Source organism: Pelagicoccus albus (assembly GCF_014230145.1).
GTDB lineage: Bacteria > Verrucomicrobiota > Verrucomicrobiia > Opitutales > Opitutaceae > Pelagicoccus > Pelagicoccus albus.
In genome coordinates this window covers 288,358-344,410 of the sequence record NZ_JACHVC010000007.1, presented here as the reverse complement: position 1 = coordinate 344,410, position 56,053 = coordinate 288,358, and the positions used below count along the sequence as shown (strand labels likewise).

Genomic DNA, 56,053 nt, shown 5'->3' with positions numbered 1-56,053 from the left:
GCTGGAAAAGTCGGAAAACCGGATCCGAAAAGCGGTTCGATTCGATCACAGCCCACTGTTCCAAGCGGTTGGAGGGCAGTTCCTCGAGGTACACAGTCCTATCCGGAGCGGTGTAAGCATTTACCCCGCTACCTCCCAATGCCGAAATCAGCGTATCAAATTCATTCGGGATCGCGTACTGAGCCGCCAGCTGAGACTCCTTGTTTATCTCTTCGTAAATGCGGGCCCGCTCCTCAGGATCCTCCGTATTGAAATGCTCTTCATAGAGATCCGATATCCGATCGATATGGACCTTTTCCTTTTCCCAATCAGAGGAGCCCATCTTGGCATTTCCCTTAAAAAGCAAATGCTCGAGATAGTGAGCAAGTCCTGTGACATCCGCGGGATCGTCCTTCGAACCAGCTCTCACCGTGATCTCGGAACGGAAAGTGGGAGTCTCGTGATTCTCGGTTAGGTAGACTGTGAGGCCATTGTCCAACTCATAGATGTGGACCTGCATGAGGTCGTTGGGCAATGGCTCTTGAACCAGCTTGTAGCCAGCAAATGCAGAGGCAGCCGAGGCGAAAAGGCTCACGAACAACAAGGGGATCGAGCGATAGGACAATTTCATAAGCGAATGAATGTTCGGGGATTCGAGAAGGGGCGGAAACGTGCGTAGCGTTCCAAACAACAGAACGCTTCGCGGCGGATGACGAATTAAAGAAAGTCTGGATTCAATAAAGACAAGTTTGAGCGGGAAAGATCCAAGGTTTCGGCAGATTCAAGCGTTTGGAACGCGAGCGAGTCGACTTGCTCAGCTGTTACCGCTTTCGATACCTAGCTCTTGCAAGAACGGCTCGATAGAGCGGCTTCGCCCCAAAAAGCGTTTAATCGAAGTTTCGATTTCACGCGATCCGCCGGGAGCATAGATTTCTTCACGCAAGCGTTTCCCGGCTTCCTCGTCAAAGTAGCCCTTCTCGCTTTCCTCAAAAACCGTGGACAAGTCCGAGGCGATCGCATCCGCCCAAGCGTAGCCGTAGTAGCCCGCATCATACCCAGTCAGATGACCGAAAAAAGTAGCGAAACTAGTGTCGGCCGGCACCGGTAGGAAAACCTTGCTGAAAACTTGGTTGGAAAGCTCGATCACGTCTTTCCCACTGCCTTCCTTCACTTGGGTATGCAGAGTAAGATCAAGCATTCCTAGTCCAAGTTGGCGACGGTAATGCGTGGCGACTGTGGCAAGTTGAGCCTGTTTCATACGCTCTAAGACTTCGGCAGGAATAGTCTTGGACGTGTCACGATAATCCCGGGCAAACGTATCCAAGACAGGCTTGCTCCAAGTCCAACGTTCGAGCAACTGTGAAGGCACTTCTACGAAATCGCGCGGCACGCTGGTACCGGAGAACCGCTGGTATTTCGCCCGCGTCATGATGGAGTGCAGAGCGTGGCCGAACTCGTGGAAAAGCGTTTCAACTTCCGAGTGCGACAGCAAAGCTGGCTCTTCTCCAAGAGCCTTGGGAAAATTACAGAGCAAGGCCACGGTCGGACGGCGGTATTGGCCGCCTGGATCCTGCTTGCCACGAATGAAGGCAAACTGTGCGAAGTGGTTGTACTTCCCTTCTCTTGGAAACATATCGAGATAAACCAAGCCGAGCGGCTCGCCCGTTTCAGCATCTGAAACCATGTGCAGCGTTAGATCGTCTACCCAGCGATATGGAGCTTCCACCTCTTCGATCTTCAGGCCGAAGGTGCGCTCGTAGGTTGAGAACATGCCTCGCAATGTTTGTTCATACGGAAAGAAAACACGCAAGGCTTCCGTATCCACAGAATAGCGACGCTTCTTCAACTGGTTAGCGTAGTAGCGCCAGTCCCACATTTTGATTTCGGCATTCGGGTCGCCCGTCTCCTCTACCTTAAGCTCACGAAACGCAGCCAACTCGGATTTAAATTTCGGTTCCAGCCCTTCGACGAACTCACGTTCGAAAGCCAAGGCGGTCTCTGCATCCTTAGCCATCTTTGGCTCGATCCGATAATCCGCCCAAGTCTCGTAGCCTAACTTTTCCGCAATCGCAGCTCTTAGCTCCACAATATCCTGCAGCAGTCCCGCGTTTTCCTCCCGAGCGAGGGAGTAACGAGTTTCTTTCATTTTGCGACGCGTCGCTTCCACACTGCAGTTTTCCATCACCGAAACGAAGTGAAAGGTCACGTTCGGCATCACAGTATATTCGTCCTCGCCTGTCTTGACCCCTTCTTGCTCCAGCAAAGTTGCAGGGACACCGGCTAGTTCAGCTCTTGAAAAAACGAGCTCCTCGCGGGTCGAGCTGATATTGCTACGAAAATCGGTCAACATGGAGCTTAGCCGTTTGCGCATTTCCTCCACTTCGCTCCGCTCCGCAGACGGCAAGGCCATACCCGAGCGTCGATAGTCCCTCATGACTTCGTCGAAAAGCAGTTTATCCTCTCCTTCCAAAACCGGCGATGTCTCAGCGAAGGCCTTTACCGCCTCGTAAATATCCTCTCTGTAGTCGAGGCCCACACTCCAGTTCCGAAAACGTTTCACCGCTTCTCGAGCCGCGGAACGAACTTCAGGATCCTGGCTGGTCTCCTTAATTATGTTTATGCGGGACGAAACAACGGACGCATCACTGCCGAGATTTTCGAGGGCCACGATCGTATTTTCAAATGTACGCTTTCCGTCCGGCAAGGCCGCGATAGCATCCATAGCCATGGTCGCATCATCGATCGCCTTCTGGATAGAAGCCTCGATTTCCTCCGGACTTCGCTCAAAATGCGGTAATACGAGGTAGGCCCCAAAGGTCGCAGCCTTTTCTTGGTACGCATCCAAGTTGGAGGGCAACTCCGTCTCCTGCCCTAAGATTGGTCCTGCTCCAACACAGAGAAAAACGAAGCTCACAGAGAGCTTGATGGAACGGTAAAAACGAAAAAGACCCGCTAGCTCGCGGGTTCGGTTACTAGCGGTATTCACAACTACACTACTTGAGATTATCGTAATCGGCAACCGTGGCTGGATGTACTTCCACCCAATGGCCCGGGGTCACTTCCTTGAACTCGCCCGGTTGGGATGCGACCTCCTCCGAAACTTCGATAGGGCTTCGACGAGCAAACGCACAACCAGGAGGCGGGTCGATAGGCGATGGAACATCACCACGCAATACGACCCTATTCTTTTCGCGACGAGGATTGGGCTCAGGAATTGCCGAGATCAGAGCCTTGGTGTATTCGTGCATTGGATTTGCAAAAAGTTCTTTGCCCTCCGCCACTTCGACCATCTTACCCAAATACATAACACCGATCCGATCAGAGACAACCTTTACCACAGCCAAGTCATGAGCGATGAACAAATAAGTCAGCCCCATCTCTTTCTGCAGATCGATTAACAAATTCAAGATCTGGCTTTGAACCGAAACGTCCAAAGCGGAAACTGGCTCGTCGCAAATGATAAGCTTCGGCTCAAGAGCGATGGCTCGAGCGATGCCAATACGCTGACGTTGCCCACCTGAGAATTCGAAGGAATATTTTTCCGCCGCCGCCTTGCCAAGTCCCACGCGATCCAGCAAAGCATGCACCTTCTTCAAACGCGTATTCGCATCCCCAATACCGTGAATGACAAAAGGCTCTTCAAGAATCTCCCGCACAGTGTGGCGTGAATTCAAAGACTCCGCTGGATCCTGAAAGACCATTTGAATATCCCGGCGTAGCGGCCGCATCTCATTGCGGTTGTACTTGGCTACGTTTTGACCTTCGAAAACGATATCCCCTGCCGTAGGCTGAATCAGCCGGCATATCGTCTTGCCTAAGGTTGACTTGCCACAACCAGATTCTCCCACGAGACCGAAGGTTTCACCCTGCTTCAGGTTTAGGCTTACGCCGTCAACCGCCTTACAGTGCCTGACCGTTTTGGAAAACAATCCGCTCTTGAGAGGGAAGTGAACCTTAAGGTCCTTAACGTCTAAAAGTGTTTCGCTCATCTGCTAATTCGCCGCCTCTTCAACCGAAGGCTCTGACGTATTCACAATCTTCTACCCAATGCCCAGGAGAGTACTCCACGAGCTCTGGTCGTTTCTCCTTAAACTCTGCTGATGCGAGATAATCCTTAACCGCCGGATGGTTCGAGCGCGGAGCAAAGCGCGCACCTACCGGCATATCCGCCAGCGAAGGAACCATGCCCGGAATAGTCGCCAACTTTTGCTTTGCGTGTGACTCCAGCTTCGGGATGGAGCTCAGTAGTCCTTGCGTGTACAAGTGCTGAGGATTCTCAAATATCTCAAATACGCTAGCCCGTTCCGCAACGCGTCCGGCGTACATAACCACCACTTCGTTACAGGTTTCGGCAATTACTCCCAAATCATGGGTGATCATCACTACGGACATGCCGAGGTCCGCTTGCAGTTGCCCAATGAGATCTAAAATCTGAGCTTGGATAGTCACGTCGAGAGCCGTGGTTGGCTCGTCGCAGATGAGAATTTCCGGATCGCAAGCAAGCGCCATGGCGATGACAACGCGTTGACGCATGCCGCCAGAAAGCTGGTGCGGATATTCGGTGACGCGCACCTCCGGAGCGGGGATGCCGACGCGCTTCAATGCTTCAATGGAACGGTCCCAGGCCTCCTTCTTGTTGATCTTCGGGTAGTGCAGGAAAAAGCACTCGCTAAGCTGCTGTCCGATGCGATGCACCGGATTCAGCGCAGTCATGGGCTCCTGAAAAACCATACCGACCTGCTTGCCTCGCACCTTGCGCATTTCGTCGATGCTGAGGTCTACCAAATTGCGGCCATGCAGCTCAATCGAGCCGCCCAGAATCCTGCCCGTCGGGTTCGGCAGTAGCCTCATGATCGACATCGCGGTCACGCTTTTACCGCAACCGGACTCTCCCACGAGCCCAAGCGTCTTTCCCTTGGGCACATCGAAGGAGACATCGTCAACTGCGACGATCACACCATTTTTGGCAGCAAATCCGGCCCGAAGGTTGCGGACACTAAGAGCGCTCGAATCCTGAGTTTGCATTAATTCGTGGAGTGGTATTGGTCAAAAGTCTCGATCACTGGCTCGAAGGTCTCGCCGCGTCTCATGGCGCTCATCGTCTCTTCCTTCACCTCAGGATCCATCCACATGATTCCAAACTGGTCCCAGCTGTCGCTCACACGAGTGTCAAAGCCTTCTGGATACCGCATCCAACGCCAGAGCCCCACACGGTAGTAAGTCGTCTTGAAGGCTGGGATGAAAGCTGCGTCCTCGTGAATGAGTTCCTGCAATTTCAAAGAGATCTCTTTGATTTCCTCGAGGTCATTGCTCTCGCGGTAACGGTCAATCATCTCGTCCCACTCTGGATAGGCGGTAATGGTGAGATTGTTAGTGGTTGGCTTCGGATCGCCATCAGGGGTTAGCGCGTTGTAAGAATGATAGAAGTCAAAGAAACGTGGATACAGCTCTACGGAGACATTGTAGGCAGTGACGGCCATCTCATGATTCTTTTCCTGCATTTGCTTGAAGGCGGTCATTAGGTCCAAATCCTTAATGCGAATTTCGAGCCCAGCCTTTTGAGCGTCTTCTTTAAGGATAGTCACGAAATCACGCAAATTAGGACGCCCATTGGTCAGCTCGATAGAGAGTCGAGTCCCATCCTCTCTCATCAAGATCCCATCTGGGCCACGCTTGGTGAAACCAGCTTTCGCGAAACTCTCCATAGCTAGGTCAATATCGAACGGACGAGCCTTGATGTCCTTGTTCTGGTACTCGCCGTAGCCTTCACCCCATGAGTTGGCTCTTTCGTAGTCGCCACGGAAAACCTGATCGATTGCCAGATCGAGGTTCAAGGCGTACGCGATGCCTACACGCACATCGTGGTTATCGAGCAGCGGCTTGGACTTGTTCATCCAAATACCCCAGTTGGGACGCGGCTTTTCAGTGTAGAATTTTATCTTATGGATGTATCCATTTTGCACTTCCTGCGCATCATTGGGGAGCTTGAGATGCCAGAACTCAGGCAAAGTAAGACCGAAGAAATCGAGTTCTCCCTTCTTGAAGGCTTCGAGAGCCTTGTCCATATCACGGATGGTCTTGAAAACGCGCTTGTCGAAATTGAAGCGATTGCGGAGGAAGCGCTTGTCGTCGCCCCACCATTTGTCGAGACGAGTTACCGCAATGGAGCGTCCCTTTTTCACATCATCCGGGAGCACGACGTAAGGTCCCGTGGTCGGCTCGAAAGTCCACTGATACATCTCGGTGAAGTTTTCATCATAGACCTTGTAGTGGTGGCTAGGCACTGGACGGACGTCTTCCTCGAAAAGACGGAAGATATCCGGCTTCGCTTCCTTCACATCGATCGAAATCGTGTAGTCATCGTATTTGGTGATATTTGTATACGTTTCGCCAATACGGTACCAGTTGGTTGACCATGGCTCTTGGTGGAAGCTCTGTTGCATGAAGTAGAACATGAACAGATAATCATCGGCCGTTACTTTGACTCCATCCGAGTAGGTCGCCTTAGGATCTAGCTTGAAATAGACGCGCTTGTTTTCCCAATCGATATGCCATGCTTCCGCCAACGCGGGATAATATTTGCCCGGAACGTTGGGGTGCGGCTGCACGACTCGGAAACCGTAGTCATCCAAAAGGTAGCGACGAAAAGCGCTATTAGAGTCAGGTCCAATGACACGAAGCGTACGCGGATAAGAGAGCTGCCAATCGAAAAGGATGCCTCCTCGCTTCGCTTCCGGTGATGCGAACTCCGGCAGATCGCTCGAATCCTCCCAATCTATATCAGCAGGGATATCCTCTGGAGTGGCAAAAGTGAAAAATTCCGGATGCTCCGCGTAGTAAGCTTTCGCCTCCTCGAGTGAAGCTCCTCCTTCGCCACTCACGCTTTCGGCAGGGGCTTCTTCTTTCTCTCCACCGCCACAGCCAACCAAGGAAAAGGAGGCTATGATTGCGATAGAGTTCATCCATGCCCGCTTGCGAAAGCGACTGGATAGGAAGTTTAGGCCTAGTTTCTCGAATATCATATCTACTACTGGTAAAGGGTGAATTTCTTGGGATCGAATGCGTCGCGCACCGCCTCGCCTATGAAAGTGACGAGCAGAAGCACGATAACCATTGCGCTGAATGCAGACAACACGATCCACGGTGCGTGGAGGTTGGTTGTCCCTTGTTTGAGCAGCTCGCCCCAACTCGGAGTTGGAACCGGCAAGCCAAAGCTGAGAAAGTCCAATGCAGTGAGGCCGGTGATCGCAGCCGCTACAGTGAACGGGATAAAGGTAACTAAGGTGGACAAGCTGTTCGGCAAAACGTGCTTGAAAATGATTCTTGTGTTGCTCGCGCCCAAGGCTTCGGCCGCGGCTACGTAGTCACGGGCCTTCTCCTTATAGGCTCCAGAACGCATGTAGAAAGTCATACCAGTCCAGGAGAAGGCGACCACGATGAACAAGAGTTTCCAGAAGTCCGGCGTCGTCACGGAGGCCACGATAATAACCACGTAGAGGAACGGGATGTTGGACCAAATCTCGATCAGGCGTTGTCCAATTAGGTCGAACTTGCCCCCGAAGTATCCCATTGAGCAACCGATGCCTACTCCTATCAAGTAAACGAGAGCGACGTAACCGACCGAAAAGCCGATCACGATGCGAAAGCCGTAGATCAAGCGTGCAAGAATGTCGCGAGCAGTCTTGTCGGTGCCAAGGAAATGCTTCTCGGACACCGAGGGAGCAAATGGCGGATAGATGCCATCCTTAAAATCACTCTCGTAGGGACCGTAAGGGACTAAGGGCATGAGCATCCAGTTGTCGCTGCCCTCCGCTTTCCATTTCGCCTGCAAGTCGCGATAGTCCACTTCGAAGTCGTAGTCCTCCCCAAAAGTCCGACCGGATATTTGGTCCGCGTAGGTAGGGAAATAAAGCTCGCCCTCGTAGCTCACGATCAGAGCTCGGTTGTTCACCCAAAGCTCCGCGAAAATCGCAAAAAGAGCCAAGATGCTAAGGACAATCAAAGAGTAGTACCCGCGGCGATTGGAACGGAAGCGCTCCAGCTTCTTGCGGGTTATCGGGTTCAGTTTAAATTTCAGCATCGCTGGTCTGAAAAATGCCTATTTGAAGCGAACGCGTGGATCGGCCAATGCAACAAGGGCGTCGCCCACCAAATTGCCGACCAGCATGAAAACCGAGGAGATGAGCAACACGCCCATCACGATCGGGTAATCGCGTTCCAAAGTTGAGGTGTAGCCGAGCAAGCCCAATCCATCGATGTCGAAGATAGACTCGATGAGGAACGATCCGGTCACGAATATCGTAAAGTTTTGCCCGAAGTTGGTGGCAATCGGGATCAGCGAGTTCCGCAAAGCGTGCTTGAAAACCGCCCGTTTGAAACTCACGCCTTTGGCCACCGCCGTGCGAACATAATCCGCAGCCAAATTCTCCAGCAGGTGATTCTTCATCAACAGCGTAACGAAAGCGAAGCTACCGATAAGATAACAACTCAACGGAAGCACAGCATGATGGAAGAGGTCCTTAACCTGTTCCCAGAAGGTCATGTACTCGAAGTCGTAACTCACAAAGCCGTCCATGGGGAACCACTCCCACCTCGCCGCGGGATAGACTACCAGCAGCGAACCTAGGACGTAACCCGGCACTGCATAGCCGCTGAAAATCACGATAGAAGTTATGTTATCGGTGAAAGACATGTGCTTGATGGCTTTCACCACCCCGAGCGGCACGCAGACCCCGTAGGTGATGATCAAAGTCAGTCCTCCATAAAAGAAACTCACCTTCAGACGCTCCGCAATCATGCTCCAAACAGAGTCATTGTAGATATTAGAAGTACCCAGATCTCCCTGTACCACTTTGCCCAGCCAATGGACATACGCCACATACCAAGGCTTATCCAAACCGAAGTACGCCTTCATATTTTCGATCTGTTCCTCAGAAAGAGCCGCGCCGCGTGAAGCTCCGCCCCCTCCTCCGCCGCCCTCGGCAGCAGCCATCTGAGCAGTCATCATCATTCGCTCAAAAGGACCGCCCGGTACGAAGCGGGTGATGGCGAAGACGATCATGGTCACCCCGATTAATGTTGGTGGGATGAGCAGGATTCTTCGAAGAAAGTAATCACGCATAAATCAATAAAAGGGATAAGATGAAGGGAGAAGGGAGGAAAATCCCAAAAATGCAAGATCGACAGCCAAGCATCTCTTGAGCCGAAGACGAATCAAGGTCGACATTGATTACCCGAAACGAATCAGACCGAATAGACAATCTAGATGCACTTCTATGCGACCGGGTAAACAGCAAGCTACGCATCCCCGTTGTGACAACGCAAAAATAAAGCCCGACCCCCAATGGGGGTCGGACTTCTCCCAAACAACATAAAGAAATTGGATTATTCCTTACGGAACAGTAGGGGAAACTTGGCACAATTCCCTTCTGAGAGAGAAAGAACTGCTACAGCTCGGATAGTTCAAACGGTTTGGGAAAAGAAGTGTAAAACTCCGCTTTTTTCGCAAAAATTTTAATGTTTTTACACCATCCCTAGGTAAGCGGGGAGTCGGTTTTCCAAGGTTTACACTTAGCAAATCGAATCGGCAGATTTCGGCAGATTAGGAAAACCGCTACTAATCGCCCAAATTAGCTGAGCTGCTAGCTTCAAGATGCACTGTACGCGTCGGAAACGCGATGGAGGATCCACGGCGTTCCACGGCCTTCATTATCTTCAGATTTATCCGCTGCCTGATATCCATGTGCGCCAACCAAGCGGTGGTGGATGTGAAATAGTAGACTAGAATCTGCAGAGCGCTTTCGCCGAAGTCCGTGAAATTAACCAAAATGAACTCCTGGTTTACTCCTTCGTCCTCTCGAAGCAACAAACGGATGTCTTCAACCAAGCCTTCCATATTCTCGGGCGAAGTACTGTAGGTTACCCCGATGTACTGTTTGACTCGGCGCTTCGGCATTCGACTCCAATTCTCGATCATCTCATTGGCCAAAACCTTGTTTGGGATGGTCATTAGCGATTTGGACCAAGTTCGGACCTTTGTTGAGCGAAGTCCGATTTCCTCCACATCGCCATCAACTTTACTCCCAACCTGAATCCAATCCCCTACCTTGAACGGCCGATCTGCCACGATGCTTACCGAACCGAAAAAGTTAGCCAAAGACTCTTGAGCAGCGAGCGCTATGGCGAGACCGCCAATCCCCATACCAGCCAGCAACGAGCCCACCGAATACCCAAGGTTTTGCACCACAAGTACCGCAGCAATCACGATGAGGAAAACGCGGGCAGTCTTCTTGATGAGCGGAATAAAATGGTAGACCCCCATGTCCCGTTCCTTGGTCACATCGACCAAGACCTCCGCCATTACATCCACAGCCCTTAGGAGACCCCAGAACAATACCGTCATAGTCGAGGCCTGAAAAATCCTCAAAAGGACGACGTCCACTCCATCCGTCAGGCTCAACACCGACAGAGAAATAAAAAAGCCCACCACATAGACCATGGCTCCGAGGGGCCCAGTCATGGCTGGGATCAGCTTATCATCAAAAGTCCAAGATGTGCGTCTCGCGAAAGCGAGGAACCAGCGGTTATATATCCCGAGAATTATTTTCCGGACCACAAAAGTCGCTAACAGAAAGACGAAAAACGTGACGAGTCGTAGCCCCGAATTTCCTCCGAGGTCTAGGTCCGTCAATTGGCTGAGCTCCTCGATAGCCTCCTGCCTTAGATCCGAAAAAGTCTGTTGGGCGCTTGGAGCTTCGCCCTCCGAAACCGGCGCCATCTCCTGCCCCCAACTCCGGAGCGAAAAAGCGAGAGAGGAAATCAACAAAGCGAGTCGACCAAGATTCTTGTACATCGTCTCAAGCTCAAACTGCCCCAAAGCGGTGACACAAGCCCCAAAACTCTCGACAACAAAAAGCCGGCCTCGCTCCCGCGAGACCGGCATCCTCCTATCCATCAAACCGCTTTGAATTCGCTAATCGATAGCGATTCGGCGCGGCTTCTTTTCCTCTGCTTTAGAAAGTGTTAAGCGAAGCACGCCGTACTCGAAGTCAGCAGCGATCGATTCTCCATCGACCTCCTCACTCACATCGAGCCGCAAGCGGTATACCAAACCGTCTTCGGAAACGCCTGCCAACGGATTCCAATCTTTGCGATTCACCCATTCCCGGCTTCCTAGAATTTCCAGAACGCCATCGGCCAAAGTGATTTCGACTTGGTCTTTTACCACACCGGGCAAGTCCACTTGGACTTGGTAGGCAGAGTCTTGCTCCTCGATTTGGTAGACCGGACGCACGTAGCGTACATGGCTTGATTGATTACCTTCGCTCGTTTCGGCAGTTGGCTGCCCCTTCTTGGTTACGTTAAGTAAGCTCATTTTTCCTCCTCAAATAAAATTATCGATTCCCTAGCCGGCAGCTTAGCCGATCTTGATTTGACGTGGCTTTAAGGCCTCCCGAAGCGGCAAGCTCATACTGAGCACACCATTTTCGTAGCTAGCGGAAATTTTTTCCACATCCACGTTTTCAGGCACCTTCAACTCCCTCTTATACTCCAATTTCTTGGTCTCGGATTCAGCCTTCCCTGTCCCGTCAAAAACTCTCTGGCCCGCAACAGTGAGGATACCTTCCTCGATATCGATGGTCAGATTCTCCTTTTTCACTCCTGGCATGTCGACGCGAGCAAGATACCCGCTCTCGTTTTCGTACCAACGAAGTTTCGCGGCAACAGGACCTGTTTTCACTGATGAGCTAGCCTTAGCGGGAGCTTTCCCGGCTAATCCGGAGAAAAGCGTTTCAAACTGCTTTTCCAAATCGCCCAGTCCTGCTGGCCAGTCGAATACGTAACGTGGAGTGGTGGTGGTTCTAAAGTATGTCATAATTGTTTAGGTCTGGTTGTTTCAGTTTATTTGATTGATGCCCCCTATTGTGCAGTTCTGATACCAACCTCAAATAACTTTCTACATGTTGCTATTCAGTTACTTAGCAAATTTAGAAGCAGACCATAGAGTCACAATGTCCCACATTATACCACCACAACCGTGACGGGAGCATAGAATTGTCCCAACCGGATTGCACCGGAATCCTCGACTACGCCTTAGTTGCCTCCGAGAGGGGCCTGCCGCACTTTCCGATTTACAAAATAGCCGTATTCGCCTCTGTCTGTGCCCCAATGAACAACGAGCCATCCATCTTCGACACAGTCTACGACCGTACCGAGACCGACAGCCAGAAGTGGCAAAAATACGAGGGGCAAGACATCCTTCCCATGTGGGTTGCCGATATGGACTTCCATGCTCCAGAAGTCGTTCTCGACTCGTTGCACGAACGTATTGATCACGGCATCTTCGGCTACGCGCGGCCCGAACCGAGCTGTACGGAAGCTGTGGTCGAAATGTTGGATCGCGAATACGGATGGAAGATCGATCCAAGCTGGCTGGTCTGGCTGCCCGGTCTGGTAGTGGGGCTCAACATCGCCAGCCGCGCCTTCTGCGAGGATAATCACAGTGTGCTGACCACGACTCCGATCTATCCGCCCTTTATTTTCGGGCCCAAGTTCCAGAAGCGTCCGGTCGTGAAAGCGCAGATGGCTTTGGATGGAGACCGCTACGTCATCGATTGGGATGCTCTCGAAGCAGCAGTAACCCCCGACACGAAGCTGTTCCTTTTCTGCAATCCACACAACCCATGCGCCCGCGTCTTCGAACGCGAGGAGCTCCTCAAGGTTATCGAATTTTGCGAAAAGCATGACCTCATTTGCTGCTCTGACGAAATCCACTGCGAACTCGTTCTAGACGGACGCAAACATATCCCACTCGCATCGGTATCCGAAGAGGCGAAGAAACGAGTCTTTACTTTCATAGCCCCCAGCAAAACCTACAATTTGGCAGGACTAGGATGCTCAATCGCTATCTTCCCTGACGAGCAACTGAGGCAGAAATTCCAGGCCGCCACACGTGGCATAATGGCTGAGGTCAACAACTTGGGCTACACCGCCTGCGAGGCAGCGTACCGCTACGCCCAAGACTGGAGAGACGAGCTACAAAACTACTTGGCCGGAAACCGAGATCTCATCCACGACTTTATCAAAAAAGAAATACCAGAAATCGGACTCTACCAGCACGAGGCGACTTACTTGAGCTGGATGGATGTCTCCAAACTTGAGTTGCCAAATCCCGCCGCTCACTTCGAAAATCATGGCATCGGGCTCAGCGACGGAGTTCCTTTCGATAGCAAAAAGCACCTTCGCCTCAACTTCGGCTGCCCTCGCTCTACCCTAGAAGAAGGGCTGAAACGTCTTAAAGCAGGCGTTGACGCACTTAGATAGACCGATTTGTCTAAAATTTTCCTAACTAATCCGCTAGGCATCCGCCTGAGCGGATTTTTTTTCACTGGCGTAAAGCGATAGCCGATCACAAAGCGTTGCGAGCATGAGTATGGCTTCCTGGAACCGCAGCCTCTGAACCTCGCTGACGACAACGCCCACCTCCCGGTACTCGAGAAAGCCCTTATTCAAGCGAACTGATCCACAAACCGATTGCTTCGATAAAAATTCGAGACGCTTAACGACCGCCTCGTCTTCGAACACATCTTTCAAAGAATCGGAGCTAAAAACCGTAGCCCCAGAATACAGACCCTTCACCTGAAAGCGTTGAGGGCGATCGAAGCGAGCACCTTCCTGAGTGCCCTCAAATTCCATCAAGAACTCGATATCTCCCGCAAACAATGCCTCCAAAACCAGCGAGGTCCATTCCTGCTTGCCCCCCTCCCCTTTGACGAAGTGGTCATAAAGGGACAAGGGGTAACCACGACTGTCGCCATGCAACGAACAGCGCTCACCGATACCTTTGCCCCAACGGGACTGAGTCACCCTTTTCGATAGCCCAAATCGCTTCTCCAACACTTCATATTGCCGGAGCATGAGCTCGTGCCTTCTACCGAGAAATCTCGGCAATATTAACAAGATCGCAGCGGCGACCAAACCTGCGATCAAGATTGCCACAAGAAGAGTTTCTAGCCGCAATTAGCGATAAACATGCGACTATCTGTACCACCACTGCCAATACGCACAGTAAACGGCGTGAAGCACTTTGGGCACCGGCCGACGTAAGCGGTCCCTTCATCATTGGAGTAAAGCCTGCCGTAGCAATTGCAGCTGGCGAAGCGTACTCCAAGGAAACGCTTGTTCTTTTTAGTAGTCTTAAATGATGTGCTATTTGACATGACGTCTTCTACATTAGTTCGTATTCAAACTGGCTGGCAAGCACCTGCATCGCGCCAATAACTTTGGCCCAAGAGTAATCCTCTCGCGAATACGGTTCATAGCACTCGACCACGCCGGCTTCGCCATCCTTTTGCCAGAGCATAAGGTAATAGTCCAGCCCAGGACGCCCGTCGCCATAGCTCTCACATAAGCGAAGGCTAGAGCTTTGCAGATAGTCCATGACGGGGTGATCCGACTCAACTTCGGCCTGCAAGGCATCCAGCTCTGGCTTAGGTCCCAAAGAAGCGGCATCGCTGTCTAAACGTTCCCACAATGGCTTCTGAAAACTGGCTACAGTCAAAAGAGATTTCACATCGTCATGAACGATCGAATACACCTTTTCTGCCCCTTGGGCTGGGACATGGATAAGAGCGATGTAGTCCTTGGTGAAACGGTTGGAGCGATTGCGTGGGACGAATGCGAGGAGCGCGTCGAGATACTCGTCTACTGGTGAATTCATAATCTAGTTGCTCTGGTTAACGTAGTTTCGACTGGCTCGCTTTTAGTTCAGCAGACGCAGGACTGTCTCTGGCAAGGAGTTTGCCTGGCTGAGCATAGCAGTCCCCGACTGCACCAGTATCTGATACTTGGCTAGACGTGTAGATTCTTCGGCCACATCCACGTCGCGGATTCGGGAATTCGCAGATTCGAGATTTTGGCTTTGAGTGGTAAGCTGTGTCTCCACAAATTCGAGACGCGACTGAAGCGAACCTATCTCCGCACGATTTTCAGCGATTTCCTGAATCACGGAGGTGAGATGGGTAATAGTATCCGCCGCGGAGACGGATACGCTTCCGGCTTCATCAAGCAGTTGAGCGAAGGCGGTGGAAGAATCCTTCATGTTCATCTCGGGAATGTTCATGAACTGGTCACCCGAAGCACCGACTGCAGTAGGCAAATCGCCCCGACTTCCAAACAGGCTAATTCCGTTGAACATGCCGATCGGCTCGCCGTCGACCGACCATGATGGACTATCGTTACTGCCCACTACACTGCGTAGCTGATCCTTAAGTTGCTCAAACTCTTCTTCGTACAAGGCCTTGTCACCGTCGTTCTTGGTGACGTCTCGAGACATCATGGCAAGCTCACTCATACGGGTCAAAGTTTGCGTCATCCCTTGCAGGAAGCCATCCGTGGTAGTCAGCAAAGACATGGCGTTTTGCGTGTTGGTCCGAGCCGCCAAAACCCGAGAGTTTTGCGCTTCCAACTTTTCCGAAACCGCCAACCCCGCCGCATCGTCGGATGGATTGATGATCTTGGAACCAGAGCTTAGCCGAGCCAGACTCTTGCTAAGGTGGGCTGAACTTCTTTGGAGGCTGCTGGCAGCCTCGATTGCATTTGAGTTAGTATTGATAACCATCGTACGACCTCTTCCATTAGGTTGCTTGTTCTGTCTGCTGGCAGCGGGATCACGAACGCTTCATGCGCCCTGGTTGTGCGAACCTGCCGCCGTTTCTTTAGATTGCTTTTTCGAAGCCAAGCTCTTGGCCAAACCGGAGAGCTTAGGCTTCGCAGCAGGACCATCCCCTTTGGCAGCCGCGGGCATCGCGATCGCTTCCTTGTTGGCCTTCTGCATTTCTTCAAAAAGTTCTTTTCGAACCACTGGGATAGACCTTGGAGCGTCGATACCGATCTTTACGGTGTCTCCATCGATGCGGGTTATCCTGATTTCGATGTTGTCGGCGATAACGATCGCCTCATTCACTTTGCGGGAAAGTATTAACATTTCGGAGTCCTTCCTTGGGTGCTGCTGATTAAGTTAGGATGCCACGGCGCTATCTGACAGAAGCGGGTGCCTCGCAGAGAACTTCATGTAGTTGGCGGCGATCAGCTGCTTGCCCTTGAGGGTCCGGCGGTTGATTACGATCGGGCCGATGAGGTTTACGGTTGCCGCTTCAATATCGTCATTTTTCAAAGTCACGATATTGAGAACCAGGGCATCCTCAGCTTGCGCTATTTCGAGCTTGGAAGCGTCGTCGTCGGCTATTTCCAGATCGTAGTCTGAAAGAATGGCAGTTGGCTCGATCACGACAAATCCGAGCTCATGCTGATCCGCGCAGCGAATCCACATGAAAGGCTCTTCTTCTTCGTTGATGAGCAACTCAAATCGGGTGGCGTCCTCCAATCCGATCAAGCCTCCAGGGAGGTCAAACTCCATAGGCTTAATCCAGACCTCTTTTTCAGTTTTGGAATCGGGTGCTACTTTCATGAATAGGTATTTCTCAGTGGTGGTTAGGCAATTCGCTATCAGAGATAGTCCAGGAGCGATTGGTCCAGAACCTGGCCTGCGCTCTTGAGCGAAGCCTGGTAGGCATTCTGTACTTGTGTTAGCTTAACCACTGTTTGGGCTATGTCTACGTCCGCCTCGGCGGAAATGTTCTCTTCTAGGTCCGTAAAACGCTGCTCATTAAGCGAAAGATCGAATTCGATACGCATCTGCACGGATCCTTGGCGACTTAAAGCAAAGATGAGGCTATCCTCGGAATCCTCTAGCTCCGTACGCAGCGTTCCGGACACGGCATCCGGCTCACCCGTCTCCATAGCATCTCGCAACTCAATCATGCGGTTGATGAAAGTCGCGAACTCCTCGTTGGTCGAACCATCGGTGTAAGGGCTTATCGTTCCGGTCTCAGAGAGATGAAATTCCGATCCTGATTCCGCTCCGGTGTACTCGACACTTAAGATCTTACCACTGTCAGGAAAGGCTAGATCATCTGCAGAAAGAGTAGGAGTAACCGAAGATCCACTACTATCCAAGGCTGTCACTGCGTTGGTAGCCAAATCTAGCGTATGCGAACTTCCATCTGGAGCTGTCATGGTGACGGTCCCAGCTGCTAGGTCTCGTGAAAATACGTTACCATCGTCGTCCTCCATTTCCAAGACTTGGAAGGGCTGATTCCCCGTATCCACACCTGCAAAGATGTATTCACCATTAAACTTCGCATTAGCGCTTTGCATCGCATGCTCGATGAGCTCGTCGACTTCCTCCGCATACGCTTTCATTCCGTCTTCCCCGCTCAGGCCATCCGCTAGGGTCGCGAGCTCCGAAACACGATCGGAGATTTGAATAAAATTCTGAAGCTGCGAAATCGTGGTATTGTTAATGTTCTGAGCGCGAGAGGCATTTTTCGAATACTGGGAAATACGCGCCTTCTCTTCCTGCATATCCAAGATACGATTCGCGGACGCTGAATCCTCCGAGACTTTTGAAATACGCTGCCCGGTCGCCACCTGCTCGTTCAAGGTGTTCATCTCCTTGGTCACACGTTGCAAGTGACCTAGCAGGGTGTCGGGAAAAGTGTTGTTGGTAACTCTCATTTTGTGGGAAGCTGAGATTTATTCGTATTCAGGAATTGGATTAGACTAAACGATTTACAATGACGTCCAGCATTTCGTCGATAGCGCTGATAAGCTTACCTGTCGCCTGGAACGCTCGCTGAAATTTCATCATATCGGTCATCTCCTCATCCAAAGAGACTCCCGACACTGAATCCTGCTGCTGTTTCAAAAGATCGAATACCACAGCCTCGTCTTCGAGCCTAGCTTCGACCTTCGCTACACCTTCACCGAGGTCAGTCACCACAGCGCGATAAAACGTACCAAGGTCGCGACCTCCCAGAGCATCGAGCTTTGTCTCATCAAGCTCGGCAATTGCTAAAGTCAGGGAATTGTCGCCCTGAGCCTGCTCGTCTGAATTCGTGGTACGAAGCGTCGCAGCAGTAAGTCCATCGACCAGCTTTATACCAGCTGCAGACGTATCCGTATCATCAAAGAAATTAGTGTCGTTTGGAGGATTCCCGTCGCTGTAGAGAGCGTTTACTTGCGTAACCAGTTCTTCGGCCAAGGCGTCTAGACCCCGTCTGTATTCTGCTATCACTCCATCACGGGCTTCCAAAGCGCCGGCTACGCTACCGTTACTGATTTCGATTTGCGTTTCATCGTCCCCTACAACGAACTTGGGAGAGTCCGCCTCAGTCTCGGCGTCGATAAACTTTACCTCTTGGTAACGCCCTCGCTCGACTAGATTGATGGTTGGACTATCTGCTCCCACCGTTGGTACATAAACTCGAATCTGACCCGAGCTATCGGGAATCTCCTCAGTCTTGATCTGCATGATCTCAGAGAGATCCTCGAGTATTCCCTGTCGCTGGTCCCGTAAACTCAGAGCCTGCCCGGCACTTTGGGACTCTGCGCGAGAAATCTCCGTGTTGAGACGAGCGATCTCTTCGATCATTTGATTCGCAGAATCGATATCGGTGCTCACTTCCAGACCGATGTCTTCGTGCAAGTCGCTGAAACGCTCGGAAGTGACATTTAGCTTTTCGGTGAGCAAATCCGCATTTTGCAGCAACGCTTCCTTTTCCGCATCTGATCCAGGATTCGCGGATAGAGAATGGAAAGCAGTGAAAAAACTGTTCAGCGTATCCGCGATACCACCACTAGCTGAGTCCGTTGTAGAGCCATCGATGAAAGCAGAATCGTCTGCCCGGCTGATCTCTTGTCCTAGGCTTGATTCAGCCTTTGCCAAAGCTGATTGCTGAGCCTCCAGAGAAGCGTTCAAACTGGTCTCACGCAAAATTTCACGGTCAAGAACCGTATCTCGCATTTGTTCGAAACCTTGGACTTCCACTCCCGTACCTTGCGAGCCGACCAAGGTTTGAATAACGCCATCTTCACCGATAACCACCCGCTGACGGGAGTAGTTCTCGTTGTTGACGTTCGCCATGTTATTACCCGCAGTGATCACTCCATAACGGTGAGCGGTAAGGGCTTTAGCGGCGTTGGCGAGATCGCCTATGATGTTTGCGGACATGTGGTGTGGGTGTGTATCCGTTGTTTGGTTTCGCTGTCCTCAAGTCTTAGACAAAGGCTTGATAGCGCGAGGGAAGCTTTGCCTTTACTCCTACTTGTCCCTTCTTCGTGTAGGTCTTGTTAAAATTCCCAGGCTGGAGTCGCTGCATGGCCTCATGGTTGATTTCCATCGTGCGAGAAAGCAGCATAAAGTTCTGGCGAGCCTTGTGACGAGTGCGGCTAACCATGTGATTGATCTCGTCTACCAAAGCCTGAAGCATGGGCCTCATAAAATCTGGAAAATAAGCTAACAGTTTGGACAAAGGTTGATCCTCATCTGCTCCAAATATCCGAGCCATATCGCGTACTAGCCCTTCCCGGTTTTCGCGTAGATCTCCCATTTTGGACATATAGTCCTCTATCTCAGTGTTAGTCTCGAGCACGAGTTGCGGATCGCGTTTGAAAATCTCCTCCTGCTGCCGCTCGAGCAAATTATACAGGCCTCCGTATTCTTGCACCTCATGGCGCAACAAATTGACCAGTGGGTCCCAGTTGTTTTCTGCTGGTGTGTTATTCATGGGAAGCGATTCCCTCTCCTTCGTTCAGTTCTTGGGGAAACAGTTTAGCCTGCAACACAGAGGAAAAGCCCAAAGAGCCTGCCTCCGTAATGCTGGACGCCAAACTGTCCTTTATTAAGTGTTCGTACATTGGGGTACTGCTACCGGTACCGAAGTATCCATTCTCTGGATCCATTGGCTTCAATGCTTCGTCTAGAAATTGACGCAGTAGGACTCCTTCAAACTCACCGCCAAGCTGCTCAACCTGCTCCTTTTTCGAAGCATCTCCCGAGAGCATTTGCTCCTTCCAAGCCGATCCTGTCAGTCCTGCTGCCGCTGTAGTTGTAACTTCCATTTGTTGGTAGAGTCCTATTTTCTAAAATTCGTATTTATTATTTAATCACGAGTTCTGCCTGAAGAGCGCCCGCACTCTTCATGGCCTGCAGTATAGACATCATCTCGCGAGTCGATACGCCCATTGCGTTCAACGCGTTAGTTACCTGCTGAATGGTTGGATAGTCGGGCACGATATGGAAAGCGCCCAGTTCTTCCTCCACGGTGACATTAGTGCCTTCCGCTACTGCAGTTTCGCCTACTTGGGCGAGAGGCCCTGGCTGCGAGATATTTTGCGAACGAGCAATGGTCAGGCTCAGCGATCCATGGCTAACCGCTACGGTCGACACCCTTACTCCCGCAGTCGCTACGATCGTACCCGTTCTCTCGTTAATAATAATCTTCGCAGGTGTATCTGGCTCAACAGTTATCCCTCCTATGGAAGAAATGAAATCCACTTCTCTTCCAACGTAGATCTCGGGAATCGTCACCTGCACAGCAGCCGCATCGAGAGCGAGCGTACTTGAGGGGAAAATGACATTGATACCTTCCGCTAACTTGGACGCCGTATTGTAGTCTGGGTTTCTTAGAATCAACTTAACGGACCCTCCCCTTGAAACATCCATCTCGATTTCCCTTTCCACGATAGCCCCATTGGAAATCGTCCCTACTGTTGGGTGGTTCTTTTGGACAGTCGCCCCCCCTGCTCCACCAGCCCCACCGATGTATCCGCCTACTGCGATTTGGCCTTGAGCTACGGCGTAGACTTCGTCGTCCGCACCGAGAAGAGGAGTCTGAAGCAATACTCCCCCTTGCAGACTTTCAGCATCGCCAATGGAAGATACCGTCACGTCGATACGAGTACCTTCGCGAGCGAATGGAGGAATATCGGCAGTGATCATAACGGCAGCGATATTCGCAGACTTCAATTCGTCGGGATCAACCGTAAGACCAAAGCGCTTCAGTGAATTTGCCACTGCATTGATAGTCATGGGTGAATCGCTATCGCCATCACCCGCTAGTCCCACGACAAGTCCGTATCCAACCAACTGGTTGTCTCGGCCGCCCTCCACTGAAGCAAGATCCTTGACGCGAGCGGCTTGTAAGAAGCTGGCGGATACTAGAAGAGCTGAAATGGTGAGAAGTAAGGTTTTCACTTTGGGAAAAATAGGTTTGCGACTGAGCTTACAGGACATTGGTCACGTCTACGAGGCGCTGTATCCAACCCTTAGTTTGGGCAGTCTTGAGATCGCCTTCGCTAAACATCTCGATTGACGCATTGAGCACGTTTTCAGAAGTGACTGTGTTGTCCGACAGAACATCGTCCTTGCGAACGATGCCACGAACCACGAGGTATTGCGCCTCGCCTGAGGACTTAACCTTGCGAGCGCCTTCAACGATCAGGTTTCCGTTTGGCTGAACATCGACCACCATCACTGCGACACGCGCCTGAAAGATGTTTGTATCCGCCACCGTACCGGATCCGTTGAAAGAGTCGTTCGGGTTTAGAGATATGCTTCCCGCTGCCGAACCAGTTTCTATAACATTGCCAATTACGATGGATCCTAGGTCCTGTGAAATATTTGAGGATGTGGAGGATGACTTGGAGCTTGTTCGGTTGACGATGGTCTCCTCTTCAATTTCCAGGGTAATAATATCGCCGACTTGAGCGCCGGAACGATCCGCAAACATGCCGCTTTCATTGTTCTTGGGAGAATCCCAAAGAGACTTGCCAGAAAGGGCCGTGGCAAGGAGGAGTGCTGCCGTAGTTATTAATTGCTTACACATTTTAGTATAGAAAATTTGAGGGATTAAAAAACCACTTCTACCCGATTCTCTCCTACCACCTTGGCGGAAAACTCTTTGGAAGAATCGATGTTCCTAAGAAGAATGAGGTCTCCATCGGACCCATCTTGACGAGCAATCGCACGCATGGTGATGGCAAGTAAGCCATTGACCGCGGATACCTCTACGACATCTCCTCTTCGAATGAGGGAGCGTTCCACTAGATCGCCCCAAGTAAGCGGCTTACCAGGCTGGATGTCCCGGCTGTACTCGCGTCGGAGTAAACTCTCGAGACTGGCAGGGACGGCATCTGGCTCGGCGAGCAGATCAACACGGCGGCTTTCCAAGTCAGAAGGCGATGCGATCTCTCCGCGACCCAAGCGTGTACGTGTATACCAGACCTCGCTGTAGAGATGAACTCTAAACGGGACGCTCCATTCTCCTAGGATGCCCTCCTCGTTTTCGACTTGGAAACCTACCAGTATGTTGCCTCGAGTGAGGCGGTTGGGGATGGTAACCAAGTTGATCTGGAACGGCTGCGAGTGCGAGGACAAGTCCGGCAAGTCGCGAAGCGGCACTAGGGTAAGGTCTCCTGAAGGACGCAGAGCATCTTCTAAAGAGTCTCTCAATACTTCTTCCACATCTGAGCTAAGGATGGCGTCCGCCGCAAACAGCTCACTCTTTGTGTTGTTCGTTACAATCGTATCAGTTGTCTTTTCCGAAGCGAGTTCGACCACAGGAGCAGACGCTACAACGATCTTTGCGACTGGCAAAGGCGCGAGGATTTCATCCAACGAAGCGCGCAAGGCGGAAGCGAAAATGAACACGGCAAGGCCGAGGCCGAGAGAAAGTCTAAGGAGTATCGAAATTTTCATGACTAGCGCTTCAGCTGGCTTACTTGTTGCATCATCGAATCCGAGGTCTGGATCGACTTGGAGTTAATCTCGTAGGCGCGTTGCGCTAGGATCATGTTCACCATCTCCTCCACGATGTTCACGTTGGAGGTTTCAAGGTACCCCTGCTGCAAGGTGCCGATTCCATTCTCGCCTGGAGTTCCCACGGTGGGAGCCCCACTCGCTTCGGTCTCACGGAATAGATTACCACCTAGCGCCAATAGTCCTGATGGATTGCGGAAGCGAGCCAATTGGATGTCTCCTGTTCCCAGAATGTCTCCACTGTCATTGGTAAAGGTAACGCCGCCGGTGTTGTTGATGGTGATACCATTGGTTCCATCAGGTGGCGAAGGGAAACCAACCGCTGTCATACCCTGAGAATTCGTTACGTTTCCATTCGGGCCGACTTTGAATGCGCCGTCACGAGTGTAGAGCGGCTCTCCATCAGTGCCAGTTACTTGAAAGAAGCCGTCACCCACGATTGCCACATCCATTTCCTCACCAGTCTGAGAAACCTGGCCCTGCGTGAAAACCTTGGAGGTAGACACCACCTGGGTACCTGTACCGACCTGTATACCCGTTGGGATTATATTTCCTCCCGAGTCCGCACCTACAGACTTGGGCACTTGATAGAACATATCTTGAAATTCGACCTTGCTCTTCTTGAAGCCGGTCGTGCTCACGTTCGCTATATTGTTGGAGATAACGTTGAGGTTGGTCTGCTGGGCCTCCATCCCGCTGGCCGCGGAGTATAGTGAAATGCTCATGTTCTGGTGTGGTTAGCTTTAAGAGTAGGTTAAGGGGATTAGTGGCCGCCCAATGACTGGATCGCCTTTCCGAGGGCGTCGTCATGTTGCTGGATGACCTTTTGGTTGAGCTGAAAAGAGCGAGAGACATTGATCAGGTTGATCATTTCGGTGGTGGCAGAGACGTTGCTTTGCTCCAGAGAGCCGTGGCGAACGAAACGAGAATCCGCATCGATGGCATTGCTCTTATTGTCTCCGGTAAGGATGAAACCGCCATGCGAGCGAATCATACTGCTAGTATCTTCAACAGAGCGGAGGCTGAGCTCGGCAACCTTTTGTCCGCCTTGGCGAACAGTTCCGTCCTTGGCAGCCTGTACTGGCCCACCGTCTGGAATCAGCTGAATGATGTTGCGGGTATCAGACATGACGTGAAACCCTTGCTTGCTCACGAGCTCGCCTTCGTCGTTGACCTTGAACTGGCCATCTCGGGTGTAGACCAGTTGGCCGTCATCGGCACGAAGCTCAAAGAATCCTTCGCCTTCGATCGCGAAATCGAGCTCCCCGTTGGTGGTGACAATCGAACCTTCCGAGAAGTCTACGCTGCCCACACCTTTGGTCTGGATGGAGGCATGTTCGAGAATGTTTCCAAACTGGTCCTTTACTCCTACACTTCCGGCTTCGACTCCCTCGAAAGAAAGCAAGGCCTTCTTGTAACCGGGCACGGACGATTGGGCGATGTTCTGGGCAATAGAATTGTTCCAGTTCTCGAGGCCCGTCATGGCCGCTGCGTTTTGGTAGACTCCGTTCAGCATTTGGGCAACAACTAAGCAACCCACATGCCAACGTTATAAAACCTTACTTATCAACCACTTAAAAAAGTGCAATTTCCAGTCGGCAAAAGTGCCCTAGCCATGTGGCAGGAAATGCAGCCCCTCAGTCTTCGTACTGGCAGTCGATTTCCGTGACCTGCCCACAGTTGCAAGTAACCACTATCTTGGTCACGCGCCCCCCTTCGGTCACGTAGGAAACTTTGCTGCCGCCTTCGCCGCAGCTCTCCTTTTCTTCCCTGTCTTCCGCTGGCGGAGAGGAAAGCTGGCCGAAGCTATCGCCCGAGGCCATGAGTTTGAAGGAATCCTTGGATTTCTTGGATTCCCCGAGTTGCTCCCTGCCTGAAAGATAGCTGTCCATTAGTACTCTGTGTCGACCTGAGATTCTCGTTCGGTCTCGTACTCTCGGAGATTGTTGTAGAGCTCGGTCAAGACAAGGCTTATCGAAACGCGGTCATTGGATTCAGCGGTAGGATGCATGAAGGGCAGCGGTTCCATGGTGCCATGAGCGGTCACGGACTTGAACTGTCCCGCATGTACCCCATATCGCTCGAGCAAACGGCGGGTAGAATTTGCCCGATCACTAGAAAGTTCCCAGGCCGTATACTCCCAGCCATCACCTTCGAATCCTTCTGACACGTAGCCGTCGACCCGAACCATGAATCCGTGACGCTGAACAAGCCAGGAAAGCGTTTCGATCACAAAGGAGCCCCAAGGCGTATAATCGGCCGTATTTTCTACGAAAAACGGATGAGCATCCCGGTCGTAAAGCGTGACTCGCAGCCCATCGCTGGTCACGTCTAGATCGACAGGTTTCTGGTCCGGGTTGGCGCTTTCGATGTTCAGCAAGCGCATGAACTCCTGGGCCATATCGTAGAGAACCTTGAAATCGGAAATCTCCGCCTTGCCCTTGGACTGTCCATCCTGATTGGACACTTGCCCCTCCGCGGTGCTCTCGATTACCCCCATTGAATTGTCCATCGGGGTATTGTATGGATCCTGAAAATAGCGAGCCAGATCCTTCTTCAAGTTTTCGTCCTGGGAAGTCAACCAGAGTACCATGAAAAGCGCCATCATCGCGGTAACGAAGTCCGCGTAGGCCACTTTCCAAGCCCCACCGTGGTGTACGACCTGCTGTTTCATCTCTTCGGATTAGCCCGAGGTTGCGGACTTCAAAATGTTTTCCAGATCGTCCGCGCTTGGTACCATGCTGGCTTCAAGACTACGGCGTGCGAGCTCGACGGCCATGATTGGCGCTAGGCCACGAGCAAAGGCGCCGATCGAGCGGGACATACAAATGTAATAGGTTTCTTCCGCTTCGTTACCAAACTCGATAAGGTTGCAAAGCGGATTAATAAAGCCGTAGGCGATGAAGATACCGAGGAAGGTACCTGTCAAAGCCGCGGAAATACGACCACCGATCACCATAACGCCCTGGTCCAATACGCTCATGGTTAGGATGATACCCAATACCGCCGCAACGATACCAATACCTGGCAGCGAGTCGCCGAGGAGGTGGAGCACGTTGATAGGTCCATGCGCTGCGTGTTTCTTGGCATCGATTTCCGCCTTCAAGAGTGGCTCCAACTGATCTGGCTTGATCTTGCCATCGATGATCGGACGCAGAGCCGAGCAAAGGAAGGTGACCTTATCCTTATCCGCTAGGAACTTAGGGTAGTTCGAAAAGATAGAGCTCGATTCAGGAGAGCTGACATGTTCATCCAAAGCGAGCAGACCATTGCGGCGTCCAAGCATGAAGAGCTCGTACATGACCTTCATGAGGTCCAAGTAGTCTTCCTTGCCCGGGCCCGCCCCCTTAAGGGCTCCGATGGTCGCGTGGATAGTATGGATGAGCACGTCCTTAGGAGCGCAAATCACAGCCACACCACCCGTGATGCCAAAGATAGCAACGAATTCAGGCGGGTGCATCAGAAGGCCAAAATTACCTCCAGACATCAAGAACGCGCCAAAAGTCGCGCCCAGAACTATAACTGCTCCGATTATTACAAACATACTTCGTGGTCTCTCCTATCGGACGACCGAACGAGAACTTTACTCAGTTCGTGGCGAATCCTACTTATGCATCACATTTGTGATGTAGCTTCTCAGACTTATGATAGCCTGTGAGTGGATCTGGCAGATACGCGACTCGGTGAGACCGAATACTTCAGCTATTTCCGCCAAGCGCATGTCCTGGAAGTAATACATCGCCAATACCTTTCTTGGCGTCTCGGGAAGCTGGTTAATACGCTCTGCGACCAGACGAGTTACCTCGTCCTTTTCCATCTTGGAGGTCACCGGCACGACATTGTCGTCGGGAATGACTTCGTACAAGTCAGCTCCCTCACCATCGTCCCCACCCGCGGCGGCATTATCCAACGGCAAAAAGCTAACCGGACGGGTTTCCGCCATCAACTGGTCGTAGTCCTTGCGGCTTAGACCAAGTTCGGCGCGGATTTCCTCTTCCGTGGCAGGACGGCCTAGGCGTTGCTCGACCTCCTCGATCGTCGCGCGGAGCTTCTTAAAATTGGTACGGGCATTACGTGGCATCCAGTCCATTCGACGGAGCTCGTCGAGGATGGAGCCGCGGATACGCATGGCGGCATAGGAGCCAAAAGATTTCTTCTGAGCGGGGTCGTATTTTTTCAACGCGGCGATCAGACCGGTGATACCGACGCTGTGCAGATCCTGCTCGTCGATGTGAGGTGGCAAGTTGATTTTGATTCGAGCCACAATAGAGCGGACGAGCGGCATGTAGGTCTCGAAAAGCTCGGCCTGCTGCACCGGTGGCTTGGAGGATTCCCCCACTCCGTAGGCCTTAGCTGCCTGCGCTCTCTTTCCCTTTGAACTGTCTTTCCTCTCCTTCACGTTAATGTCATTCATAGTTGGTTGGGTAATTATACGGGTTTTGATCCGCGCTCTTTAGCGTCACGCTGTTTTCTTTCTTCAGCTTCCGCCATCGCGGCAACGGCGGCTTGACGCTTCTCCATGAGCATTTGCCTAACATTCCTTATCCAAATTTGTCCCACCCACAGGAAAAGCAGTCCGCACAGGAGGCTTCCTATGCTAGCTTGTCCCAGGGCGCTGAGTGGTGTCTTTCCGACGAAGAGCCCGATGAGAAACACCGACGCGAAGCCGAGCATCCCTCCCATTAACATCATGAACATCATGACTTAAAGCTCTCCACCTCCACTCGGTTCGCAGCGCTCCCCCGGTTTCTCTTTGCCGCAGCGGCCAAGTCTCGGCCGTTGGGAAAAGATCGCTCCAAAAGGTGGCTGTACGTTTCCATAGTGTATTCACCAGCTGGATTCGGACCTTCGCTAAAGAATAGCGGCGTAATCCTCCGGTTTAACAAAAACTTCCAGAGTTTGCCTGCTTTTCGGGTCTCTTCTAGGTGGGTAAACACTACCTTGTTTGCTCCGACCGACTCTCCGGCCGCCATCATATCGGCAATTAATTCCGCTTCGTAGGCGGCATTTACTACCAAAATTCTCTCATCGATTCCGAGCATATCCAGATTGTCGCGACAGCCCTCGATAGAGCTTGGATCACTCAGAGAATAGCCCGGCAAATCGACCAGCAAAGGGCGCTCCTCGCTGACTTCTTCGATCTCGCTTGCGGAACGCGAAAGGCTTACGCCCATGATATCGCAAAAAACTTCTAGCCCGTCGCTTGGGTTGGGCAGTTCCGAATCAATTTTAAGAACATTCGGAGACAGTCCTTTCAGGAAAACCTCAGACGACAGCATCTTGCACAAAGCTGAAGTCTTGCCCACACCGCTGCATCCGATGAATGCTCGCTTACTCCTTAGGGCAACCTTTTGTTCTTGAGGGAAGCGACTACGCAACCAGTCACAAATCTTTGAATACAGCTCCATAGTGGGCAGGGATCCGATATCCTTGAAATCTACTTCCGAGCGCACCCGCTCTATCAAAGCCCGATCGAAGCCAACTGATTCCAGCATCGAAATAGCCCTTTGTACGGCATCTAGAGTACCCCTAGAAACGGGATTCGCTGCCGAGCCAAGACGAGCTTCTCCTTCCACCTTAGGCTCTACCTTGGGAGTTGATTCCTTCTGAACTGGAACTTCCTCTGCAAATTGTGAAAAATAGTCGTCCGACTCCTCTTCAGATTGGGACTTCGAATACAAGTCGCCGATGGGGCTTTTACTCAAGGAAGGCTTCAGAGACTCAGCTTTAGCTGCAGGCTTCAAATCCACCGGAGCCGATTCCTGTTTTTTCGCTTCAAGCGGCTCCGCCTTGGCCTCCTGAGCCTCAGGCTTGCTGGACTCTGCCTTCCCATCACCGAGTATCTCAACGATCACTTCCAAGCGAGGCTTGCTTACAAGCCTTTTCAAGCCTCCAGCTTCGACTTGCTTGACCGACAGGACGCGAGCCATCTCGCCATACTTCTCACGTATGACATTAACTGCCTCGCTAGCGGTGTTAACGAGGAGTTTGATCTGTGTGCCTTTTGCGGTATTTGGGTCGCTCATTTTGGGAAGCTAAAAGTTAGTTGGCTTGAAAACCGGCTGCCATTGGGGAGCCTGAAGGGTTAGCGGTAGCCCCATTCGACTGGGCCTGGGCTTGCATGTTTTGCTGCGCGAAATCTGGGAACAGAATGATCGCGTGGTTAACGATTTCCGTGCTCGAAGGCAGCTCCTGGTAGCTCAAGATATTTAGCTTGGGCAACGACGGTTCGAAGAAACGTTTGAAGGGCAAGCGTATTTCCGCAGCGGTTACAAGAATAGGTAAAAGCCCATTTTCGATCTGGTCATTAGCCTTTATGGCGAGCTCTCTGAGTAGGTATTGCGCCAGCTGTGGATCTAGGGAAAGTGTATAATCCGTATTAGTACGTTGCACCTTAGAGGCTAGCACCTGCTCTAATCTCGGATCCATCGTGATCGCCTTCAGAACACCTTTGTCTGCTTCGTATTCAGAAATAAAGAACTCTCCTGTACGGCGGCGTACGTACTCCGACAAATCGTCGGGATTTTTCGAAATAGACGCAAAGTCCCCTATGCCCTCGAGTATCAAAGTCAGGTTGCGAATGGCTACACCTTCCTTGAGCAAATTCTGCAAAACTCGATGTATTGTTCCCACCGTTACAAGATCAGGCAGAAGTTCCTGAACAAGTGCTGGGTGAGACTCAGAGGCGTGATCCACGAGCTTTTGCACATCTTGTCGGCTGAGTAGATGATGAGCGTTGTTCTTAAGACACTCGGAGAGATGGGTTATGAGAACCGAAGCACAGTCGACAACCGAATAGCCATTGATCTCTGCACTCTTCTTCTCGTCTTCGTCGACCCATACCGCATCGATACCAAAGACAGGCTCTTTCGTAGGAATTCCAGTCAGCTCGAATTCGCTTCCTGCCACGTTCATAGCCATCCAGCGTGATGGCATGACTTGGCCGCGAGCGATCTCCTTATCATGGAGAAGGAAGCGGTACTCCTGGCCATCGAGCTCCATATTGTCGCGAACTGCTATCGGCGGTACCACGATACCAAGTTCGCGGGCTAGCGTCTTACGTACTCCCGTTACTCGCTCTAAGAGGTCGCCCCCTTGGGCCTTATCGGCAAGTGTCAATAAATTGTATCCAATTTCTAATGCAAACACGTCTACTCCAATCAGCTTTTCAAACTCAGCCGGCAAATGCTTGGACCCTTCTTCCGCCGGGGCGGCTCCGGAACCAGGTCGTTGCTGCGACTGGGCTTTTTGTTCCATCTCCTTAATTTTCGTCTCTTGCTCCTTCTTGCCTTGAATACGGTTCAAAGCGACAGCGCCTGCCCCCACTCCCGTAGCCATCACAAAGAACGGAATAAAAGGCATGCCAGGAATAATCCCGAAGAGACCGAGCATTCCTGCCAGTACACCCAAGGCTTTCGGATAGGCAGCGACTTGCCCGCCGATCTGAGAACCAAGGTCCTCGTCCTCGCCTGAATTGCGAGTAACGAGAAGACCGGCCGCTAGCGATATTACGAGAGCTGGAATCTGAGATACCAAGCCGTCTCCAATCGATAGCAAAGTGAAAGTCTGCAGAGCTTCCTGGAAGCTCATTTCCTGTTGCCACATACCAATGGCTATGCCTCCCAGAACGTTGATGGCAGTGATCAAAATACCTGCGGTAGCATCTCCACGTACGAACTTGCTGGCACCATCCATCGAGCCGTAAAAGTCCGCCTCTTTCTGTACTTTTTCGCGACGCTTGGTGGCTTTGACCTCATCGATGATTCCGGCATTAAGCTCAGCATCGATCGCCATCTGCTTACCTGGCATCGCATCCAAGGTGAAGCGGGCGGCAACCTCAGCGATACGTCCAGCACCCTTGGTGATTACGATAAAGTTAATCGCAACCAAGATCAGGAAGATTACCGTTCCTACGAGGTAGTTGTTTCTAACTACAAAGGAACCAAAAGACTCGATCACACTACCTGCGTATCCATCCAACAGGATCAATCGCGTAGAGGCCACGTTTAGTCCCAAGCGGAACAGAGTCACTCCAAGCAATACCGTAGGAAAACCAGAGAACTCGGAAGGCTCCTTGACGTATACGATGATCAACAAGATTAGGAGCGAAGCACCGACGCTAGCGGCCAACAGTACGTCCAGCAAAAGCGGAGGCAGCGGCAAAACCAGCAACAACACAGTGCCGAACAAACAGGCAACCAAAGCGGTGTCCCCTCGCTTAAGGAAAGCGAGTAGCTTAGCTGGAGAAAATGACTGTTGGGATTCGCTCATTATTTGGAGTTCTTAGCGGCAGCTCTACGAGACTTGAGTTTATGGAAGTAGTAGCGATGCGTCTTGTAGACGAAGGCTAGGATCTCAGCGACCGACTGGAACATCTCCATCGGGATCGGTGAACCGACTTGGGAAACCTTGAAAAGCATGCGAGCCACCATCTTATTCTCAACTACCGGCACGCCATGCTCAGCAGCGACAGCCTTGATACGCTGGGCAAATGCATTCTCCCCCTTGGCCAGAACCATAGGAGCCGCATCAATGCCTCTCTCATACTTGAGAGCCACTGCGTAGTGTGTTGGGTTTGTCACTACAACGTCTGCAGTCGCTACGTCATCGAGCATCTGCTTTTGCATCAAACGCATTGCCATTTGCATACGAGCTTTGCGTACTTCTGGACTCATGTTCTGGTCCTTGGCCTCCTGCTTGACCTCTTCCTTGGTCATTTTGAGGCCATCCATTGTTTTCTTATACTGCCAAAGGTAACTGATGGCAGCGATAATACCGACAGCGATGGTCAAACGGATGAAGACGTATACCAAGGTGTCCGTGATGAAGGATCCCACGTGGCGTATATCCACCTCTGCATAGAAGATAGGATCGGTAACGATCTTTTTGACCGCGAACCACAGGATCACCGCCATAGCACCCAACTTGAGCAGGTCGATGCCGAAACGAACCAGAACGTCCTTAGACACAAGCTGCTTGGCCCCATTGATGGGATTCAGCTTATTGAACTTTAGACCAAGAGCCTTTTTAGAAAGCCGGAATTTAGTTTGTAGCCCGCCAGCGATAATTGCCGAAACCATAGCAGCCAGGAGGAAGGGAGCGGAGAGTCTGCCGAGAATGATGGCTATCTCATTCAGGAAATAGCTGATGTTGTCTTCGGTTAGGCTTACATTACCCAAGTTCCCAAGCAAACTAGAGGAGATGCTGAAAACGTTGTTCGCCAAAGTGCGGCCCGTGAACATCACCACCAACAAAGCAGCCAAAAGGGCAAAAGTCACACCGACCTCCTGAGCCTGTGCAACGTTACCTTCTTGCCGGGCTTGGTCTAGCCGCTTCCCGGTTGGCTTTTCGGTCTTTGAATCTTTATCCGTATCCGCCATGGCTTCTATACCTCAGGTCTGAACAAGATGAACCGCAGTACCATTTCCGGAGTCTCAGCGATGTAGTTAACAGCGTAATGGGCAATCAATCCCACTGTGAGAGCAAGCACTGTAGTGCCTAAGAAAATACGTGCGGAGAAACTTAGAATGAACACATTCAGTTTCGGAACCACTTTCCCCAAAACTGCGAATACAAGATTCACCAGGAAATTGACCGCAATGATAGGAGCACCCATCAGGATACCAATCTTGAAGATATCAACGGTCTTTAGGATAATATAATCCGCCGCGTAAGAGTTGATCCCGAAATAGCCGAGAGGGGCGATCTCGAAACTCTTCATAAAGGCAAGCAGAACATCGTACTCGCTTCCGGAAAGCAGCAGCATCAAACCGAGGAAATAAATAATGGTCCCTAAAGGGTTACCTTGGCCCGATGCGGTAGAGGGATCGAATTCTGGTCCTGGCTGCAATCCGATCTCTACCGTTATTACATGAGCAGCGAAATCGAGCACGAAAAAGATCATTCGTATGGCAATTCCCATCAACGCTCCTACCGCCAGTTCTTTAGCCATCCACAAGGCAAGAGCCCATGCAGACTGGGGAAATGCAATACCGCTTTCGACCATGGGTAATGCCATTATGGCAAATCCGGAGGCGAGAGTTATCTTGGCAATCACCGGTATCGACTTGTGCGAGAAGACGGGTGCCGCCAAAAAGAGCCCGAGCACGCGCACGAGAATCAGCAGGAACAGCGTTATGCCTTCAAGAGTCATTATATACCGGATACAGTTTCTTTAGAGATACGACTAGAATGCCACCTCAGGAATCTTTTGGTAGATTTCGATGGTGAACCCCATTAGAGTTTTAAGCAGCCAGGATGAGCCGATTATAAGCACCCCTCCCACCGCAAAGAGTTTCGGGGCAAACGAAAGAGTCTGTTCCTGAATACTGGTAACCGACTGAATCAAACTGATTATCAAACCAACCACGATGGTGGTGAGCAAAATCGGAGTTACGAGGGCCAGAGCGTTGGTTACCGCTTGGCGAAAAAGTTCTACTGCGGTTTCTAAGTTCATATGTTGAAGCTTTGTACCAAGGATTTAATTACAAGAGTCCAGCCATCCACTAACACGAAGAGGAGTAGCTTGAAGGGTAGCGAAATAACGACAGGAGGCATCATCATCATGCCCATCGCCATCAATGTGGTACCGACTAGGAAGTCGACCATGATGAAAGGAAGGAAAATCAGGAAGCCCATCTTGAACGCGGTCCGTATCTCGCTCATCACAAATGCAGGGACCACGACTCGCATTGGCAATTCGGATGCTGCCGTTGGGCCGTAATAAGCCAGATCAAGGAAGAACTCGATATCCGTAACTTTTGTCTGGTTGAGCATGAACTCGCGTAGCGGTCCCGCTCCACGGTCAAACGCCTCAAGCGTAGTGATCTCTTTGGCCATCAATGGCTGCAGCGCGTTGTCGTTCACGTTATTGAAGACAGGCTGCATGATGAAAAAAGTGATGATCAGCGAAAGCCCGACAATGATCTGATTCGAAGGAGCCTGATGCACGCCGATCGCTGTCCGCACAAAGCCCAATACGATGATGATGCGAGTGAAGCTCGTCATCAAAACAACGATGGACGGGCCCAAGGTGAGGAGAGTCATCAAGAGCAGGACCTGGATGGCAGCTCCCACGTCTTCTACGCCTCCGTCACCGCCCATGTTCAAGCTCAGCTGAACGCCAGTTCCTCCCGCATCCTGAGCGGTAGCTGTCACCGACAGAGCGAAAAGGGTGAGCAAAAGCAAAGCGCTTACTTTCAAAAACTTCACGACTGTCCTCCTTGAGCCAATTCAGAAGCCGGAATTTCGACTTGGGGAAATTCAGAGCTGCCGGTTTGCAGAGTAGTCAGGTAATCGATTTTGCCTGGGCCGACGCCAATGAGGATCTTTTGATTCTCGTACTCGACGACCGAGATGAACTGCCGGTTTCCAAGCATGCGGGTTTCAGATACTTTCAGCTTACCCTCACCTTTCGCGAAAGACTTTCTCATGAAGCCACTCTTGAAAAGGTACCAGACCACTACGGCAACAGCTCCGATTATGACCGCATAACCGATCAAAGTGATCAAAGCTCCCGAGGAAGCAGAATCGCCCGTGAATATACCATCCATAGCGCTGGTGGCTTCGGCGGACTCCGTTTCGGCAGTTGGTCGGTTCGGGTCGATCACATCATCTGCACCGATAGCGAAGGCTAATTGGCTGAATGCGAGCGCCGCTGCAGTAAGGAGAGCGGCAAAAGTGTTGCGAGGAATCATAGGAGTTTGGTGCGGTGTGCCCCTCACTTAGCAACGGTGGTGCCAAAGACTCCTCAACAAATGTAAACCACTGTATTCCAACACTATAAAAAATCAAAAAACATTTAAGTTATCTAGTCTCAAGCCGTATCGGCAGAATTTTCCTAGCGCTGTTACCAGCCCTTCCCTCTATGCGGGGCGGCAGAATTGTCCCCCTACTTTCAACAGAGCCAAATGGTTACCGAGCCGGACTGGTAACACTCAGAACGAAGACACAAAGAAGCCGCGCTCTCATCACAAAGCGCGGCTTCTTAAACGTATCAGTTACAATCAAACTTAGAGATAAAGTATCTCTGGGAAAACCAAAATCACCACTCGGTCATGGCTATGAAAAATCGGCGCACATCGAGCGCGAGACGATTATCGCCCCCCAGCGCTTCGCGTAGCTTGGATTCCATTTCCTCACGAACAGATTCCAAATGGCCGGAATCTTCCATCTGAGCCAAAGTCTGCCTCCCAATCACCTCGTTGACCGCCAAATCGATAGCGGCCTTGGTGTCCTCATCGCAAACTACAGGGGCCCGATCTTCCCTACTGAGTATGGCGCCAAAAACCACCGATAAGGTTGGCTTGCTTTCGATGGGCACCGCGTAGCGGATCAAAATGCCCTGCGGAGAACTCTCCACGCTCTGGCAAGGCACCGCCTTAGCGCGAGCAAAGACTTGGCTGCCCACACAGGCCAAAAGGAGGACGGAAAGAAAAGATAAACGGAAAGCTCTCATCGAGGTCACTAGGGTTGAGCTTAAGCAGATGCCTTGGAATCGCAATACGGCCTAGCCGTTTGCCATCTCGGTGATCTTGATGCCGAAATTGTCTTCTACCACCACGACTTCACCGTAAGCGATGAGCTTGTCGTTGATATAGAGGCCAACTGGATCCTTGGCTTCTTGGTTAAGCTGGATCACCGAACCTGGCACGAGCTCCATGACCTCCCGCATAGGCATGCGGCAAGATCCGAGCTGGACGGTAAGCTTTACCTTCACGTCCATCAATAGGCCTAGGTCTTTCGTTTCTTCTAACATGTTCATAGTTCCGAACTATCCTCTTCTACTTTCTTAATTAGCTTAACGCCGACCCGATTGTTCTCGAGACCGACTTCCCCTGTAAATTTCACCGAGTTCGCGAGACGTACCCGCGTATTCTTTAAAACTGATTTCGGAAATCTCAGCACGTCGCCTGGACGCAGATTGAGCACTTCCTTGGTGGTGAGGCGATCTCCGTCCCACTCAGCCTGTACAGGTATGTCTATATTATTAAAACTAGACTGCCAACTGCTTTCCGACTGAGCGAGCTCTAGGCCGAGGTCTTTCTCCTTCGCCTCATGCATTCGCTTGATGATGGGCTCGAGCGTATAATAAGGTAGACCTATCTGTATGGATTCAGAACAATCACCAACTCCTGCCTCCATGGAAAGAACAAGCATAATCGCGTCTGCCGGGGAGGTTTCCAGGAAGCGTCCATTGCTTTCATGGCCGATAATAGTGGTGTCGAGTTCCTGCTCGGATTTCCACTGACGGCACCATTCCTCGAGAGCTATTCCTACCACGTCGTCTACCAAATTGGTTTCGATCTCGGTCAAGTAGCGTTCGCCCTGCACGGAGTGCCCCTTGCCGCCCAGCATCCGGTCCACCATGGTGAGAGCGAGACGCGGGTTGATATCGATAACGCCTACTCCGAAGAGTTGCTCGATTTTGAAGAGCACCACATGGGCGGGATTCGGAATCGTTTCGGTAAACTTGCTGTAGGTCAGCGTCGAGAGACGCGACATCTTGAGTGAGTACTCGAGGCGAAGAAAAATCGAAAGGCGAGCAGCCAAGTACCGAATAAACTCCTCGTGGCGGATGCGCACGCGCCGCAATTCGACTTCTGTCAAAAAGATCGGATTGCGGAAGTCGTAAGGCTCGATACGGGTACCCTTGGGAGTCTTAACCTTGTTACCTTCAGGATCATAGATGATCTCCTCTGGTTCCTCCATCGCCTCTTGGATAAGAGCGTCGATGTCGGTTTGGTTTAGCAGTTCGCCTTCTTCCTGTTCTTCGTCAGCCATAAGAGTCTGTGTCGGTAAGCGTTCCTATTGGACCACGAATTGGGAGAAGGAGATATCTTCCACGATCGGCTTGCCGATCTTGTGGTTGAACCCTTCGCGCAGTTGATTTCGCACGATGTTTTTCATTTCGCGACGCTCGAGGTCAGCGAGGGTCAAATTACCCAAAACGCTATCTGCGTGGTCCCGAAGGCGGTCCTTCTTCTCATCGATCATGGTTTCGAAGTCCGGATGTGTCCCGTAGACCGTGAAAACCGCTTGGATAAAACGGGTCTGGCTGGTGCCCTTCACGTTGGTTACGACGGGCTCGAAAGACACTTTGTATTCAGTGTGCGAATCGTCCACCGTGATCTCGAGGTCTTCAGCCGTAATCGGCGCCTCGGCACCAGGCTCTGGGAGCTCTGCCTTGATCATGGGAATGATCATAAACTTAAACATCGCGAACGAGATCACCGGCATGAGCACGATGACGAGGAGGGCGGGAATCATCCCGCTACCTCCTCCACCCTTCGCGGACTGTTTAGGGGCTTCTGAAGCTTCTTGTTCTTCTGCCATTTTATTCAGTCTTTGGGGTTGTTACTACTTATTTTAGGCTAGGTTACCCTAGTGGTCGGTTATCGCTTCAGGTTTACGACTTCCTGAAGAATGTCATCGGATACGGTGATAATGCGGGAGCCGGCCTGGAAGCCACGCTGGGTCGTGATCATGTTCGCGAACTCGTTGGTGAGATCCACGTTCGAGAGCTCGAGTGCCCCCTGCTTGATCACGCCAAGACCGTTCGAACCGGCCTCTTGCATGTTGTCCACATTTCCGTCTTGGGCCTGCTTAAGACCCGCAGCTCCAAAACCACTATAGAGGTTTTGCCCTTCACGGATCAGAGCGGTCTTATCGTTGAAATCGACGAGTTGGATCTGACCTCGGGTGAAGCTGTCACCGTTGTTTAGAAAGTAAACGATCGAGCCTTGGTCATCGACAGAGAAACGGCTCAATTCGGGAGTATTCTCGGCTCTTACTGCGGATATGAGTGTCTTGGCCTCGGTCAAATTCTCGGGGAAAGTCGCCATGATCGCGTCAATCGTGTCCTGGGGATTAATGGTGTCGTCCCAGGTTAGGCTGCCGCCCATAAGTAAATCTTGCACGGCCGAACCAGTGAAGGCGGGAGAGGAATCCGTAGCAGTTGGCACCCCGAAAGTGGTCGCGTCACTAGCCGCAGCCTCTGGAAACATGATGGCGAAGAAGTCCGTGCTCACCGCTTGCTCGATCATGGAGTCGGTTATTATTCCAGTGGTGTTGCCTTCGTTACTAACGTTGCGAAGCGTTTTCAAGTTGGCCACGGCCTCCTCCATGAAGGCGTGCCAACCCGTGACCCCCTCGATTGCCGTCGCGTTGCCGTCAGTATCGAGCGTGTAAACAAAATTACCAACGCGGTGCGGATCTCCATCCACTCCATCTCCTCCGTAGCTGACGGAGTCCATGTCTATCAGGCCATCTACGACTGTCGCCGCGCCCCAAGTGGATTCTCCCGCTGCATTGGTACCGATCAAATCATTGGTATACATGACGGAATTGCGTGTCAGAGTGCCGGCCAAGTGCTTGGAGTTAACGACCTCTGCCTCGCCCTTGTCATAGTCGAGACGAATATCGCCGTAGGTGCTGGGAGCCACAGTACCGGACTGAGTGTCCTCATTTGGCACGAAGCTCCAGCTGCCGTCCTCGCCCACGTCCACTTCGAAGCCGATGGAACCACCGGTGAGGCCCTGCACTCGCATACCGCCACTGGTCACGAGGTATCCTTGGTCATCGATGCGAAAGTCGCCGCCACGAGTCGCAAACTGGGTGGTAGAATCTTTAGGATCTTCTACGAGAAAGAAGCCTTCTCCAGATATTGCCAAGTCGGTTAGCTGGCTGGTCGAGGAGAGTCCGCCTTGGGTGAACTGTCCAACGATACCCTCTACCTGTACACCCAAGCCCACCTGTGATGCCTGTACATTTGACTGGTCTCCACTGGTTGGGGATGGGGCCGACTGCTTGAGTACTTGGTTAAAGGTCTCCGAATACTTGATTCGCGAAGACTTGAACGAGACGGTGTTAACATTCGCGATGTTGTTACCGATGACCTCCATTCCTTTTGAGAAACTGTTGAGGGCGCTGATTCCGCTGCTGAGTGCTCCGAATGCCATGATTAATTAATGTGTTTGGAAATGGTTACTGTTTGGAAAGTGGTTGGTTAAAATGCGATCAGCCCTCGTCTTGAGTCAGCTGGGCAGAACTGGTCACGGTGACTCCTCCTTCGACCTTGTAGACACCATCAACGGTCAAGCCGTTGCTATTGGATCCATCTAGGAATAAGAGTGTCTCATCGTTCTGACGCTCCACAGAGGTGACCTCTCCCGTTTCTCCGCTGGAGAAGGACACTGTCTTGCCAAGAAGGCCCTGGGCGGAGGCAAACGCTTGGGTCTCGTTGAAGCTGGCGAAGCTCTCCGCCATCTCCGATGTCATCTCAAGCTGGCTGAACGCAGCCATCTGGGCGATAAATGCAGTGTCCTCCATCGGTTCGAGAGGATCCTGCGATGCAAGTTGTGTCGTGAGCAGCTGGAAAAACTCATCCTGCCCTAGCGACTCCGTCTCCAGCCTCTCCTCCGTTGAGCTGGTCGAACTCGTCGAGGTCACATTCGCAAGGCTTTGAGCGGTACTGATTGCTTCAGTTGTCATTGGTTGATCTGGGTCGATATCGTGTTCTAGTCGGTCGCGTACGTCTTTGACTGCCATCTCTAAGCAACCGCGATGCCAACCTAATTCCACAAATTCTATCTTTCTGTATACCAATAACTTAAAAGTTTATTTTTCTTCCGCTCTCTACGTTTTGTTTCGACCGGCAAGAACTGCCGCGCCACTAGGAAACTCTGTCCCATCCTCCTGCTACAAGCTGGCGTACAAAGAGAAACGGAGACCCCGTTTGGGATCTCCGCTCCAGTCTCGAACAATGTACGCGTGTTCGAAAATAGTGACGTTATGCGTAGGTTTTGAGCTCCTTGTCGGAAACAGCGGCTTGACTCGCAACTTCGCTGGCCGGAGCGTTTTGCTCGGTTTCGCTACTTTGGCCGGCACTGCCTGTAAAGCTGCCACCACTGTTGAAGCTTCCTCGATTTTGGCGGCTTCCGCTTTCACCCGCCGATGACTGACGCTCTTGGCGGCTCGCAAACTGGTCTAGACTTTCGAAGCTAGAATCCTTCCCGGATTCGGAATTTTGGAACTGCGGCGTGTTCAGCTTGACGCCCTTTTGATTCCAATCGTTGGACAGCTCGCTCCAATTAGCCTTAATCGCAGCCTCTAGACCGACGACGTCAGTCTGCATTTGGGTGCTGACCTGTCCGCCTTCCATCTTGACTCGCAAGTTTACGCTACCGCCTCCCTCGAAGTTGATCTTGAGATTCATGGCGCCAGACTTGTCCGTAACAAGACGGTCAATGCTCTTCGTCAAAGTCGCGACAACTTCCTTAACTTCAGCCGCCGTTTTGCTGACGTACGAAGTCTGCTGCGACTTGGATGCTGCCTCGCTACGGCGGCTTGCTGTCGCCGCGTCTACCTTGGCATCAAAAGATTGGCCGTTTTCCCCAGCGGACTTGTCAGCTGTCTTGGCTCCCAGGCTTTGCTTGAGAGCAGTATTGAAATCCTGCTTGGCCGCGGGATCTCCTTCACCCTGACTTTGCGAACCACTCTGGCCAGCGTTTTGAGTATTCATTCCCGAAGCCATTGACTGACTTGCTGACACTCCGCTTACGCCGCTCTGAGTTGTTCCACTCGAGCTTGCCGCATTGGCTTTGCCCTGCGTGGAGACCGTGCTTCGAGTCGCCGCTACTGCGGACGCATCTCGCGAAGCCTGGCTGGTAGCTGCTGCGACATTCCCCGCTTGAGCTAACTTTGTTTCCGCTTGCGCAGTTTCGGCTATCTGGCTGGTTGTCCGAGCTTGCCCAGAAGCTTCCGTTGCTGCGTTTCTCGAGGACGTTACCCGTTGAGCGGCCACGGCGGCGCTTTCACGCTTAGCTGCATCCTGCGTGGCGAAATCTTTTGATTCCGTAGTGGCCCCGCTTTCAGCCTGCTTCGAACTTGTCGTCTCGCCTAGGCTAGGCCGGGCCGCAGTCGAGGCATTTTCGGATGCAGTCGCGACTGAGTTGCTCGTTGCCGACTGGCTAGTCGTCGCCGTCGGCTGTGAACGTTTAGCGGAATCCGTCGCTACTTTTCCAATTGCGTCAGAGATAGTCTCTTTGGCTTTTGACACATCGAAACCAAGTCCATCGTTTGCAGCGACTTTCTCAGTTGCCGGTTGCCCTGTAGCGGACTTGGACTGAACAGGTGTTTCAGAAACTGGATTAGCAGGCGTATCAACATTTGCAGTTACTTCCTTTTGCGCGACAGGAGCCTGAGCCACGGCCGCTTGATTCTTTTCTGGGGTGATCTTATTGCCTTGGCCCTGCTCTACGGTCGAAGCCACAAGAGGCTTTTGCAGTGACTGGTCCGAAACAGCGGTAACGCTTTCTACAGCCGGCTTGCTTGTCGGAGTCTGATTGGAAGTTAGCTTTTCAGCCGGCGTAGAACTAGAGGTCTTCGTTTGCGTATCCAATTTCGGAGATTGCTCGGTCGCAATTACAGGTGCCGCAGTCGCCACGGGCTCTGTTACTGAATTCGGAGTCGATGTTGCTGCGGTGGCCGAAGGCGCTTGTTCGGTGACGACCTGCGTCGGCTGCGCAGAAACAGTAGTCGCCACACTTGCGGCTGGTGGAGCCTCAACCGAATTCACATCGCTAGCTGGCGCCTGAACTTGAGCAAGCGGGCTGGCCACAACCGGGGCAGCCATAGTCGGTCTTGTAGCATTTGCAGCCAAGGTCGGACCGCTCGATTTCTTTTCAGATCCGCCCTCCTCGCTTTCGTCGGACTCAAGTTCTGCGTTCGGATCAGTAACTGATTCGTCACTGCGGGCAATGACGCTCGCCGAATCCGTATCCTTCGTTTCCAACTGTTTGAAGTCGCTCAATGAGCTGCTCTGCGACAAATCCTCGCTCGGCGTGTTGCGAGAACTCGAAACTGCGCCAAACGCATCGCTACCGACTGAGCCGAAACTGAAAGAACCGAATCCCCTGCTTGCAAAACCTGGGACCAATTCACCCGATCCGGAGAAACTCGTCATTAAGGCACTCACAGAAGACGAATCGCTGGGGCTGGCGTCTTCTTCCTGCTCTGACTCGCTCGCGGGCGAATCGTAAAGCTTCTGGGCATCGACGATAGCGTCTTCCCAATTGCTGGCGGCGGGGCTGTCCTTGCCTCCTGTAGAGCTTCCTTGCATCGAAGCCCACAAATTTAACTTTGCGGACGACGTCTCAACTTCGCGTACCTTCTGAGTGGATACGCTGCTAGGCTCTATTGGCATAATTATGTTTGTTGAAGATTATCTTTGGAGTTGTCCGTAAAGAGTCGGAGCATATCGGATATCTTGGCAGCGCGCCGAACTTCCTCGGCGACCCCACCGTTAGCAGTGGCCATTTCCTGAAGGATGGCCCCCACCGTGTCGGCTTTCATGAAGAACAATATCTTAACTACCGTGGAGTCGTCTAGCTCCCGAAAAATACTGACCGTCGCATCTGGAGTTAAAGTCGAATAGGTCTTGGATAGACGCTTGAGATTCTCCGTTTCGTCAGATTCAAGCTTCACCACACCTTCGAGCAGATGCTCACGCATCGTTTCTACTTCCTTTTTAATTTCTTCGATCTCAGCCCTGTCCGATTCTAAACGGGCCTCGTAGGCTACAAGCTCTTCCTCACGCGCATCCAAAGCGGCGATACGTCCCTGAAGCTCTTCCTCGAGTTGGTTGATGAAATCGGATGCAAATCCCCATTCAAAAGGTTCCGGCTCTTCACGCGTTACGACGGTTGCCTTCCTCTCTGGTTCTGGGAATAGTTCTTTCCAGGACATTTTGAGAGCGACGAATTGCGTTCCCAGCATCAGGACGAGTGCAAGTACCGCAAGGACCAGTGGTTTTGATAGCATTTGCATAATAGTTATCGAGCGCTCCTTCGCGCGTTAAAGACATCCTCTATTTCGTTTGCCTCTTGTTTTAAGACTTCTGCCGTATACTCCTTAAATCGCTTTTCCTTCAGGTTCGTAACCACTTTTCGGTTACGTGTAGCATCCTGCAGACTCTTCATAGCCTTAGCCCTTTTTGTCTTGGCGGCAGCGAGAGCACTGCGAGCTTCTCCTGCTGTTTTTTGAAGGTCCGCAATCTGTGCGCTGAGACCCATCCGGTCCATCGAATTGAATTTACGACCAGCCTGGCCATCCCAGGATCCGTAAGCGCCCTCTACCAATGATTCCAATTCCTGAATACGCATCGTAATTTGCTCAACAAATGCGTTTTCACGAGCCAAAGCGGCTTTCGCGTTTTGTTCCTCCAACTCTCGCAAATTCAGGAGAGAATCTAAACTGAAAGTGAACTTTTTCATCTAATCAGTTCTCCCAGTTTTTGGTAGCTCTCTTCCCGAGCTACAGTTTCGCTATAGCTCTGCTTTAGGAACTCCATAACGCGACCATTCGCTACAATCGCTGAATCTATCTTGGCATTTGCTCCTCGAACGTAAGCTCCCAAGTTAACGATGTCCTCGTTTTTCCGGTACAAAGCTAGATAGTCGCGAGCCAGCCCCACCGTCGCCAATTCATCCTCCGTCGAAATATCGTTCCGGAGACGGCTGATGCTTTCCAGTACATCGATGGCGGGAAAATGGTTTGAAGTGGCGAGGGCACGGGAGAGGACAATGTGCCCGTCCAAAATACCGCGCACAGCGTCAGCTATGGGTTCGTTGAGATCATCACCCTCAACCAAAACTGTGTAGAAAGCTGTGATAGTACCGCGGTCTGAATTACCGGAGCGTTCCAGAAGCCTAGGCAAAGTAGAAAAAACCGATGGCGTATAACCGCGGCTGGCAGGAGGCTCTCCCACAGCAAGACCAACCTCGCGTTGAGCCATGGCATATCGCGTCACGGAATCCATCAGAAACAAAACGCGTTTTCCCGCGTCGCGAAAATTCTCCGCTATGCTGGTTGCCATATTAGCCGCTCGCAAACGCATTGGTGCAGACTGGTCGGAGGTTGCCACAACTACGACTGTGCGAGCCATGCCCTCTGGTCCGAGATCCTTCTCGATAAACTCTCTCAGTTCACGACCACGTTCACCCACCAGGGCGATCACGTTAACATCTGCAGAAGACCCGCGAGCGAGCATGCCGAGCAACGTCGATTTACCAACTCCCGATCCGGCAAAAACACCCATACGCTGTCCTTCGCCTACTGGAGCGAAAAGATCGATCGCCTTCACTCCCGTGTTAAAGGGTTCCGTGATACGCTTGCGAAGGAGAGGATTTGGCACCTTGCCAGTCGCAGCTCCGGGAGTCTGATAGTGCATAGAGCCAAGCCCATCTATCGGCCGGCCCATGCCATCGACGACTCTACCTAAAACTTCATTGCCTGCAGGGATCTTGTTGAACCCTGAGCTTAGCTTCACGTCGCAGCCCGGGTGAACCCCAGCGACATCACCCAAAGGCATGAGCAAAATACGTTGTTCACGGAAGCCTACCACCTCCGCGTAAACCTTTACCGAAGTCCCTGGAGAGCTGATCTCGCAAACCTCGCCTAAGCTAGCCTGCGGCCCCTCAGACTCTACGATCAGTCCGGTAACCTGGGCCACCTTTCCTAAGTGGCTGTGCGTTTCCAGAGCCCCAACACGAGAACCGATGTCGGCAGCCCAATCTGGCAAAAGCCTATTCATGTGGACGTAAGCTCTCCTTCAGCTTCGCGAACTTATTTTCCAAAGTTCCATCTATCTTACCGAAACGGCTAGAAAGAATACAATCTCCCCGACCGAGCATATCGTCGGCCACGAACACCAGCCCCGGATGCTTGTTTCGCAAGTCGTGGTCCAAATCATCGAGAAGAGCGATATCCTGAGAATGCAAGCGGACTTCCATACGTTCATCGTCCAAGCCCGCTTCGGCGACGATACCCTCGACTACCTTTTCCACTGCTTCTGGCGTCATTTCGAAGCCGCCGAGCGTTTGAGTAACGCATTCATAGGTCAAAGTCATCAAGGCTTCCCTCGCCTCAGAAACAAGGCCGCGAAACTTATCTTCGAGCTGGGAGAACATCCCCTCTCTCATGCTGTTAATCTCCGCCCGAAAATCTACGATCTTCTGGTTGTACTGCGTGCTGGCATCCTCGTATCCACTCTTGTACGACGATTCCACCTTCGCTTGATGCGATGCGGCGTCGATTCGCTCAGCACCGTCATAGGATACAGAGAGTGCAACCAAGTTGCTCTCCAGGACCAGTTTGTGACTATTAGACTGTTTGGCCGCCACCATCGAGACTGATCTCCTCTTGTTCTTCTAGTCTGCGGACCACTTGGATCACGCGTTCCTGGGCCGCTTCGACTTCCGTCAACTTGACCGGTCCCATCATTTCGAGCTCTTCCTTCAAGGTATCCGCCGCACGCTTGGAAACCGCCTCCATAACAGCGTCGCGTAGCGACTCTGTGGCAGACTTGAGGGCGATGATAAGGTCTCCGGAATCCACCTCGCGCATGATGCGTTGCAGGTCTGGAAGCTCCAGGCGGGAGAGATCTTCGAAGCTGAACATCTTCTTGCGGATCTCCGCTCCGAGAGCTGGATTGCGTTCTTCGATATTGGCGAGGATCGACTTGCTGTCCTCTTTTTCCAAGGTGTTGAGCAAATCTGCCACCATGCGAATGCCGCCACTCTTGTTGAGCGTAGTCTTTTGCTTTGTATCCAAATTCTTGGAAAGCGAATTTGCTACCTTGTTGATCAACTCAAGAGAGGTTGGCTCCATTATGCCGAGACGTTCGATCACTTCCTCGCGGACTTCGTGATTAAACATACCCAATATCGGACCTGCCTTATCTCTTTCGAGGTAGGAAAGCACAAAGGCTATGGTCTGAGCCTGCTCAGTCTTGATCATATTGAAGATCTGACGCGGCTCCATCTGCTCGATTTCCTTGATGACCTCGGCAGAGTTGCTGGTCGGAGCGATACGCTCCAAAATACTGGTCGCCTTGAAATCACCTTTCGCGATTTCCAATGCTTTTTTCGTGTAGAGCGGGCCACCCAGAAGCGATCCGTAACTGCTGAGAATAAACTGGGAGAACTCTTCGACGGTAGCTTTTTGGGTATCCTCTTCGATAGCGGAGATGTTCGTCATCTCTTTACAGATCAGCTCGATTGCATCGTCATCGAATTCCTTCAGGACGTGCGCAGCCGCCTCTGGTCCGATTACCACCAAAAACGTGGCCAATCTCTGGATACGTGATAAACTCTTATATTCCGTAGCCATAGCAATTACTTCTTAGCAACCTCGTCCCCAATCCATTCGCGCAGGGAAACTCCGATGTTCGCCGGCTTCTGACGGATTAGTTCGTTGAGCATCTCCGGAGTAACCACGCTTGAGTCCTCCATCTTACGGGTCTGCAGCATTTGATCCGGCTGCAAGACCTCCATGGAGATCTTTTCCGGCTTATAGCGTTTCAACATCTGCATGAAGAATAGGATGACTCCGATTCCCAAGACCGCGCCGACACCACTTTTACCAAGTTCTATGTAACGCTGCATATTGGCATCGTCCTTCAGGAGATCGCCATGGTCTTGGAAAGGATCCGCAGCGAACGCCATTTCCTTTACTGTTACGAAATCCGTAGCCGCTTGCCCAGGGGCCAATTGGATTCCCAGGGCGGTTAGAACGATATCCGTCAATTCCGCAATTTCCTCAGGAGTGCGTTCGACCAAGTTGAGCTGACCGCCGACATCTTCCATTCGCTTGGCGACTACCAACGAAGCAGTGAGCCGCTTAATGGAACCGGGATTCTGAACGCTACTCACGATACGTTCATTGATTTCGTACTGCTCCGAACGAACCTTGTTTTTGTCCTCACGCTCCTTCAATGAGGAGACCTTGTTGCCTCCTGCTCCACCTGCAGCGGGAGTATTGGAGGCGACGCCTGCAGCGGTGTTCGAGCTTTCACCGCTAGTCTCACGCTCGGTCATTGAGTCTTCGTCAAAGGTACTAGAGCGGGCGACCTGACTTTCTGGATCAAAGATTTTTTCTGTGGTTTGAACCGCGGCAGTTTCGATGTCGACCGCGACACGGACTTCGGACTGGTTCGGACCGAGAACGCGATCGAGCATGGACTGCACCTTATTGGTGAAATAGCTTTCCATCTGCTTACGGTACTTCATGACGTCGTTGCTCATTCCGCCTCCGAGTCCGTCAGACCGTAGTTCTTCGCTCAATACATTGCCTTGGCTATCGACGACTACCACATCGTTGACGTCGAGTCGTTGGATCGCATTCGCCACCAGATGACGGATCGAGTTAACAGTGCTGGTGCTAAGTCCACCGCCGCCAACAAAAACGGAAGCAGTCGGGCGATCCTGGCCTTCGCTGCGGGATAGCAGTCTGTTCTCTGGCATCACTACCATTACCCGAGCGGATTCGACCCCATTAAATTGAGAGATGGTGCGCGATAGCTCGCCTTGAATAGCGCGAAGGAAATTTGTCCTCTGAACAAAGTCGCTGATACCAAAGCTGCCTTCGTCGAACAACTCAAAGCCCGGGCCACTTCCACCGGCTGGGATACCTTCGGTGGCAAGCTCCATGCGAATGCGATGCACCTGAGATGCCTCCACATAAATGGAGTTCCCACCAGATCCAGTCTCGAAGCCGATACCCTTTTGTTCGAGCTTGGCGACAATCTTACCCGCTTCCTCAGGGGAGAGCTTGCCGTACAAAAGTTGCATATCCGGCTGAGCTGCCCAGATCATCATGCCGATCATGGAGAGCAGTACGAGCCCGGAGGCCAGTATGAGCGAGATCCTCTGATTCGCTCCCAGCGATTGCCAAATTTCCTTAAATTGATTTCCCATTGTAGTTACTGTTTCAGTACCCTAATTATAACTACACTGGCATCCTCATCAGTTCTTGATAGGACTGAACGAGCTTGTTTCTGACCTCGACCATCATGTTGAAGGCGACTCCAGCCTCCTGCATGGCGATCATCGATTGGTGAACGTTATCGGTCTCGCCGAGCAGCATCTTGTTGGTCTCTTCGACCGCAACCTTATGCTTGGAGTCGACCTCTCCGATAAACTTGCTGACAACGTTTTCGAAAGAGTTTTCCCCATTCGTTTTCCCGAGCTTCTCGGTTTGGGATGGGAACTCTACGCTGTTAAGCTTGCCCGTCTTTTGGAGCGGGTTGGAGGTGAAGAGTTGTTGCGCTGAGAGATTTGAAACTGAGTCGATCATGGGTGGGTGGCGCTTAAGAGTGAAATAGGATTATAGGAAAGTGTGGCGATTAGGCTTTGCCTATACGGAGTGCTTGCTGAGCCATCTGTCGCGAGGTGCGCACGACTTGAAGATTCGCTTCGTAGGAACGTGAAGCGGAGATGAGGTCCACCATTTCGTGGGTGAGGTTTACGTTGGGAAGTCGCACCATCCCCTTTTCGTCCGCATCCGGGTGACCTGGGTTATAGACCAGTGGGCCAGCGCTTTCGTCAGTACCGACGGCGCGTACGTTGACGCCCTGTGCGGTCTGCATGTTTCCGTTTTGGTCACGCCCCAACTCCAGTAGCTTCGCCTCGAATTGAACCGTTTGCCGCTTGTAGGGTTGCCCGTCCGGGCCGCGGGTCGTGTGGGCGTTGGCGATGTTCTGACCGATAATGTCCATCCGCAGCTTTTCCGCCTGTAGAGCGGAAGCCGTCGAGTCGATGCCTGGCATTATATTCATGGTGCGTTCCTATCTAAATGCGGTTCGTCTACACTCTGCCGGAAATGGCGGTCTTAAGGCGGCTGAGCGAAGTGGAGGTATAGTTGGCCAAAAATTCGTACTGGATGGCATTTTTCTGCATTCGCAGCATTTCCTGATCGATCTGCACATTGTTGCCGTCCGCTCTCACGCTGGGAGTGCTGAGGTCCGTAACAGTGCGGAATTGGAGATTGCTGATCTCCGACACATCGTTGCTGCTGGCGGCTTTGCGGAGGTTGGCTTCGAAATCACTTTGGATGTCGATACGCTTGTATCCCGGCGTCTCTACATTGGCGAGGTTGCTGGCGATCGCGTTTTGCTTGGCGTGAGAAACATCCAGTAGCTTTTTCGCTAGGACATAATTTTCACGCTGCATGAGGTCATCAATCATGCCACTCGCTAAGCAAAGCGTATGCCTAAGCCATCACTCCTTATGTTAACCTCTGTTTATCAACGCTTTAAAATACTTAAAAAGTCCTTCAGAGTCCTACAAAACGGTCGAGGGCAGATTTTGCCTAGGCCTCAAATTCCCAATTTCCGAGATGCTCCAAAGTGTAAGGCTCGTCGTCTTTCGGGAAAACTTCGGTCCGCTCGGGAGTGCGATTGGCGTTCCAAACATACGCACACTGCTTGGCAAACGGGGGCACGCTTGGCATGGAGATCTCCTGCTGAGGAGGACCGGGGTCTCCACCTAAAAGGCAAGAAGCCAAGTTTGATCCATCCCCTCCCCAAGCGGAATCAACGCCTGCCAAGCCGAGCAAAGTTGGCCCGAGGTCGACCAAAGACATGAGTAAATCATCGTCCACGCCAATCCCAGCACCTTTGATCAACATCGGGATACGAACCGCCTCTTCATCCGGCCATCCCTTTCTGAACTTCCCATCCACTCCATGCATATCTCCATGCACCGAGCTGAAAGCGAATATACTGTCATTCCAGCAGCCAAATTTCCTCTCGAAATCGACCAGCCGGCCAATGGAACGGTCTGTCGCCTCGATGTGAGAGTAGTAGCCAGAGAGCTCTCTCCTCGCCGTTGCCCTCAAATCAGGATCACTTGTGGTGCCTCTCAACAAGCGAATGGAATCGGGATCCAAGGGTTTTATCCCCGCTGCAGGCGCTGCGTAAGGCGGATGAGGCGAATCCAGGCTGATAACGGAAAAAAGCGGTTTCCGAGAAGTCCGACGGCGACGAAACTCCAAAAAGCGATCGATAACGACATCGCTTTGGTATCCTTCGAAACGCTTTGGTTGAGGGATGCCGGTCCCGTGAAGAAGCGGATCATTCAGCAAAAATCCAGACTCGAAGCCTTCCCAAAGCCCAAAACCAAGCCGGCGATTCTCCGGAACAACGACTCTCGCGTGCGCCTCTCCGACGACAGGGGCCAGCGGGTCTCTCTCATAAAGCTGCCATTTTCCGAAAAAAGCGGTCTCATAGCCGGCCACCTCAAATGCAGCTGCCAAGCTTCGACTCTTCGCTGGCAAAGGATCAAAGTAATTTTCGATTCCGTTTTTTGGAGAACGCAGCCCGGTCAAAAAGGCTGCTCTCGCAAAAACGCCAAAAGGGTGAGGCGTCACCGCCTGACGAATCCACCGCGACTCTTCGGCCAAATCATCTAGACAGATTGTTCTAGCATTAGGATCGCCCGCGAACCCAAAGGCGGAAGCGCGCCACTGAGTCGTGAGCACCACGCAAACGTCTGGATTCGATATAGCTCCCAAGGCCGACATGCCGCAGATTCCTGCCTTTTTCACAGATGTTTGCGAACGGAAAAGACAGGAGGAGAGGGATTTGCAGCCAAAATCAAAGTTTCGACCATATCCGCGTGCCGCCTCTTATCAAGGCGAACCTAAACGGAAAGCGTTCGCCACCTCCCGCGATTTCCCCATCTACTGCCAGCGTAATGTTTTCTCGGCTAAAATGGCTTACCTACTTATCGCTCGACGCTCCTTTGGTCGCGATCGCATGGCAGGCCCTTTTTTCTCACGTCAAAGACTCCCATCAGACTTGGCCAAAATTCGTCATCGTCTTCGCCTCGGTTTGGCTAGGCTACGCAGCGGACCGGTGGTTCGACAATCTGAAACGGGATAAACCCTCCAGCCCGCAGCACTCCCTTTATGCGAACCACCAAAAGACATTTTTAGGCATCTGGGCAACGGTGCTTCTCGCAACAGTGGCGCTGTCGATCAAGAGCCTGAGTTCTCAGGAGCTGACAAATGGACTGATCCTCACCGCCGCCTCTCTGGCCTACACCCTCTTCGCCCAGAAGGCCAGACGGCTATCGATTTACCCGCTCGCGAAATCACTTTTTACCGCCCTCCTCATCCTCTGCGCGGCCCTTCTCTTCATCGGGCCTTATTCGATACCGTTTCTAGCATTGCTCAGCGTTTGGCTACTATTCGCATCGAATTGCCTATTCATTCGCTCGTGGACGCGGCTGGAAGAACCCTACACCCGAACGGTCGCCTATTTTCTTACCTTTGGATGCGCTGTCGCTAGCCTGATCGCCACCTCTGCCGAAACCGTTCTGATCGAGATCACAGTCCTGATTTCACTTACTTGCCTAGCTGGCCTGCATTTCAAACGAAGCCATTTCAAGATCGAGAGCTCAAGAGCGCTAGCGGATGTATGCCTGATGTGCCCCTTTCTAGTCATCCTTATTCAATGCCTAACTTCGACTCGCTAGCCCGGATATACCATCCTCTAGAGCGGATCACTTTTGCAGGTAAACTAGAGGCCGCTCGCACCTTCTGCATCCCTCTCGTTTCAGAATGCCAAAATGCCCTGCTAATCGGCGACGGAGACGGAAGATTCTCGACTGAACTCCTAAACGCGAATCGGTCGGTCAAAATCCTGAGTATCGATATCAGTTCCCGGATGCTGCAAGTGGCCAAAGAGCGAGCAGGCAATCACGCGAATCGCTTGGCGATAAAAAACGCGGATGCCTTGAAGTTCGACTATCCAGTGGGAGCATTCGACTTCATCGGCCTGCACTTCTGCCTGGACTGCTTCGAGCAAAGCGAGGTCGACGACCTTTTGCCGAAACTAGCCAAAAGCCTGAAACCAAACGGTTTGCTCGCCCACACTGACTTTCGATCCGACACCGTCTGGCAAAAAGCGATCGTTCGCCTGCTCTACTTTTCGTTTTGGCTGGGAGCCGGCCTGAGGGCTAACAAGTTGCCTATCGTGAAGTGGACCGGAGAGTTTTCGCTCGAGTCCCGACGTCGCTCTCTCGGGGGTCTAATCACGAGCGACCTTTGGCGAAAAGCCTAGCGTAGCGGCGACGGGAAATCATCCAAAGCGCTGTTGAGCACTCGCAAGGTTCCCTTCAGCTCGCCTGTGTTCAGCTGTCGACGAAGGTCGAGAGTCTCGAGCGCAACGAAGTTGTTGACCAACACGCAGTAACGACGATTCACCATAATCCCGAGCAACTCGCCTGTCTTCGAAAGCACCAAGTCGCCAGTCGATGGTGAGAATTCGCCGAAAATCGAACTGAAGATCTTAGTCTGCATTTTAACGAAACCAGGAGTCTCGGAATCGAGCTTGAACTCGACTTCACCATAGTACTTTCCGTCATGGTCAACCAAGACAGCTTCCGGGAACTTAAAAGGTTCTAGCGCAGTGAGATAAGGTTTTCCACCGAGGCTGCTTGCCTCTTCGGCCGTTAGTTTGATCATGGCAATTCTGGGATCCAAGTCCATGAAACCCAAAGCTCCAACCCGCTTATCCGCCCCTGAACGGCTCAAAGTGAGAGACACCGATCGGACGTACGACGGATTGGAACGGAGCCCAAACGGCATGTTGTCGATATGAACAAGGGCGTAGTAATCGGTGCCGTCGCTCACCACCACGGTGGTGGTCGTATCTTCCTCCTGTACGTAACGATTTCGCAGGAGCTTTATCGCGGTGAAGTTAGCGTTGACCTGATTGTTTTTGAAATCTGCAAACAGTTGGTTGGCGTTGATTTCAAAGTTTGATCGCAATTCTTGCGTGAGGTCTTGAGAACTCGCGGCAAGTTCACTCACGCCCTGGGCCAGAAAGGTGGACTGTTCCTGAAGACGCTCCCTCTCCTCGCGCTCCGCCACGACCGCCCCCTTCAGGTCGGTTACGGAGTCTTGCAAAAACTCATTTTCCTGCTCTCGCATGCGGACCTGAACCCCCAACTCCTGCACTTGCTGCTGCGTATTGGCCAGCTGTTGGTCCTTGGCTTGAAGGGCGCTTTCTTTGGCTTCGATCTCTTCAAGCTTCCTATCCAGCTCCTCCTGCAAAAGCCTCGACTGGGCTTGGCTTTGCAAAGCCTGCTGTTCTGCCTCAGAGAGACGCTGCGTCACGGATTGAGCTTCGCTGCGAGCCTCCTCCACCTGATTCTGTAGAGCTTGGGCCTCCTGTTCGAGATTCTGTCGCTCTTCAGCCAACTGCTGCTGACGTTGCTCCGCCTCCGACAAGTTCTGTTCCAAACTCTGAATGCGATCTTGGCGCTGAGCTAGTTCCTCTTCGCGTTTCGCCAATTCCGCTGCCTTGGCCTCAAGATCCTCACTCAGCTCGCTGCGCTGTGCCTGCTCCTCCTCCAGAGAATAGGCCAAGGTATCGAGGAGGTCCTGCTCCATCATAGCCATGCCTGACACACTTGCCTCTTGGCTCTCTGCAACCTCGGCCTCCGTTGGTGGCGGCGCGTCTTCTTCCATCTTCCACATGGAAAGGATGGTCAGCAACAGGAAGTCGCAAAGTATGAGTAGTAGAGTCTTATTCATCTCGGTCTCGGACGGTCGCCCCTATTCTTCGCGAATATGGTGGGCGATCTGGCTTTCGCTCGCGATGATGAGTCGGGTTTTGTAAGGGCGCACGAGGCGAATCTTCACGATCGCGACACAGAGGATACCAAAAAGGTTCGAGGAATATGCCGCTAGCAGGTTGGCGTCCACTAGACCTATGACCTGCATTACGAGGGAAATACACGTCCCGGCGATACCGACATAAAGTCCGCTGTCGAAAAGGTTCTCCTCGTTCTCCATGAGCCTTAGCTTCACAAGGGGCTCTATGATACGGCGATCGATCTCTCGAACCTTTAGCATGCAGATCAAGAAGACCAAACATTGGAGGACAAAGAAGAACGCAATGGATAGTAATGTTGCTGATTCCATAGAAGTGGTGGGAGTTGTTTCGACAATCTGAAGTTCGCCATCGACGTTGGTTAACACTGGCATGACGAAACTGAAATTATAGCCCTCGAAAGCGCCCGAGCTCGCGAGGAAGGGTTCGCTCAAAACGGCAAATACGATCACCGAGGCAGAAGCCCCAAAAACCCTTTGCGTGAGGGCGAGTACAGGCGAAACCTTTTCTCTGTAAAATCTGCCGAAAAGGCTGAAGCCCCAAAAGGCAGTAAAGGAGCCAATGAAAAAGAGCCCATACTTGGTACCGAGAGCCAACTCCGGATTTCTCAAACTGTAGGGAGCAAGAAAGTCCTGAACCTGAGATATCAGATCCCCAGCTTCAGCCAAAACCTTCCCGGAAGCTCGCTGGGCTTCCTCTTCGATCGGCAATTGCTCCCGCAAGGCCAAAAGATAGCCGTCGACCCCCGCGGCGAGCGACGCTTTCAGACGCTCGAAGCCTTCATCTCCATAGCGTTCTAAATAAGCGAAAAGATCGTCCGGGTCATCACTCGTCAGCGTCATGGCAAAAACCAAGCTCTGCTCTTCCGAACGCTTGTGCAGGAGGAAACGAAGTTTTTGCGCCGCCTCCAATGAATGTAGGCCGGAAAAGGCTTCCTTGAGCTGACCCCAATTAAAAATCCGTATCAAGGACAGACAATCCAGGTAGAAATCCTCGAGCTCGCCGACTGCACCGCTCGCCTTGGCCTCCAGTATGTGCTCCCGCAGGTCGATCCTCAATTCATCGGTAAAATGATCTCCTTGAGCGAGAAGCCCTAGGCTCAGCAAACAAACTTCCAGCGGACGTCCAGCGGTACTTTGGACTGGGAACAATCGCTTGTAGGTCGTGAAGGATCCGGTAGCCAAAAGGTCCCGAACCATCGGATTTCGTGAATTTTCAAGGATCTTCGCTACCGCGGATCGATTCGGCTTGGCCAGCAAAACGCCCAGAAAACCGGGCTCAGTCGAGTACTCCTCAACAGGAATGTCCTTGAGAGCGGCTTCCAAAAACGGGTCCCAAGCGCCCCAGCGTTCGAGCTGAGCATTGAACTCGAGTTCCATATCGACCTGCGAGGCGACGAGGGTCGCTTTTTGGTCTCCCAACTCTTTTGCCGCTTCGGCGAGCAAATCGGCGGTGCCCAAGTTTCCGTCAAGCAGAGCCGTCTTCGCCTTATCCGTTAGCGAATCTCCCGCCTGCCCGGCTTCACTCACCACCCCGAAGGGGATCGACTTAAACCGCGACGGTATCAGCCAGCCAAAGGCGATCAAAGCCAGTCCGAAAAACAGCAGAAAGCATCCGAGGATGACTTTGGATCGACTGGATTTGGCAGATTTCGACATGGATTTTCGCTAATGAAGAAAGAAATTGATCTAGATTTGGCCTAAGTGTTGGTTAGGTCAAAAACGAAGACCCATGCTGCTACAAATAGTTCAATACGGAGAAAAGGTATTACACCAAAAAGGCGAGCCCGTCACTGAGTTCGATGAAGAGCTTCGCGACCTTTTCGAGAATATGGTGGATACCATGTATGAAGCAGAGGGCATCGGTCTAGCCGCGCAACAGGTCGGTTTGGCCCTCCAATTCTGCGTCGTAGACCTGAAAGGCTGCGATCCGGATTTCGAATACACTTTCGACGGGGCAAAGCCGCCACTTGATTTGTTCATGCCGATCGGCATGTGCAATCCCAAGGTTGAAGTCCTAGACCCTAAAGAAGAATCCTACGAGGAAGGCTGCCTCTCCTTTCCCGACATCCGGGCAGATGTCGAAAGGCCGGAAAAAATTCGCTGCGAGTACCAAGACATCAATGGCAACCCGCATGTAATCGAGGCTGATGGACTTTTCGGACGCTGTATCCAACACGAAGTCGACCACCTCAACGGCATTCTTTTTACCGACAGGATGCGAAAGCGAGTTCTCAAAAAGATCCAGCTACCCATAAACCAGCTGAAAGCGAAGACCTTGCAACGGCTAAAAAAGGCCAAGCGTTAGGACACAAAAAAGCGAGCTCCCCATCGGAAGCTCGCTGCAAATAAATTTAGCTAAAGGAGATCGGCGGCCAACTCTGCGAGCAGGGAGCGCTCCCCCTTGGTCAGCATTACGTGTGCGGCGATCGCCTGCCCCTTCATTCTGTTGGAACAGTACACAAGGCCATTGCTGCGAGAGTCGACATAAGGATTATCGATCTGAGCTGGATCTCCAATCAGTACGATCTTCGAGCCTTCAGAAATGCGAGTGATAACTGTCTTAACTTCGTGAGGAGTTAGCTGCTGCGCCTCATCCAAGATGAAGAAGCGATGGGAGATCGAACGTCCGCGAATGAAACAGAGAGCCTCGATCTCTACAATTCCGCTTTCCAGGAGCTTTTCGTAGGGCTTCTGCGGCCCTTTGCCCGGAGTCGCTTCATCCTTCTCCTTAACCTTTCGGCGCTGGCGCTTATTTTCAAATTGCGGGTCGCGAGGTTCCTTGGTCGGAATCAAAACTTCCAGGGCATCGTAATAAGGCTGAAGCCAAGGATTCATCTTTTCTTCCAAGGTACCCGGCAGGAAACCAATCTCCTTACCGACTCCTATCACTGGACGCGAAATAGAAACCCCATCATACTTACAATCAGACGATGATACGGTCTGGTGGATCGC

60 protein-coding genes (2 of these 60 running past the window's edge) are annotated in these 56,053 nt (G+C 52.0%); 4 read left to right on the top strand and 56 right to left on the bottom strand.

Annotated features, from left to right (window positions below):
- The 10 genes from H5P27_RS08340 to H5P27_RS08295 all read right to left on the bottom strand — a co-directional run.
- On the bottom strand, positions 1-610 hold the 5' portion of the coding sequence (locus H5P27_RS08340) for a M16 family metallopeptidase (RefSeq protein WP_185659936.1). 2,300 nt of this gene lie to the left of the window's left edge; only the first 610 of its 2,910 coding nucleotides appear in the window; the start codon lies at positions 608-610; the stop codon falls past the left edge of the window.
- A gap of 183 nt (positions 611-793) precedes the next feature.
- Positions 794-2,965, bottom strand: coding sequence for a M3 family metallopeptidase (locus H5P27_RS20060; protein WP_185659935.1), 2,172 nt, complete (start codon positions 2,963-2,965; stop codon positions 794-796).
- Positions 2,966-2,972: 7 nt separating this feature from the next.
- Positions 2,973-3,968 (bottom strand): ABC transporter ATP-binding protein, encoded by a 996-nt coding sequence (locus tag H5P27_RS08330; RefSeq protein ID WP_185659934.1) that lies wholly within the window; start codon positions 3,966-3,968, stop codon positions 2,973-2,975.
- 19 nt (positions 3,969-3,987) lie between these two features.
- Positions 3,988-5,004, bottom strand: coding sequence for an ABC transporter ATP-binding protein (locus tag H5P27_RS08325; protein WP_185659933.1), 1,017 nt, complete (start codon positions 5,002-5,004; stop codon positions 3,988-3,990).
- Positions 5,004-7,001, bottom strand: coding sequence for an extracellular solute-binding protein (locus H5P27_RS08320; protein WP_185659932.1), 1,998 nt, complete (start codon positions 6,999-7,001; stop codon positions 5,004-5,006). Before H5P27_RS08320 ends, H5P27_RS08325 begins: the two co-directional genes overlap by 1 nt.
- Positions 7,002-7,006: 5 nt before the next feature.
- Positions 7,007-8,059, bottom strand: a complete 1,053-nt coding sequence (locus H5P27_RS08315) for an ABC transporter permease (protein ID WP_185659931.1) — start codon at positions 8,057-8,059, stop codon at positions 7,007-7,009.
- Between the two features lie 18 nt (positions 8,060-8,077).
- The gene (locus H5P27_RS08310) at positions 8,078-9,100 is read right to left on the bottom strand and encodes an ABC transporter permease (RefSeq protein WP_185659930.1); all 1,023 of its coding nucleotides are present in this window, start codon (positions 9,098-9,100) and stop codon (positions 8,078-8,080) included.
- A 495-nt stretch (positions 9,101-9,595) separates the two neighbouring features.
- Positions 9,596-10,831, bottom strand: a complete 1,236-nt coding sequence (locus H5P27_RS08305) for a mechanosensitive ion channel family protein (RefSeq protein ID WP_185659929.1) — start codon at positions 10,829-10,831, stop codon at positions 9,596-9,598.
- Between the two features lie 120 nt (positions 10,832-10,951).
- Complete coding sequence (locus H5P27_RS08300) at positions 10,952-11,353, bottom strand: Hsp20/alpha crystallin family protein (RefSeq protein ID WP_185659928.1); 402 nt, start codon at positions 11,351-11,353, stop codon at positions 10,952-10,954.
- A gap of 42 nt (positions 11,354-11,395) precedes the next feature.
- Positions 11,396-11,854 carry an Hsp20/alpha crystallin family protein gene (locus H5P27_RS08295; RefSeq protein ID WP_185659927.1) on the bottom strand — a complete coding sequence of 153 codons (459 nt, stop codon included), beginning with the start codon at positions 11,852-11,854 and terminating at the stop codon, positions 11,396-11,398.
- Positions 11,855-12,147: 293 nt separating this feature from the next.
- Here H5P27_RS08295 and H5P27_RS08290 point away from each other — a divergent pair, with 293 nt between their 5' ends.
- Positions 12,148-13,302, top strand: coding sequence for a MalY/PatB family protein (locus H5P27_RS08290; protein WP_185659926.1), 1,155 nt, complete (start codon positions 12,148-12,150; stop codon positions 13,300-13,302).
- A gap of 33 nt (positions 13,303-13,335) precedes the next feature.
- On the opposite strand, the gene H5P27_RS08285 is transcribed toward H5P27_RS08290, so the two are convergent.
- The 43 genes from H5P27_RS08285 to H5P27_RS08075 all read right to left on the bottom strand — a co-directional run bounded on the left by H5P27_RS08285 (position 13,336) and on the right by H5P27_RS08075 (position 50,023).
- On the bottom strand, positions 13,336-13,977 hold the full coding sequence (locus H5P27_RS08285) for a hypothetical protein (protein ID WP_185659925.1): 642 nt from the start codon (positions 13,975-13,977) through the stop codon (positions 13,336-13,338).
- Between the two features lie 229 nt (positions 13,978-14,206).
- Complete coding sequence (locus H5P27_RS08280; protein ID WP_185659924.1) at positions 14,207-14,698, bottom strand: hypothetical protein; 492 nt, start codon at positions 14,696-14,698, stop codon at positions 14,207-14,209.
- 42 nt (positions 14,699-14,740) lie between these two features.
- On the bottom strand, positions 14,741-15,598 hold the full coding sequence (locus H5P27_RS08275) for a flagellin (RefSeq protein ID WP_185659923.1): 858 nt from the start codon (positions 15,596-15,598) through the stop codon (positions 14,741-14,743).
- A gap of 60 nt (positions 15,599-15,658) precedes the next feature.
- A complete protein-coding gene (gene csrA, locus H5P27_RS20200; protein WP_185659922.1) occupies positions 15,659-15,964 on the bottom strand; it encodes a carbon storage regulator CsrA in 306 nt (101 codons plus the stop codon).
- A 33-nt stretch (positions 15,965-15,997) separates the two neighbouring features.
- Complete coding sequence (fliW, locus tag H5P27_RS08265) at positions 15,998-16,447, bottom strand: flagellar assembly protein FliW (protein WP_185659921.1); 450 nt, start codon at positions 16,445-16,447, stop codon at positions 15,998-16,000.
- A gap of 38 nt (positions 16,448-16,485) precedes the next feature.
- Positions 16,486-17,556, bottom strand: a complete 1,071-nt coding sequence (gene flgL, locus H5P27_RS08260; protein ID WP_185659920.1) for a flagellar hook-associated protein FlgL — start codon at positions 17,554-17,556, stop codon at positions 16,486-16,488.
- 40 nt (positions 17,557-17,596) lie between these two features.
- Positions 17,597-19,051, bottom strand: a complete 1,455-nt coding sequence (flgK, locus tag H5P27_RS08255) for a flagellar hook-associated protein FlgK (RefSeq protein WP_185659919.1) — start codon at positions 19,049-19,051, stop codon at positions 17,597-17,599.
- Between the two features lie 46 nt (positions 19,052-19,097).
- A complete protein-coding gene (locus H5P27_RS08250; RefSeq protein WP_185659918.1) occupies positions 19,098-19,607 on the bottom strand; it encodes a flagellar protein FlgN in 510 nt (169 codons plus the stop codon).
- On the bottom strand, positions 19,600-19,941 hold the full coding sequence (locus H5P27_RS08245) for a hypothetical protein (protein ID WP_185659917.1): 342 nt from the start codon (positions 19,939-19,941) through the stop codon (positions 19,600-19,602). Before H5P27_RS08245 ends, H5P27_RS08250 begins: the two co-directional genes overlap by 8 nt.
- 37 nt (positions 19,942-19,978) lie before the next feature.
- Entirely contained in the window at positions 19,979-21,076 is a 1,098-nt protein-coding gene (locus H5P27_RS08240) for a flagellar basal body P-ring protein FlgI (protein WP_185659916.1), read from the bottom strand.
- 28 nt (positions 21,077-21,104) lie between these two features.
- Positions 21,105-21,707 carry a flagellar basal body L-ring protein FlgH gene (locus tag H5P27_RS08235; protein ID WP_185659915.1) on the bottom strand — a complete coding sequence of 201 codons (603 nt, stop codon included), beginning with the start codon at positions 21,705-21,707 and terminating at the stop codon, positions 21,105-21,107.
- A gap of 23 nt (positions 21,708-21,730) precedes the next feature.
- Positions 21,731-22,579 (bottom strand): flagellar basal body P-ring formation chaperone FlgA, encoded by an 849-nt coding sequence (gene flgA, locus H5P27_RS08230; protein WP_185659914.1) that lies wholly within the window; start codon positions 22,577-22,579, stop codon positions 21,731-21,733.
- 2 nt (positions 22,580-22,581) lie between these two features.
- Positions 22,582-23,364, bottom strand: a complete 783-nt coding sequence (flgG, locus tag H5P27_RS08225) for a flagellar basal-body rod protein FlgG (protein WP_185659913.1) — start codon at positions 23,362-23,364, stop codon at positions 22,582-22,584.
- Between the two features lie 38 nt (positions 23,365-23,402).
- A complete protein-coding gene (locus H5P27_RS08220) occupies positions 23,403-24,155 on the bottom strand; it encodes a flagellar hook-basal body protein (protein WP_185659912.1) in 753 nt (250 codons plus the stop codon).
- Positions 24,156-24,276: 121 nt separating this feature from the next.
- Positions 24,277-24,531 carry a hypothetical protein gene (locus H5P27_RS08215; RefSeq protein ID WP_185659911.1) on the bottom strand — a complete coding sequence of 85 codons (255 nt, stop codon included), beginning with the start codon at positions 24,529-24,531 and terminating at the stop codon, positions 24,277-24,279.
- Positions 24,531-25,313, bottom strand: a complete 783-nt coding sequence (locus H5P27_RS08210; protein ID WP_185659910.1) for a flagellar motor protein MotB — start codon at positions 25,311-25,313, stop codon at positions 24,531-24,533. Before H5P27_RS08210 ends, H5P27_RS08215 begins: the two co-directional genes overlap by 1 nt.
- Positions 25,314-25,322: 9 nt before the next feature.
- Positions 25,323-26,183 carry a motility-associated protein gene (locus H5P27_RS08205; protein ID WP_185659909.1) on the bottom strand — a complete coding sequence of 287 codons (861 nt, stop codon included), beginning with the start codon at positions 26,181-26,183 and terminating at the stop codon, positions 25,323-25,325.
- A 60-nt stretch (positions 26,184-26,243) separates the two neighbouring features.
- Positions 26,244-27,053: a FliA/WhiG family RNA polymerase sigma factor gene (locus H5P27_RS08200; protein ID WP_185659908.1), complete on the bottom strand. Its 810-nt coding sequence runs from the start codon at positions 27,051-27,053 to the stop codon at positions 26,244-26,246.
- A gap of 14 nt (positions 27,054-27,067) precedes the next feature.
- Entirely contained in the window at positions 27,068-27,340 is a 273-nt protein-coding gene (locus H5P27_RS08195; RefSeq protein ID WP_185659907.1) for a hypothetical protein, read from the bottom strand.
- Entirely contained in the window at positions 27,337-28,665 is a 1,329-nt protein-coding gene (locus H5P27_RS08190; protein ID WP_185659906.1) for a hypothetical protein, read from the bottom strand. Before H5P27_RS08190 ends, H5P27_RS08195 begins: the two co-directional genes overlap by 4 nt.
- Positions 28,666-28,681: 16 nt before the next feature.
- Positions 28,682-30,910, bottom strand: coding sequence for a flagellar biosynthesis protein FlhA (flhA, locus tag H5P27_RS08185; protein WP_185659905.1), 2,229 nt, complete (start codon positions 30,908-30,910; stop codon positions 28,682-28,684).
- Positions 30,910-32,019 (bottom strand): EscU/YscU/HrcU family type III secretion system export apparatus switch protein, encoded by a 1,110-nt coding sequence (locus H5P27_RS08180; protein ID WP_185659904.1) that lies wholly within the window; start codon positions 32,017-32,019, stop codon positions 30,910-30,912. Before H5P27_RS08180 ends, flhA begins: the two co-directional genes overlap by 1 nt.
- A 5-nt stretch (positions 32,020-32,024) precedes the next feature.
- Positions 32,025-32,792, bottom strand: a complete 768-nt coding sequence (locus tag H5P27_RS08175; protein ID WP_185659903.1) for a flagellar biosynthetic protein FliR — start codon at positions 32,790-32,792, stop codon at positions 32,025-32,027.
- Between the two features lie 33 nt (positions 32,793-32,825).
- Entirely contained in the window at positions 32,826-33,095 is a 270-nt protein-coding gene (gene fliQ / locus H5P27_RS08170; protein WP_185659902.1) for a flagellar biosynthesis protein FliQ, read from the bottom strand.
- Positions 33,092-33,850, bottom strand: coding sequence for a flagellar type III secretion system pore protein FliP (gene fliP / locus H5P27_RS08165; RefSeq protein ID WP_221774648.1), 759 nt, complete (start codon positions 33,848-33,850; stop codon positions 33,092-33,094). Before fliP ends, fliQ begins: the two co-directional genes overlap by 4 nt.
- Positions 33,847-34,335, bottom strand: coding sequence for a flagellar biosynthetic protein FliO (locus H5P27_RS08160; protein ID WP_185659901.1), 489 nt, complete (start codon positions 34,333-34,335; stop codon positions 33,847-33,849). Before H5P27_RS08160 ends, fliP begins: the two co-directional genes overlap by 4 nt.
- Before the next feature lie 347 nt (positions 34,336-34,682).
- A complete protein-coding gene (locus H5P27_RS08155; RefSeq protein ID WP_185659900.1) occupies positions 34,683-35,096 on the bottom strand; it encodes a hypothetical protein in 414 nt (137 codons plus the stop codon).
- A 51-nt stretch (positions 35,097-35,147) separates the two neighbouring features.
- Positions 35,148-35,402, bottom strand: coding sequence for a flagellar motor switch protein FliN (gene fliN, locus H5P27_RS08150; RefSeq protein ID WP_246462560.1), 255 nt, complete (start codon positions 35,400-35,402; stop codon positions 35,148-35,150).
- Positions 35,399-36,421, bottom strand: coding sequence for a flagellar motor switch protein FliM (locus tag H5P27_RS08145; protein WP_185659899.1), 1,023 nt, complete (start codon positions 36,419-36,421; stop codon positions 35,399-35,401). Before H5P27_RS08145 ends, fliN begins: the two co-directional genes overlap by 4 nt.
- Positions 36,422-36,445: 24 nt before the next feature.
- A complete protein-coding gene (locus H5P27_RS08140) occupies positions 36,446-36,973 on the bottom strand; it encodes a flagellar basal body-associated FliL family protein (protein ID WP_185659898.1) in 528 nt (175 codons plus the stop codon).
- A 59-nt stretch (positions 36,974-37,032) separates the two neighbouring features.
- Positions 37,033-38,598 carry a flagellar hook-basal body complex protein gene (locus tag H5P27_RS08135; protein ID WP_185659897.1) on the bottom strand — a complete coding sequence of 522 codons (1,566 nt, stop codon included), beginning with the start codon at positions 38,596-38,598 and terminating at the stop codon, positions 37,033-37,035.
- A 58-nt stretch (positions 38,599-38,656) separates the two neighbouring features.
- The gene (locus H5P27_RS08130) at positions 38,657-39,187 is read right to left on the bottom strand and encodes a flagellar hook capping FlgD N-terminal domain-containing protein (RefSeq protein WP_185659896.1); all 531 of its coding nucleotides are present in this window, start codon (positions 39,185-39,187) and stop codon (positions 38,657-38,659) included.
- Positions 39,188-39,428: 241 nt separating this feature from the next.
- Positions 39,429-41,843 carry a hypothetical protein gene (locus H5P27_RS08125; RefSeq protein ID WP_185659895.1) on the bottom strand — a complete coding sequence of 805 codons (2,415 nt, stop codon included), beginning with the start codon at positions 41,841-41,843 and terminating at the stop codon, positions 39,429-39,431.
- Positions 41,844-41,845: 2 nt separating this feature from the next.
- A complete protein-coding gene (locus tag H5P27_RS08120) occupies positions 41,846-42,460 on the bottom strand; it encodes a MotE family protein (protein WP_185659894.1) in 615 nt (204 codons plus the stop codon).
- Between the two features lie 11 nt (positions 42,461-42,471).
- A complete protein-coding gene (fliJ, locus tag H5P27_RS08115; RefSeq protein ID WP_185659893.1) occupies positions 42,472-42,912 on the bottom strand; it encodes a flagellar export protein FliJ in 441 nt (146 codons plus the stop codon).
- Complete coding sequence (locus H5P27_RS08110; RefSeq protein WP_185659892.1) at positions 42,909-44,231, bottom strand: FliI/YscN family ATPase; 1,323 nt, start codon at positions 44,229-44,231, stop codon at positions 42,909-42,911. The genes fliJ and H5P27_RS08110 overlap by 4 nt, the downstream gene beginning before the upstream one ends.
- Entirely contained in the window at positions 44,224-44,823 is a 600-nt protein-coding gene (locus H5P27_RS08105) for a FliH/SctL family protein (protein ID WP_185659891.1), read from the bottom strand. Before H5P27_RS08105 ends, H5P27_RS08110 begins: the two co-directional genes overlap by 8 nt.
- Positions 44,801-45,808: a flagellar motor switch protein FliG gene (gene fliG / locus H5P27_RS08100; protein WP_185659890.1), complete on the bottom strand. Its 1,008-nt coding sequence runs from the start codon at positions 45,806-45,808 to the stop codon at positions 44,801-44,803. The genes H5P27_RS08105 and fliG overlap by 23 nt, the downstream gene beginning before the upstream one ends.
- A gap of 5 nt (positions 45,809-45,813) precedes the next feature.
- Positions 45,814-47,394 carry a flagellar basal-body MS-ring/collar protein FliF gene (gene fliF, locus H5P27_RS08095; protein WP_185659889.1) on the bottom strand — a complete coding sequence of 527 codons (1,581 nt, stop codon included), beginning with the start codon at positions 47,392-47,394 and terminating at the stop codon, positions 45,814-45,816.
- Positions 47,395-47,425: 31 nt separating this feature from the next.
- Positions 47,426-47,773, bottom strand: coding sequence for a flagellar hook-basal body complex protein FliE (gene fliE, locus H5P27_RS08090; RefSeq protein ID WP_185659888.1), 348 nt, complete (start codon positions 47,771-47,773; stop codon positions 47,426-47,428).
- Positions 47,774-47,822: 49 nt separating this feature from the next.
- The gene (gene flgC, locus H5P27_RS08085; RefSeq protein WP_185659887.1) at positions 47,823-48,254 is read right to left on the bottom strand and encodes a flagellar basal body rod protein FlgC; all 432 of its coding nucleotides are present in this window, start codon (positions 48,252-48,254) and stop codon (positions 47,823-47,825) included.
- Between the two features lie 28 nt (positions 48,255-48,282).
- Positions 48,283-48,663 carry a flagellar basal body rod protein FlgB gene (gene flgB, locus H5P27_RS08080; protein WP_185659886.1) on the bottom strand — a complete coding sequence of 127 codons (381 nt, stop codon included), beginning with the start codon at positions 48,661-48,663 and terminating at the stop codon, positions 48,283-48,285.
- A gap of 124 nt (positions 48,664-48,787) precedes the next feature.
- Complete coding sequence (locus H5P27_RS08075) at positions 48,788-50,023, bottom strand: sulfatase-like hydrolase/transferase (RefSeq protein ID WP_185659885.1); 1,236 nt, start codon at positions 50,021-50,023, stop codon at positions 48,788-48,790.
- 71 nt (positions 50,024-50,094) lie between these two features.
- Here H5P27_RS08075 and H5P27_RS08070 point away from each other — a divergent pair, with 71 nt between their 5' ends.
- Both H5P27_RS08070 and H5P27_RS08065 read left to right on the top strand, forming a co-directional pair.
- Positions 50,095-50,955, top strand: a complete 861-nt coding sequence (locus H5P27_RS08070) for a hypothetical protein (RefSeq protein ID WP_185659884.1) — start codon at positions 50,095-50,097, stop codon at positions 50,953-50,955.
- Positions 50,934-51,542 (top strand): class I SAM-dependent methyltransferase, encoded by a 609-nt coding sequence (locus tag H5P27_RS08065; RefSeq protein WP_185659883.1) that lies wholly within the window; start codon positions 50,934-50,936, stop codon positions 51,540-51,542. Before H5P27_RS08070 ends, H5P27_RS08065 begins: the two co-directional genes overlap by 22 nt.
- Here H5P27_RS08065 and H5P27_RS08060 read toward each other — a convergent pair.
- Complete coding sequence (locus H5P27_RS08060; RefSeq protein ID WP_185659882.1) at positions 51,539-53,020, bottom strand: coiled-coil domain-containing protein; 1,482 nt, start codon at positions 53,018-53,020, stop codon at positions 51,539-51,541. The genes H5P27_RS08065 and H5P27_RS08060 overlap by 4 nt on opposite strands.
- A 21-nt stretch (positions 53,021-53,041) precedes the next feature.
- The gene (locus tag H5P27_RS08055; protein WP_185659881.1) at positions 53,042-54,757 is read right to left on the bottom strand and encodes a hypothetical protein; all 1,716 of its coding nucleotides are present in this window, start codon (positions 54,755-54,757) and stop codon (positions 53,042-53,044) included.
- A 73-nt stretch (positions 54,758-54,830) separates the two neighbouring features.
- Between H5P27_RS08055 and def the strand changes: the two genes are divergently transcribed.
- Positions 54,831-55,406, top strand: coding sequence for a peptide deformylase (def, locus tag H5P27_RS08050; protein ID WP_185659880.1), 576 nt, complete (start codon positions 54,831-54,833; stop codon positions 55,404-55,406).
- A gap of 50 nt (positions 55,407-55,456) precedes the next feature.
- Here def and H5P27_RS08045 read toward each other — a convergent pair whose 3' ends face one another.
- Positions 55,457-56,053, bottom strand: the final stretch of a protein-coding gene (locus tag H5P27_RS08045) for a PhoH family protein (protein ID WP_185659879.1). It continues 891 nt past the right edge of the window; only the last 597 of its 1,488 coding nucleotides appear in the window; its start codon lies off the right edge, out of view — the gene reads right to left on this strand; it ends in the stop codon at positions 55,457-55,459.

What these genes read in the sequence shown, in the direction of transcription:
- H5P27_RS08330 (WP_185659934.1), bottom strand. Translation starts at nt 3,968, where the DNA reads ATGAGCGAAACACTTTTAGACGTTAAGGACCTTAAGGTTCACTTCCCT.
- H5P27_RS08325 (WP_185659933.1), bottom strand. Translation starts at nt 5,004, where the DNA reads ATGCAAACTCAGGATTCGAGCGCTCTTAGTGTCCGCAACCTTCGGGCC.
- H5P27_RS08320 (WP_185659932.1), bottom strand. Translation starts at nt 7,001, where the DNA reads ATGATATTCGAGAAACTAGGCCTAAACTTCCTATCCAGTCGCTTTCGC.
- H5P27_RS08315 (WP_185659931.1), bottom strand. Translation starts at nt 8,059, where the DNA reads ATGCTGAAATTTAAACTGAACCCGATAACCCGCAAGAAGCTGGAGCGC.
- H5P27_RS08310 (WP_185659930.1), bottom strand. Translation starts at nt 9,100, where the DNA reads ATGCGTGATTACTTTCTTCGAAGAATCCTGCTCATCCCACCAACATTA.
- H5P27_RS08305 (WP_185659929.1), bottom strand. Translation starts at nt 10,831, where the DNA reads ATGTACAAGAATCTTGGTCGACTCGCTTTGTTGATTTCCTCTCTCGCT.
- H5P27_RS08300 (WP_185659928.1), bottom strand. Translation starts at nt 11,353, where the DNA reads ATGAGCTTACTTAACGTAACCAAGAAGGGGCAGCCAACTGCCGAAACG.
- H5P27_RS08295 (WP_185659927.1), bottom strand. Translation starts at nt 11,854, where the DNA reads ATGACATACTTTAGAACCACCACCACTCCACGTTACGTATTCGACTGG.
- H5P27_RS08290 (WP_185659926.1), top strand. Translation starts at nt 12,148, where the DNA reads ATGAACAACGAGCCATCCATCTTCGACACAGTCTACGACCGTACCGAG.
- H5P27_RS08280 (WP_185659924.1), bottom strand. Translation starts at nt 14,698, where the DNA reads ATGAATTCACCAGTAGACGAGTATCTCGACGCGCTCCTCGCATTCGTC.
- H5P27_RS08275 (WP_185659923.1), bottom strand. Translation starts at nt 15,598, where the DNA reads ATGGTTATCAATACTAACTCAAATGCAATCGAGGCTGCCAGCAGCCTC.
- csrA (WP_185659922.1), bottom strand. Translation starts at nt 15,964, where the DNA reads ATGTTAATACTTTCCCGCAAAGTGAATGAGGCGATCGTTATCGCCGAC.
- fliW (WP_185659921.1), bottom strand. Translation starts at nt 16,447, where the DNA reads ATGAAAGTAGCACCCGATTCCAAAACTGAAAAAGAGGTCTGGATTAAG.
- flgL (WP_185659920.1), bottom strand. Translation starts at nt 17,556, where the DNA reads ATGAGAGTTACCAACAACACTTTTCCCGACACCCTGCTAGGTCACTTG.
- flgK (WP_185659919.1), bottom strand. Translation starts at nt 19,051, where the DNA reads ATGTCCGCAAACATCATAGGCGATCTCGCCAACGCCGCTAAAGCCCTT.
- H5P27_RS08250 (WP_185659918.1), bottom strand. Translation starts at nt 19,607, where the DNA reads ATGAATAACACACCAGCAGAAAACAACTGGGACCCACTGGTCAATTTG.
- H5P27_RS08245 (WP_185659917.1), bottom strand. Translation starts at nt 19,941, where the DNA reads ATGGAAGTTACAACTACAGCGGCAGCAGGACTGACAGGATCGGCTTGG.
- H5P27_RS08235 (WP_185659915.1), bottom strand. Translation starts at nt 21,707, where the DNA reads ATGTGTAAGCAATTAATAACTACGGCAGCACTCCTCCTTGCCACGGCC.
- flgA (WP_185659914.1), bottom strand. Translation starts at nt 22,579, where the DNA reads ATGAAAATTTCGATACTCCTTAGACTTTCTCTCGGCCTCGGCCTTGCC.
- flgG (WP_185659913.1), bottom strand. Translation starts at nt 23,364, where the DNA reads ATGAGCATTTCACTATACTCCGCGGCCAGCGGGATGGAGGCCCAGCAG.
- H5P27_RS08220 (WP_185659912.1), bottom strand. Translation starts at nt 24,155, where the DNA reads ATGCTGAACGGAGTCTACCAAAACGCAGCGGCCATGACGGGCCTCGAG.
- H5P27_RS08215 (WP_185659911.1), bottom strand. Translation starts at nt 24,531, where the DNA reads ATGGACAGCTATCTTTCAGGCAGGGAGCAACTCGGGGAATCCAAGAAA.
- H5P27_RS08210 (WP_185659910.1), bottom strand. Translation starts at nt 25,313, where the DNA reads ATGAAACAGCAGGTCGTACACCACGGTGGGGCTTGGAAAGTGGCCTAC.
- H5P27_RS08205 (WP_185659909.1), bottom strand. Translation starts at nt 26,183, where the DNA reads ATGTTTGTAATAATCGGAGCAGTTATAGTTCTGGGCGCGACTTTTGGC.
- H5P27_RS08200 (WP_185659908.1), bottom strand. Translation starts at nt 27,053, where the DNA reads ATGAATGACATTAACGTGAAGGAGAGGAAAGACAGTTCAAAGGGAAAG.
- H5P27_RS08195 (WP_185659907.1), bottom strand. Translation starts at nt 27,340, where the DNA reads ATGATGTTCATGATGTTAATGGGAGGGATGCTCGGCTTCGCGTCGGTG.
- H5P27_RS08190 (WP_185659906.1), bottom strand. Translation starts at nt 28,665, where the DNA reads ATGAGCGACCCAAATACCGCAAAAGGCACACAGATCAAACTCCTCGTT.
- flhA (WP_185659905.1), bottom strand. Translation starts at nt 30,910, where the DNA reads ATGAGCGAATCCCAACAGTCATTTTCTCCAGCTAAGCTACTCGCTTTC.
- H5P27_RS08180 (WP_185659904.1), bottom strand. Translation starts at nt 32,019, where the DNA reads ATGGCGGATACGGATAAAGATTCAAAGACCGAAAAGCCAACCGGGAAG.
- H5P27_RS08175 (WP_185659903.1), bottom strand. Translation starts at nt 32,792, where the DNA reads ATGACTCTTGAAGGCATAACGCTGTTCCTGCTGATTCTCGTGCGCGTG.
- fliQ (WP_185659902.1), bottom strand. Translation starts at nt 33,095, where the DNA reads ATGAACTTAGAAACCGCAGTAGAACTTTTTCGCCAAGCGGTAACCAAC.
- H5P27_RS08160 (WP_185659901.1), bottom strand. Translation starts at nt 34,335, where the DNA reads ATGATTCCTCGCAACACTTTTGCCGCTCTCCTTACTGCAGCGGCGCTC.
- H5P27_RS08155 (WP_185659900.1), bottom strand. Translation starts at nt 35,096, where the DNA reads ATGAGAGCTTTCCGTTTATCTTTTCTTTCCGTCCTCCTTTTGGCCTGT.
- fliN (WP_246462560.1), bottom strand. Translation starts at nt 35,402, where the DNA reads ATGAACATGTTAGAAGAAACGAAAGACCTAGGCCTATTGATGGACGTG.
- H5P27_RS08145 (WP_185659899.1), bottom strand. Translation starts at nt 36,421, where the DNA reads ATGGCTGACGAAGAACAGGAAGAAGGCGAACTGCTAAACCAAACCGAC.
- H5P27_RS08140 (WP_185659898.1), bottom strand. Translation starts at nt 36,973, where the DNA reads ATGGCAGAAGAACAAGAAGCTTCAGAAGCCCCTAAACAGTCCGCGAAG.
- H5P27_RS08135 (WP_185659897.1), bottom strand. Translation starts at nt 38,598, where the DNA reads ATGGCATTCGGAGCACTCAGCAGCGGAATCAGCGCCCTCAACAGTTTC.
- H5P27_RS08130 (WP_185659896.1), bottom strand. Translation starts at nt 39,187, where the DNA reads ATGGCAGTCAAAGACGTACGCGACCGACTAGAACACGATATCGACCCA.
- H5P27_RS08125 (WP_185659895.1), bottom strand. Translation starts at nt 41,843, where the DNA reads ATGCCAATAGAGCCTAGCAGCGTATCCACTCAGAAGGTACGCGAAGTT.
- H5P27_RS08120 (WP_185659894.1), bottom strand. Translation starts at nt 42,460, where the DNA reads ATGCTATCAAAACCACTGGTCCTTGCGGTACTTGCACTCGTCCTGATG.
- fliJ (WP_185659893.1), bottom strand. Translation starts at nt 42,912, where the DNA reads ATGAAAAAGTTCACTTTCAGTTTAGATTCTCTCCTGAATTTGCGAGAG.
- H5P27_RS08110 (WP_185659892.1), bottom strand. Translation starts at nt 44,231, where the DNA reads ATGAATAGGCTTTTGCCAGATTGGGCTGCCGACATCGGTTCTCGTGTT.
- H5P27_RS08105 (WP_185659891.1), bottom strand. Translation starts at nt 44,823, where the DNA reads ATGGTGGCGGCCAAACAGTCTAATAGTCACAAACTGGTCCTGGAGAGC.
- fliG (WP_185659890.1), bottom strand. Translation starts at nt 45,808, where the DNA reads ATGGCTACGGAATATAAGAGTTTATCACGTATCCAGAGATTGGCCACG.
- fliF (WP_185659889.1), bottom strand. Translation starts at nt 47,394, where the DNA reads ATGGGAAATCAATTTAAGGAAATTTGGCAATCGCTGGGAGCGAATCAG.
- fliE (WP_185659888.1), bottom strand. Translation starts at nt 47,773, where the DNA reads ATGATCGACTCAGTTTCAAATCTCTCAGCGCAACAACTCTTCACCTCC.
- flgC (WP_185659887.1), bottom strand. Translation starts at nt 48,254, where the DNA reads ATGAATATAATGCCAGGCATCGACTCGACGGCTTCCGCTCTACAGGCG.
- flgB (WP_185659886.1), bottom strand. Translation starts at nt 48,663, where the DNA reads ATGATTGATGACCTCATGCAGCGTGAAAATTATGTCCTAGCGAAAAAG.
- H5P27_RS08065 (WP_185659883.1), top strand. Translation starts at nt 50,934, where the DNA reads ATGCCTAACTTCGACTCGCTAGCCCGGATATACCATCCTCTAGAGCGG.
- H5P27_RS08060 (WP_185659882.1), bottom strand. Translation starts at nt 53,020, where the DNA reads ATGAATAAGACTCTACTACTCATACTTTGCGACTTCCTGTTGCTGACC.
- H5P27_RS08055 (WP_185659881.1), bottom strand. Translation starts at nt 54,757, where the DNA reads ATGTCGAAATCTGCCAAATCCAGTCGATCCAAAGTCATCCTCGGATGC.
- def (WP_185659880.1), top strand. Translation starts at nt 54,831, where the DNA reads ATGCTGCTACAAATAGTTCAATACGGAGAAAAGGTATTACACCAAAAA.